Consider the following 57108-nt stretch of genomic DNA (forward strand, 5'->3'; position numbering starts at 1 on the left):
CGCATTCTACAGCAGCCTCTCTATCTGTCAAGCTGTTTTTCGATTTTGTTTCCGGAGAAACTTCTTTCTACTCAACCACTTGCGCCTTCGATCAGAACTTCTTCTCTCCAGCGGGAGGCGCATTCTACAGCGTTCAAAACCGCTGTCAACCACCTCTTTCAAACCGCTTTCGATCCATTCGACCGAACCACCAACAGGATCAAACCACCACCCTATCGACCGGCACGCATTCTACACGCCAGATCCAGCTTTGCAAGCCCTTCATTCAACTTAACTTATTGATTAACAAGAAGTTTTTGAAGCGCTTCATCGCTGAAGTGGCGCGCATTCTACCGCCAGCAGAATGCGCGTCAAGCTTATTTTGCAGTTTTGTTACTCGGCCTTGAGCGTGATGCGCGCAAAGGCCTTCTTGCCGGCCTGACAGACATGGGTCGAACCCACCTTGAACAGGAAAGTGCGGTCAACCACCTCACCATCGACGCGCACGCCACCCGAACCCAGCAGATCGCGAGCCACGGCAGCATTCTTAACCAGGCCTGCTTTATTAAGGACGGACGAGATCGGCATATCTTCAACCGAGGCCAACTCAACCTCAGGCAGATCTTCCGGCAGCTCGCCATCCTTCATGCGATTGCCAGCGGAGCGGTGCGCAGTGGCCGCAGCCTCTTCACCGTGAAAGCGCGCCACGAGCTCTTCGGCCAGCTTGATCTTGATGTCACGTGGATTGGCGCCCTGCTCAACATCACGTTTGAACCGCTCGATCTCTTCCATGGAGCGGAAGCTGAGCAGTTCGAAGTAACGCCACATCAGCGCATCAGGCATGGACACGAGCTTGTTGTACATCACGCCCGGCGCCTCCTGGATGCCGACGTAATTGCCCAGCGACTTGGACATCTTCTTCACGCCATCAAGACCTTCCAGCAACGGCATGGTGACGATGCACTGCGATTCCTGGCCATAGGCGCGCTGCAACTCGCGCCCCATCAGCAGGTTGAATTTCTGGTCGGTACCGCCCAGCTCGACATCGGCCTTCAGTGCTACGGAATCGTAGCCTTGCACCAGCGGGTAGAGAAACTCATGAATGGCGATCGGCTGGTTGCCGGTGTAGCGCTTGTCGAAATCATCGCGCTCGAGCATGCGCGCCACGGTGTACTGCGAAGCCAGACGAATGAAGTCAGCGGGCTTGAGCTGATCCATCCAGGTGGAGTTGAACGCCACCTCGGTCCTGACCGGATCGAGAGTCTTGAACACCTGCTGTTTATAGGTCTCAGCATTATCCAGAACCTGCTGACGGGTCAGCGGCGGACGAGTAGCGCTCTTGCCGCTGGGGTCACCGATCATTCCGGTAAAGTCCCCGATCAGAAAGATCACCTGGTGACCGAGCTCCTGAAACTGACGCAGCTTATTAATGAGCACGGTGTGACCGAGATGCAGATCAGGCGCGGTAGGGTCGAAACCCGCCTTGATCCGCAGCGGCTGACCACGCTTGAGCTTTTCGACCAGCTCAGCCTCAACCAGAACCTCTTCTGCACCGCGCTTGATCAGCGCCAGCTGCTCTTCGACCGACTTCATGACAGAACCCGCAACCACTGGAAATTGAAAGGGAACCAACCATACAAGATCGCGGACTAATTACAAGTTTTGCCCAGGGTAAGCGCCCTGAGCGTCCGTTCGGCATGTCAAGGGTTGCCCCAAGCCGATTTTGGTTATATTTTATACAGTTAATGCATATTCCAAGAAAACGCCTCACGCCATGACGCAAAATATTCCTAAAGCCCCGCCCTACCCTAAAAGCCACATCCTGGCTGCTAGCGGTGTAGCTGCGCTGCTGAGCCTGGCTCTGCTGGTGTTTCCTTCGCGTGAAGTCGAAGCGCAGAAAACCTTTCTCGACCTGGATCTCGGTAACGATACCGAGCAGGTGCTGCAGGAAAAGGACGACCTCCGAGCGGGACTGCCAGTGCCTGGCGCCGCTTCGCCCTTCGCAAAGATCGAGCAGAGCGCGAACACCGCAGACAACAGCGCAGAAGACGCTGACGAAGATCTCCTAGAAACAGCCGACACAACTCCTCCTTCCGACCCCAACCACCACAACATCACGGTCAGTAATGGCGATACGCTTTCTACCGTGTTCGCCAAGGTCGGTCTGAACGCCAATGATCTGCATGAAGCGCTCAATAGCAGCAAGGACGCCAAGCAGTTCAGCCGTCTCAAAGTTGGCCAGGTGCTGGACTTCGAACTGAACGAAGACGGCAAGTTGAAGAGTCTGCAGAGCAAGCTCAGCGATCTGGAAACCATTCGCCTCAGCCGTACCGACAAAGGCTTCGATTTCCAGCGCGATCAGGTCAAGCCTGAGGTGGTCACCGCATACAGCCGCGGCGTGATCAACAGCTCGCTGTTCCTTTCCGCCAAGCGTGCGGGCCTGTCTCATAGCCTGACCATGGACCTGGCCAACGTGTTTGGCTACGACATCGACTTCGCCATGGATATTCGCGAAGGCGACGAGTTCGAGGTCATCTATGAAGAGAAGGTGGTGAACGGCAAGCGTGTCGGCACCGGCAACATTCTCTCGGCACGCTTCACCAACCGCGGCAAGACCTATACCGCCGTGCGCTACACCAGCAAGCAAGGCACCACCAGCTACTACAATGCCGATGGCGAAAGCATGCGCAAGGCATTCATCCGCACGCCGGTGGACTTCGCTCGTATCAGCTCGCGCTTCTCCACTGGTCGCAAGCACCCGATCCTGAACAAGATCCGCGCACACAAGGGTGTCGACTATGCTGCGCCACGTGGCACGCCGATCAAGGCGGCCGGTGACGGTCGCGTGACGCTGGCAGGTCGTAACGGTGGCTACGGCAATACCGTGATCATCCAGCACGGCCAGCGCTATCGCACCCTTTACGCACACATGCAGGGTTTTGCCAAAGGTGTACGCAACGGTGCGAACGTCAAGCAAGGCCAGATCATCGGTTATATCGGTACTACCGGACTCTCCACCGGCCCGCACCTGCACTATGAGTTTCAGGTCAACGGCGTACACGTCGACCCGCTCAGCCAGAAGCTGCCGATGGCCGACCCGATTGCAGCGAGCGAGAAGCAACGCTTCATGCAACTGAGCAAGCCGCTGATGGCACGCATGGACCAGGAAAAGGCCACCATGCTAGCCGCCAACCAGCAGTAAGCCGTGCCCCTCTATATTGGCGTGATGTCCGGCACCAGCCTGGATGGGCTGGACATCGCGCTGATCGATCAGGATCAGCGCCCTCACCTGCTCGCCACCCTCTATCGCCCCATGCCAGAACAGCTGCATAGCGACCTGCTGGCGCTGTGCACCTCGGGCGATGATGAACTGGCGCGCGCGGCCATTGCAGAACAGCGCTGGGTCGAACTGGCCGCTGCCGCTATCAACGAACTCCTGCAGCAACAGAACCTGACCGCGCAGCAGATTCGCGCCATCGGTAGTCATGGCCAGACAGTGCGCCATGAACCGGCGCGCGGCTTCACCATCCAGATTGGCAACCCGGCATTGCTGGCCGAGCTTACGGGCATTTGCGTGGTCGCAGACTTTCGCCGCCGCGATGTGGCCGCCGGTGGTCAAGGGGCCCCCCTGGTCCCGGCTTTCCACCATGATCTGTTCGGCAATAGCCAGCGGCAGGTTGCCGTGCTCAATGTCGGCGGTTTCAGTAACCTCAGCCTGCTTTCACCCGGCCAGGAGGTTCTGGGATTCGACAGCGGCCCTGGCAACGTTCTGCTCGACGCCTGGATTCAGCATTGCCAGGGCCTCGCCTATGACCGTGATGGTGCCTGGGGAGCCAGCGGTACCGTACACCCGGAGCTATTGAAACGGCTGCTGGGCGATCCCTTCTTCGCCACCCGAGGACCGAAGAGTACCGGTCGCGAGCTGTTCAATCTCGACTGGTTGCTTGGCCATCTGCAAGCATTGCCACAGTTGGCCGGCGAAGACGTTCAGGCGACCCTGGTAGAACTCACCGCGCGCAGTGTCGTCAGCGCCTTGCGCAACGCGCAAGCCCACACGGACGTTCTGCTGGTGTGTGGCGGCGGCGCTCACAACGCTTGCCTGATGAAGCGCCTGAGCGAGATGCTGGCAGGAACCGAGGTCAGCAGCACCGCGACTGAGGGCGTAGACCCGGACTGGGTCGAAGCCATGGCCTTCGCCTGGCTGGCACATTGCGCACTTGAAGGCATTGCTGGCAATCGACCGAGCGTGACTGGCGCCAAAGGCCTGCGCGTGCTCGGCGCCATCTACCCGGCCTGAAAACGACAACGCCGCGCATCGAGCGCGGCGTCTGTCATCAGGCAAAGCATTCAGATCGAGAAGGACGACCCGCAACCACAGGTAGTGGTGGCATTGGGGTTCTTGATCACGAAACGCGAACCTTCCAGCCCTTCCTGATAGTCGACCTCCGAACCTGCCAGATACTGGAAGCTCATGGCATCGACCACCAGACTCACGCCTTCACGCTCGACAATGGTGTCGTCCTCGGCCACGTCCTCATCGAAGGTAAAGCCGTACTGAAAGCCCGAGCAGCCGCCGCCCGTGACGAACACGCGCAGCTTCAAGCGCGGATTGCCCTCTTCATCGACCAGGTTCTTCACCTTGCTGGCCGCGCCTTGGGTAAAGTGCAAGGGGGCAGGGGTGAAGGTTTCGACGCTCATGCTGGACTCCCGGCGCCATGCGCCATACTGCTTTGGGCATGCATTATCCGCTTGCCCGACGAAATTGGTCAACTATTGCTCGATTTCCAGCGTAGCGGGAAGCTCGAGTGGCCGCTCACCATCCTTGAGGTGGCAAAGGCGCCCCTCGATCTGCGCCCCCATGGCCATCTCCATCAGGCCGTAGTGCAGGTTACCGCGAACCCGGGAGCGTGAACCCAGCTCAAGATGGCCGCTGGCGAACACATCACCACTCACCTCTCCATCGATCACTATATGGGGTGCACGTATCTCACCTTCAACCAGACCGCCTGCACTCACGCGCACCAGCCCTTCGGTAGCCAACAGATTACCGGTGACCCGACCATCCACTTGCACCGCGCCCTGAAAGCGCATGTCGCCTACCAGCTCGGCGCCAGCGGCAATCAGACTGGTCTTACCGCTGAAGCGCTGCAAGTCGGGTTTGGTCTTGTCTTTACTCCACATGGGTGGCTATCGCTCCTGATTTTATCCATTCGAATGTACGGCTCAGCGGCTTGTCGCCCTCGACCTCCGCCTGAACCTTGACCTGACGCGGCTCAAAGCCCTCAGGTAGTTGTAGCTCGCCGAAACGACCCGCTTCGGGGAAGGACTGGAAGTGTTTGAAAGAGAAGGCAATGCTGCTCTCGCTGACCTCGTCGGACAGCGCCGCCAGCTCCAAAGTGGCCGGCTTACCGTCCTGCAGTCCTTCGACCGTGATACGCAAACGCCCCTGCAATGCCTCATCACTGGCACCGACTCGGCTCATCAGCAATTTGTAGCGAAATCGCTGCGGCGCGTCCGTGGCTTGCAGCTCAAAGGCGCGAATGCGAATGCCTTCACGACGACTGGCAGGTGCCAACACGCCTTTATAGAAGGCCAGATCCTGCTGCTGCTTGAAGATCTGCTCCTCCAGCAGTTTGATGGTGCGGCGATTCTGCTCCATGGCCTGCTGAGTGACCTTGTCGCTACTGCCGACCACAGCCAGGCGCTGGCGCAACAGCTCCAGTTCCTGCTCCTGTTCGGCAACACGGGTCAGCAGTGCATGCGTATCCTCGGGCGTCTGCTGAGGCTGCACCTGTGGCCAGTACCATCCCAGGGCAAAGGCCGCCGGTACGGCGAGCACCAGCAGCAGTTGCAGCCAACGGCGTCTGCGCTCACGACGCGGATCGCTGAGGCGGACCTCCCAGCCCGGTATCACGGCAGCAGGGCCGCGTGCGACAGGCCAAGACGCTCGTCGAGACCGAAGAGGATGTTCATGTTCTGCACCGCCTGGCCGGAGGCCCCCTTGACCAGGTTGTCGATCACCGAGAGCACCACCACCAGTTCGCCGCCCTGAGGACGGTGCACGGCGATGCGGCAAACGTTGCCTCCGCGCACACTGCGGGTTTCCGGATGGCTACCCGCGGGCATCACATCGACGAAAGGCTCGCCGGCGTAACGCTTCTCGAACAGTGCCTGCAGATCGACCGAGGTATCGGCCACGCGCGCATACAGGGTCGCGTGAATGCCACGAATCATCGGCGTCAGGTGTGGCACGAAGGTAAGGCCGACATCGCTACCTGCTGCCTGGCGCAGCCCCTGGCGAATTTCCGGCAGGTGGCGGTGGCCCTTGACCGAGTAGGCTTTCATGCTCTCGCCGGCCTCACAGAACAGTGAACCAACGCTGGCGCCACGACCGGCACCGCTGACACCGCTCTTGCAATCGGCGATCAGGCTGCTGGCATCCGCCAGCCCGGCTTCGAGCAGCGGGATCAGCCCCAGCTGAGTAGCGGTCGGGTAGCAGCCGGGTACGGCGATCAGGCGCGCAGTCTTGATTGCCTCACGATTGACCTCGGGCAGACCATACACCGCCTCGCTCAGCAGCTCGGGGGCGCCGTGCGGCTGGCCGTACCACTTGGCCCACTCCTCGGCGTCCTGCAGACGGAAGTCCGCGGAGAGGTCGATCACTCGCGTGCCCGCAGCGAGCAACTCACCAGCCAGCGCATGGGCCACGCCGTGCGGGGTGGCGAAGAACACCACATCACAGGCGCCCAGGGTGGCGACATCCGGCACGCTGAACGCGAGTTCGGGGTAGTGGCCGCGCAGATTGGGGTACATCTCGTCGACGCGCAGGCCGGCCTCGGAACGGGAAGTGATCACGGTCACCTCTGCCTGCGGGTGTTGCGCCAGCAGACGCAGCAATTCGACACCTGTGTAGCCCGTGCCGCCGACGATACCGACCTTGATCATCACATGCCCCTTTGCAAAAGCCATTGGAAAGTTGCCGATGATAAAGCCGCATCGGCCAAGCTCCAACCGCGGAGGTGACGCAGACCGTCAGCTGCCTCTACTATCGAGGCCATTTTTCAGCGCGGGAAGCGAAAATGCTCTATCTCTGGCTCAAGGCTCTGCACATCATCGCCATGGTCTGCTGGTTCGCCGGCCTGTTCTATCTGCCGCGTCTGTTCGTCTATCACGCCATGAGCAGCGACGCCGCCAGCCACGAACGCTTCTGCATCATGGAGCGCAAGCTGTATCGCGGCATCATGATCCCCTCGATGATCGCCACGCTGGGCCTGGGCATCTGGTTACTCAGTCTCAATTCGGCGTACTACTTCACACAAGGCTGGATGCACGCCAAGCTCACGCTGGTAGTGGCGCTGGTGATCTATCACCACCTCTGCGGTGCTCAGCTCAAGCGCTTTGCCCGCGGCGAGAACAGCCGCAGTCACGTGTTCTATCGTTGGTTCAATGAAGCGCCGGTGCTGGCCCTGCTGGGCATCGTCATTCTGGTCGTCGTTCGCCCCTTCTGAGGAATTCGCCATGTCTCTGCCTGCCCTGCTCGATCAACGCCTGCGCCTGCCTCTGGTCGCTGCGCCGATGTTTCTGGTGTCCAACCCGGCGCTGGTCAGTGCGTGCTGCAATAGCGGCATCGTCGGCAGCTTTCCGGCGCTGAACCAGCGCGAGAGCGCCGGTTTCGCCGCCTGGCTCGATGAGATCGAAGCCAGCCTGGCGAGCAACGCCGCGCCTTATGCCGTCAATTTGATCGTGCATAACAGCAACCCGCGCCTGCAGGCGGATCTGGCCATCTGCGTCGAACGCCGCGTGCCCATCGTCATCACCAGCCTGGGCGCGGTGAAGGAAGTGGTCGATGCGGTGCACAGCTACGGCGGCCTGGTGTTCCATGACGTGACCACCCGCCGCCATGCCGAAAAAGCTGCCGAGGCTGGCGTGGATGGCTTGATCGCCGTGGCAGCCGGCGCTGGCGGCCACGCCGGTACCTGGAGTCCCTTCGCCCTGCTGGCCGAGATTCGTCAGTTCTTCGACAAGACCGTGTTGCTGTCCGGCTGCCTCAACCACGGCCACGAAATTCTCGCCGCGCAATTGCTCGGTGCCGACCTGGCCTATATGGGCACACGCTTCATCGCCACGACCGAGAACAACGCGTCGGCCGATTACAAGGCGATGATTCTCGAAGCGCGGGCCGCCGACATCATTCACACACCCGCCGTGTCCGGTGTACCGGCCAGCTTCATGCGCCAGAGCCTGGAACAGGCCGGCTACGACCTGAAACAGCTGCAGAACAAGGGCGATATCAACTACGGCGAGAAGCTCAAGCCGATGGATGAAGAAGCCAAGGCCTGGAAAACCGTCTGGTCGGCCGGCCAGGGCGTCGGCGGCATCGACGATCTGCCATCGGTGCAGGAGCTGGTGTCGCGACTCGACCACGAATATCGCGCCGCACTGACACGTAGCCAAGCGCTGGGGCAACGCTGGCCGCGATGAAGCGTCGCCACCTGCTGGGCCTGGGCGCGCTCGGTCTGCTCGGCGGCTGGGCATTGCGCCCAACTGATCGAGGTCGCGAGCATGACGCCTACTTCGCCGAGCTCAACCAGCAGCTGCAGCGCGATGACGAGGGTATCCCCACCCTGCTGCTCGACCTCGACCGGCTCGACGCCAACGCCGACCTGCTGGCCGCAAGACTGGGCGGTCGCCTCCAGCTGCGCCTGGTGGCCAAATCGCTGGCTAGCACCGGCCTATTGGAATACCTGGCCAAGCGCCTGCAGACCCAGCGCTTCATGGTCTTTCATCAGCCGCAACTGAACCACCTGGCCAGGAGCTTTCCCCAGGCCGACCTGCTGCTTGGCAAACCCATGCCGGTTGCCGCTGTGCTGAATTTCTATCGCCAGCTTGCGCACCACCAGGATTTCGATCCCGACCGCCAGGTGACCTGGCTGATCGACAGCCAGCAGCGCCTGATGCAATACGGTGAATTGGCCAAGGCGCTGGGGCGACCGCTGCGCATTGCGCTGGAAATCGACGTCGGCCTGGAGCGCGGCGGTTTCGCCACCCCGCAGGCGCTGGCTCAGGCGCTGCTGCAACTCCGCCAGCAGCCGGCACTGCGTCTGCAGGGGCTGATGGGATATGACGCGCATGTCGCACACAGCCCACCCTGGCAGAATCAGTTACGAGCATTCAGCGAGACCGATGAGCGCTATCGACTATTCATCAGCAGCGCTCAGGGGGTCAGCGATCTTTGGCCAGCAAAGCCGCTGCTCAACGGTGCCGGCAGCCTGACCTACCTGCTGCACAGCCAGCAGGAGACTTCGCTCAATGAAGTCGCCGTCGGTTCCGCCCTGCTCAAGCCCGCGGAGTTCGACACGCCACTGCTCAAGGAGCATCAGCCGGCCCTGTGGATCGCCAGCCCCGTGCTCAAGACGGTCGACGGCGCCCTGCCCTACCTGCAACCGCTGCAGCCTCTGATCAGCGCCTGGAACCCCAACCGAGAGAACGCCTACTACCTCTACGGCGGTCGCTGGCCGGCACAGCCCGTCTCACCGGCCGGGCTCGACTACGACGAACTCTACGGCCGTAGCGCCAACCAGGAGCGCCTGGTGGGTGGTAGAGGCACACGACTGACGAGCAACGATTGGGTATTTCTGCGCCCCGCGATCAGCGAAGGTGTGCTGGGCGATTTCAGCGAAATACGTCTACTACGCCGCGGCCAGCTGGTCGGCCGCTGGAGCACAATAGGCGACAGCTGAAAAATAGCCATGAGCGGCGCTTCAGGCCGCTTGTATATTGGCCTCGCGGCACTCTAGGCTTATGCCTCGCTTGCTGCTCAACGGGCACTTCGCTCCCCCACTTCCCGCCGACAAGGAAGCTCGCATGAATCAACCGCGTTACAAGATCGTGTTCGACGGCCAACTGATGCCCGAGGCATCGTTGGAAATGGTCAAGACAAACCTGGCCCGCCTGTTCAAGAGCGACCTTGCCCGTATCGACAGTCTGTTCAGCGGAACGCCGGTGGCGCTCAAGCGTGATCTGGGCGAAGGCGAGGCGGAGCAGTACCTCAATGCTCTGCAGAAGGCGGGGGCCAAGGTGCGCAAGGAGCTGGATCAGGCCGCCAGTCTGAGTCTGGTGCCAACCGAAGCCGAAACAGAGCAGGCCGTGGACGCGGCCACACCGCATATGACCTGCCCTAAATGCGGTCATCAGCAGGCCAAGGCGAGCGAGTGCTCCGCCTGCGGCATCATCATCGAGAAATACCTCGCCCGCCAGGCACAGCTGGCCGAAGCCGCTCCGGCCCAAGCACCTGTCGCAGCGGCTGCATCGCCCTATGCACCGCCACAGGCAAATGTCGCCGAGCAATTGCCGCAGTACTCCGAGCTCAAGGTCCTCGGCGTCAGCGGCCGGATCGGCCGCGTCCGTTACCTGGGCTGGCTGATGGCGATGACGCTGTGTTTCATCCCGATCATGTTGATCGGTACCGGCATTGCCGCGATGTCCTCGACCCTGGCCATGTTGGCGCTGGGCATCGTCAGTATTGCCGCGGTGGTGATCGGCATCTTCATCGGCGTACAGCGTCTGCATGACATCGGTTGGTCCGGCTGGCTGCTGCTGGTGCACCTGATCCCGGTGGTCGGCAGCGTGTTCGCCCTGCTGATGCTGATCATCCCGGGCACTCAAGGCGTCAACCGCTACGGCCCACCACCGCCCCCCAACAGCACTGCAGTCAAGGTACTGGCCTGGTTGTTCCTGCTGGTGCCGGTGACCGGTATCGTCGCCGCCATCGCCATTCCCCAGTATCAGGGCTATGTCGAGCGTGCCGCCGAATATCAGGAGCAGTAATTCCCGACCATGCGCAGCTATGCATTGATCACCGGAGCGTCCAGCGGCATTGGCCTGGCCTTGGCCGAAGCCCTGGCACGCCGGGGGCGCAACCTGATCCTGGTGGCGCGCCGGCGTGATGCCCTGGAAAGCATCGCCTGCGAGTTGGCCCAGCGCTTCGGCGTCGAAGTGCTGTTTCGTCTCTGCGACCTGAGCGAGCCGCTGCAATTGTCCGGCCTGCTGCTGGAGCTGGAAGAAGGCCAGTGGCATGTCGATCTGCTAGTGAACAACGCCGGCCTCGGCTGCGCCGGTCCGTTCCTGGAGCAGGACTGGAGTCGCGAGCTGGAGCAGTTGGAAGTCAACGTGCTGGCGCTGACCCGCCTGTGTCACGCACTTGGTCAGCGCATGGCCGAGCACGGCAGCGGGCAGATTCTCAACGTCGCCTCGGTCGCGGCCTTCCAGCCCGGCCCCTGGATGAGCAGCTACTACGCCAGCAAGGCCTATGTGCTGAACTTTTCCGAGGGGTTGCGCGAAGAGCTGAGAAGCCGCGGCGTGCGTGTGTCAGTACTTTGCCCCGGTCCGACCCACAGCGCCTTTTTCCGTGCAGCGCAGATGGACGTCACGCGGATTGCCGGCAGCAAGCTGATGATGAGCGCCGAGGAAGTGGCGCTGATCACCGTGCGTGCACTGGAAAAGAACCGCGCCATCATCATTCCCGGCTGGCGCAACCGCCTGCTGGCCCTGAGTCCACGCCTCGCGCCGCGCTGGCTGGTACGCAAACTCAGTGGTCGCCTGACCCGCCCCTTCATCGGCGCCTGACCGGGTACTCAGCCGGCATTGACCGTGCGCCCATCGGCCCACTCTCGCAACGCCATCAAGCGCTCGGCCATCACCACGGACAGCGGCGCGGTGCTCTGCAGTGCGCGCAGCAGCAACCCCTGATCGACCGCCTGCTGCTGCGCTTGACCAGCGTACAGCGCGCTGACCACTGCCTGCTCGATCTCGGCGCCCGAGTAGCCCTCGCTGGCAGCAGCCAGCTGCGCGAGATCGAAGCCGCCTGGTTCCAGTTCACGACGTTGCAGGTGGATACGGAAGATGTCGGCCCGCACCTCGGCACTGGGCAGATCGACGAAGAACAGCTCGTCGAAGCGCCCCTTGCGTACCAGTTCCGGCGGCAGACGGTCGATGGCATTGGCCGTGGCCACCACGAACACCGGTGCCTTGCGCTCGGCCATCCAGGTCAGCAGGGTGCCGAGCACGCGCTGGCTCACGCCGCCGTCGTGGTCGCCACTGGCCAACCCCTTCTCCACCTCGTCCATCCACAGCACACAGGGCGCCATCTGTTCGGCCAGACGTAGCGCCTCACGCAGATTACGCTCGGTCTCGCCGAAGAACTTGTTGTACAGGCAGGCGAAGTCCAGACGCAGCAGCGGCAAGCCCCAGAGTCCGGCAACCGCCTTGGCCGCCAGGCTCTTGCCACCGCCCTGTACGCCGACCAGCATCACGCCTTTCGGTGCGTCCAGGAGCTTGCCTTCGAGAAAGCCGGCCTGACGTTCGGCCAGCCAGCGCTTGAGGTTGACCAACCCACCGACTTCGGCGAAGCGTGCAGTGTCGTATTCGAAGCTGAGCACACCCTCCAGATCCAGCAGCTGGAATTTGGTCTTGTTCAGCTCGGGGATGTCTTCCTGGGTGATCGCGCCGTCATCGCAGATCACGTTGCGCGCCAGCGCGCGTGCCTCGGCATGGCTGAGGCCGCGCAGGTTCTTCACCACCTGCTGCAAGGTGCGATTGTCGGTACGCACGCGTGCGCCGCGATTGCCTTCGCTCCAACGCGTCGCCTCGTCACGCACGATGCTCAGTAGCTCGTCTTCCGACGGCAGCGCGAGACTGAAACGAGCCGCGAAACGCTGTACTTCGGCAGGCAGCTTGAGCGCATGCGACACCAGCACCAGCGTCGGCTTGTGCGCGGCCTGGCTCATGGCGATTTCCTTGAGCAGGCGCACCAGCCTGGGGTTGTCATCGAGGAAGGGATGCAGGTCGCACATCACGTAGAGGTTCGGCTGCAGATCGGCCTTGATCATACGCAGCGCCGCTTCGGGCTCGAGGGTCGGCGACTCGTCCACCGCTGCGCCGCCGAAACCCAGACGCTGCAGGCCCTCGGTCACCGACCAGGTGTGCAGGCCGAGACCGCGCTTGATCGCCAAACCTGTCAGGGTTTCCAGCACGCGCAGCTCGTCCCAGGACTCGATCACCACCAGCTTGACCTTGGAATCCAGCACCAGTCCAAGATCATGAATATCGTTCTTCAACACCGACTCCTTGGGAGATTTGGCCAGCCAGGCACGCAGGGTTACCATCCGCGGTTTCACAGAATCGAGAACTTACAGCATGGACCGCCTGAACACGCAGATCGTCGCCGGAGGCATCACGCCGTGCAAGTGCTGAAAGCGCGTCGCATCACAGTATTCATGGCCATCGCAGCCGGCCTGCTGGTTAACCTGCCGGCCGCTGCTATCGAAACCATCAGCGACCCGTTGCCCGGCGGCGCTCAGGGCCCCGAAATGGTGGTGATTCCGGCTGGCGAGTTCCGCATTGGCGATGCCAGCGGTCGTGGCAATGACAACGAGCGCCCGCAACGATCGATTGCGCTCGATCAAGCCTTCGCCATCGGCCGCTACGAAGTCACCTTCGCCGACTGGCAGAAGTATGCCGACGCCAACGGGCTGCCCATGCCTGACAACGAGGGCTGGGGTCTTTCGGCGCGGCGTCCGGTGATTCATGTGTCCTGGCGTGACGCTCACGCCTATACCCAGTGGTTGTCACGCGAGACGGGCGCGCGCTATCGCCTGCCGACCGAAGCCGAATGGGAGTATGCAGCGCGCGGAGGCAGCCAGAGCTACTACTGGTGGGGCGAGCAACTCGACAGCAGCGAGCAGGCGCCACGCGCCCACTGCCGTGGTTGCGCCAGCTCGCGCCTGTTGCGCAACAAGACGGCAGCCGTCGGCCAGTTCCCGGCCAATGGCTTCGGCTTGCATGACACCGCGGGCAACGTCTGGGAGTGGACGGCCTCGAACTTCACCCAGCGCTTCGACGGCAGCGAAACGCAGAGTGCCAGCCTGTTCGACAATAGCCCGCGCGTGGTGCGCGGCGGCGCCTGGAACAGCGGCCCGGTCTACCTGCGCAGCAGCATGCGCGACCTCAAGCAGCCGCATCATCGCGACTATGCGCTGGGGTTTCGCGTGCTGCGCGAGCTACCCTGAACGCGGACGACCTGGCGACTTTGCAGTAAACTAGCGCTGTTGTTACCTCTGGAGGTGCCCCATGGCCAGCGAACGCCAGTATTCCCCCGTCGACCGCCTGCTGCTGCAAGCCGATGCCGCGCTGCGCACGCTGCTGCCATTCAGCGGCGCGTCGAGTCGCCCCTCGCCTGCCATCGTGCAGAACGAGACCGAGCTGAGCAGTGAGGAGTCGCGCCACGTCGCCGGCCTGATGCGCATCAATCACACTGGTGAAGTCTGCGCCCAGGCGCTCTATCAGGGCCAGGCGCTGACCGCCAAGCTGCCGGAAGTGCGTAGCGCCATGGAGCATGCGGCCGATGAGGAAATCGACCACCTGGCCTGGTGCGAACAGCGCATTCGTGAGCTGGGCAGCCATCCGAGCGTGCTCAACCCGCTGTTCTACGGTCTATCCTTCGGTGTTGGCGCTGTTGCCGGGCTTGTCAGTGATCGCGTCAGCCTGGGCTTCGTCGCCGCCACCGAAGATCAGGTGTGCAAACACCTGGACGAGCACCTGGAGCAACTGCCCGAGCATGACGCCAAGTCGCGCGCCATCCTCGAGCAGATGCGCATCGACGAACAGCAACATGCCAACAGTGCCCTGGCGGCGGGCGGCTTGCGCTTCCCGGCGCCGATCAAGTTCGGCATGACCTTGCTGTCGAAGGTGATGACCAAGAGCACCTACCGCGTCTGAAACGAACGAGGGCGCCATTGGCGCCCTCGTCATTTTCAGCGAACCTCAGCCCAGTTCGACGATCTCGTAATCGTGGCTGATATCGACGCCGGCACGACCCAGCATGATCGAGGCCGAGCAGTACTTCTCCGCCGACAGCTCCACCGCCCGCTTCACCTGCGCCTCTTTCAGCCCGCGGCCCTTGACCACGAAGTGCAGGTGAATCTTGGTGAACACCTTGGGCTCCTCGCCTGCGCGCTCGGCGTCGAGGAAGACTTCGCAGCTTTCGACCGGCTGGCGGCCCTTGCGCAGAATGCTGACCACATCGAAGTTGCTGCAGCCACCGAGGCCGATCAGCAGCATCTCCATCGGTCGAACACCGAGATTACGACCACCGGCATCGGGCGGACCGTCCATCACCACGGCATGGCCACTACCGGACTCGCCGAGGAACAGAGCTTCACCGGCCCATTGCACACGCGCTTTCATCGATATTGGCTCCCAGAGTGGAAAAGTTCGGCAGATTAACACAGGCAGGCTGCAATCCGATGTGCGCCGAATGCGCGAAAGTTCCGCATAGTTACGTTACCCAGGTCGCAAAAAACTACCTAGTCATAGTATGTCTGTTAAGCTGGCGTCGGAATGCTGGCACACTTGGCCGGATAACAAATAAGAAATTGCCGTTGGACAAAGGCCTTCACTTTTCATATTCGGGACTCGGGCATGGTTGCTATTACCCTTACACCAAAAATCAAGAACCTCGACAAGCTTCTTGCGCATTGTCATCGTCGTCGTTACACAGCCAAAAGCACCATCATCTACGCAGGTGATCGCTGCGAAACCTTGTTCTTCATCGTCAAGGGCTCGGTCACCATCCTGATCGAGGATGACGATGGCCGTGAAATGATCATCGCCTATCTCAACTCTGGCGACTTTTTCGGCGAGATGGGCCTGTTCGAGAAGGATGGCTCAGAGAAGGAACGCAGCGCCTGGGTTCGCGCCAAGACCGAATGCGAAGTCGCGGAAATCAGCTACGCCAAGTTCCGCGAACTGACCCAGCAAGATCCCGAAATCCTCTTCGCCCTCGGCAGCCAGATGGCCGAACGCCTGCGCAATACCACGCGCAAGGTCGGTGACCTGGCCTTCCTCGATGTCACTGGCCGTGTTGCGCGCACCCTGCTCGACCTGTGCAAGCAGCCGGATGCCATGACCCATCCGGACGGCATGCAGATCAAGATCACGCGTCAGGAAATCGGCCGCATCGTCGGCTGCTCACGTGAGATGGTCGGCCGAGTGCTCAAGTCCCTGGAAGAGCAGGGCCTGGTACACGTCAAAGGCAAGACCATGGTGGTCTTCGGCACACGCTGAACAGCCCCAGTAGAAAAAGCCGGCTTGATTGCCGGCTTTTTCATGCGCGTTATTCCGGGTCCGTGCCGATCACTGCTGGTCGCCCACGCTCGGGAAAGAACAAACGCTGCAATTCGCTACCCGGACTTTCCGCCCGCATGAAGGCTTCACCGACCAGGAAGGCATAGACCTCGTTGATCTCCATCAGCTCGACATCGGCGCGATTGAGGATGCCGCTTTCGGTCACCACCAGACGATCACGCGGAATACGCGGCAGCAGGTCGAGGGTGGTTTCCAGGCTGACATCGAAGGTGTGCAGGTTGCGGTTGTTGACCCCCACCAGTGGTGTGTCCAACGTATTCAGCGCCCGCTCCAGTTCGGCGCCGTCATGCACCTCGACCAGCACGTCGAGGCCGACATCCTTGGCCACCGAGGCCAGCTCGGCCATGCGCACGTCATCCAGGCAGGACACGATCAGCAGCACGCAGTCGGCACCGAGGGCGCGGGCTTCGACGATCTGGTACGGATCGACCATGAAGTCCTTGCGGATCACCGGCAGCGCACAGGCCGCGCGGGCCTGTTGCAGGTACTGGTCGGCACCCTGGAAGAAATCGATATCGGTCAGCACCGACAGGCAGGTGGCGCCACCCGCTTCGTAACTGCGGGCGATATCGGCCGGGACGAAGTCGGCGCGCAGCACGCCTTTGCTCGGCGAGGCCTTCTTGATCTCGGCGATCACCGCCGGTTGCTTGCGCGCGGCCTGCTCGAGCAACGCACGAGCAAAGCCACGTGGTGCGTCGGCACTGCGCGCAGCAGCCTCGACCTCGGCCAGGCTGACCTGAGCGCGACGGGCCGCGACTTCCTCGAACTTACGGGCGACGATCTTCTCCAGTACGGTTGGCACGCTCACCCTTCGTTCTCCTGTTTGAATACCGCGGTAAAGGACACCAGCTCTTCCAGCTTCTCACGCGCCAGGCCGGTGTGCAGGGCGTCATGCGCCAGCTGCATACCTTCGCGCAGGCTGCTGGCATGGTCAGCCGCGTAGAGCGCCGCGCCAGCATTGAGCACGATCATATCGGCGGCCTTCTGACCGTTGTCGGTCTTGCGCCGGCCGAGGGCATCATGGATCAGCGCCAGCGACTGCTCGGCGTTGTCGACGGTCAGGCCGATCAGGCTCTGACTCTTGATAGCGAAATCCTCAGGTTGGATGCGGTACTCGCTGACCTTGCCGTCCTTGAGCTCGGCAATGAAGGTCGGTGCGGCCAGGCTGATCTCGTCCAACCCATCCTGCGCGTGCACCACCAGTACGTGCTCGCTACCCAGGCGCTGCAGCACTTCGGCCATCGGCCGGCACAGCGCCTGGCTGAACACGCCGATGACCTGATGCTTGGCGCCTGCCGGGTTGGTCATCGGGCCAAGCATGTTGAAGATGGTGCGCAGGCCCAGCTCGCGGCGCGGACCGATGGCGTGCTTCATCGCCCCGTGATGAGACGGCGCGAACATGAAACCGACGCCCACACTCTCGACGCAGCGCGCGACCTGCTCCGGCTTGAGCCCCAGGTAGACGCCAGCGGCTTCCAGCAGATCGGCGCTGCCACTCTTGCCGGACACGGCGCGGTTGCCGTGCTTGGCCACCTTGCCACCGGCCGCGGCGACGACGAAGGCCGAGGCGGTGGAAACGTTGAAGATGTTCATGCCATCGCCACCGGTGCCGCAGGTGTCGACCAGCCGCTCGGCGTCGATCACCACCGGTGCAGCCAGCTCGCGCATGACGCTGGCGGCACCGACGATCTCGTCGATGGTCTCGCTCTTCATGCGCATGCCCATGAGGAAGGCGCCGATCTGCGCGTCGGTGCACTGACCGGTCATGATCTCGCGCATCACCGCCTGCATTTCCTCGGTGGTCAGATCGAGCTGGGCGACGATCCGGCCCAGGGCTTCCTTGATATTCATGCGCGCACGCCTCCGGTCTGCTTGAGGAAGTTGGCGAGCAGTTCGTGGCCCTGCTCGGTGAGGATGGATTCGGGGTGGAACTGCACGCCCTCAATGTTCAGGGTCTTGTGGCGCAGGCCCATGATCTCGTCGACCGAGCCGTCTTCATGCTGGGTCCAGGCGGTGATTTCCAGGCAATCCGGCAGGGTTTCGCGCTTGACCACCAGGGAATGATAGCGGGTCACGGTGAGCGGGTTGTTAAGGCCGGCGAACACGCCCTTGTTCTCATGGAACACCGGGCTGGTCTTGCCATGCATCACCTGGCGCGCGCGCACCACATTACCACCGTAGGCCTGGCCGATGCTCTGGTGGCCGAGGCAGACGCCGAGGATCGGCAGCTTGCCGGCGAAATGCAGGATGGACTCGATGGACACCCCCGCCTCGGTGGGCGTGCAGGGGCCGGGCGAAACGACGATGCGCTCGGGCTGCAGAGCCTCGATCTCGGCGATGGTCAGTTCATCGTTACGAATCACGTGCACGTCGGCACCCAGCTCACCCAGGTACTGCACGACGTTGTAGGTGAAGGAGTCGTAGTTGTCGATCATCAAAAGCATGGTACGGCTCCTCTTATTCCTGGGCCTGGACGGCAGTCTGTTCGGCGAGCGCGACGGCGCGGAACATGGCGCGGCGCTTGTTCAGGGTTTCTTCCCACTCCAGCGCGGGCACCGAGTCGGCGACGATGCCGGCGCCGGCCTGCACGTGCAGCTCGCCGTCCTTGATCACCGCCGTGCGAATCGCAATCGCGGTGTCCATGTTGCCGTTCCAGGCGTAGTAGCCGACCGCGCCGCCGTAGACGCCACGCTTGACCGGCTCCAACTCGTCGATGATTTCCATGGCGCGGATCTTCGGCGCACCGGACAGGGTGCCAGCCGGCAGGATCGCGCGCAGGGCGTCCATCGAGGTCAGGCCCTTTTTCAGCTCGCCGGTGACGTTGGAAACGATGTGCATGACGTTGGAATAGCGCTCAATGACCATCTTCTCGGTCAGCTTCACCGAGCCGATTTCCGAGACACGGCCGGTGTCGTTACGGCCCAGGTCGATCAGCATCAGGTGCTCGGCGACTTCCTTGGCATCGGCCAGCAGGTCTTCTTCCAGCGCCAGGTCGGCCTCTTCGGTCGCACCGCGCGGGCGGGTGCCGGCGATTGGCCGCACGGTGACCAGATTGTCCTCGACGCGCACCAGCACCTCGGGCGACGAACCCACCACGTGGAAGTCGCCGAAGTTGAAGAAGTACATGTAAGGCGTCGGGTTGATGCATCGCAGCGCGCGATAAAGGTCAATCGGTGCAGCCTTGAACGGGATCGACATGCGCTGGGAAATCACCACCTGCATGCAGTCGCCAGCCAGGATGTAATCCTTGATGGCGCTGACCGAGCGTTCGTAATCCTCGCGGCTAAAGCTGGAGCGGAACGCGGGTTCCTCGCCTGCCGGCTTGTTCAGATCCACCCCCAGACGCGGGGTGAACGGCTGACGCAGCTTGTGCAGGATTTCCTGCAGTTGCGCCTGGCCACGCTCGAAGGCGTCCGCCTCGGCCGGATCGACCAGCACGATGGCGTGCATCTTGCCGGCCAGGTTGTCGAACACCACCACGGCATCGGAGACGTTGAGCAGGATGTCCGGCGTGCCCAGCGCGTCGGGATTGACCCCGGCAGCCAGCTTGGGTTCGACGTAACGCACGCTGTCATAGGCGAAATAACCGACCAGGCCACCATTGAAACGCGGCAGCCCGGCGATGGTCGGCACCTTGTAGCGCGCCTTGAACTGCTCGACGAAGGCCAGCGGGTCGGCACATTCGTGGCGCTCGATTTCGACACCGTCGGTGGTGATCACCACGTCATGACCGTGCACACGCAGCACGGTGCGCGCCGGCAGGCCGATGATCGAGTAACGCCCCCATTTTTCGCCGCCCTGCACGGACTCCAGCAGGTAGGAGTTGGGCGCATCGGCCAGTTTCAGGTAGATCGACAGCGGCGTGTCGAAGTCGGCGATGGTTTCGCAGGCAAGCGGAATGCGGTTGTAGCCTTCAGCGGCTAAACGCAGGAATTCTTCATGGGTCATGATCAGCCTCATGGCTCGGGGTAAACGGTCGGGTGCAAACGGGCCGCGCAGCGGCGGCAGGACGAAATCAGGCGCGCCAGCGCCAACGGGCCAGGGCCTTGATCACTTTCATCCAGAGTTTGCAGCTAACCACCACGGTGCGATCTCGACAGGCGGGGGAATAAGGAGAGCGGCCACGGTAGCGCAGCCGCTCGGGCTAAGCAACTATCAGAGCAGTTCGGCGAGACTATCGACTACCAGCCCCGGTTTTTCTTCGGCAATCGGCCGGCCATGGTTATAGCCGTAGCTCACTGCGATGCACGGTACGCCCGCAGCGCGTGCGGCCAGCACGTCGTTGCGCGAGTCACCGATGAACAGCGACTGCGCCGCCTCGACCCCAGCCAGATGCATCACCTGCAGCAGCGCCGCAGGGTCCGGCTTCTGCTGCGGCAGGGTATCGCCGCCGATGATCCAGCGGAAATAACCACCGAGACCCACCTGCTCCAGCAACGGCGCGACGAAACGCTCCGGCTTGTTGGTCACCACCGCCAGCTCCACAGCTGCAGTGCTGAGCGCCTCGAGCAGCTCGTGCACACCGGGATAGAGTGCGGTCAGGTTGTGGCAGTCGGCGTAGATATCGAGAAAGCGCGCCAGCGCCTCTTCCGTCTCGGCGTCACCCACGGCGGCGTGATCCAGACCACCGGCCAGGGCGCGGCGCACCAACACCCGTGCGCCATTGCCGACCCAGTCACGGACCCTTTCAACGCCAGCAGGTGCGCGCCCCAGCTCGACCAGCATGCGGTCGACGGCCTCGGCCAGGTCTGGCACCGAGTCGATCAGCGTGCCGTCCAGGTCGAACATCACCAGGCGCGGCAGCTCACCGGCGCACAGCGCGCGCAGCGGTTTCATCCACGCACCTGGGCCAGTTCGGCGCGCATGGCATCGATCACCGCCCTGTAGTCCGGCTGGTTGAAGATCGCCGAGCCGGCGACGAAGGTGTCGGCGCCTGCTTCGGCGATCTCACGGATGTTCTGCACGTTGACGCCGCCGTCGATCTCCAGGCGAATCTCGCGGCCGCTGGCATCGATCAGCGCGCGTGCTTCGCGCAGCTTGTCGAGGGTGCCAGGGATGAACTTCTGCCCGCCGAAGCCGGGGTTGACGCTCATCAAGAGGATCATGTCGACCTTGTCCATCACGTACTTGAGCACGTCCAGCGGGGTGGCCGGGTTGAACACCAGGCCGGCCTTGGCGCCACCAGCCTTGATCAGCTGCAGCGAACGGTCGATGTGCTCGGAGGCTTCCGGGTGGAAGGTGATGTACGAGGCGCCAGCTTCGATGAAGTCGCCGATGATGCGATCCACCGGCTTGACCATCAGGTGCGCGTCGATCGGCGCGGTGATGCCGTACTTACGCAGCGCTGCACAGACCATCGGGCCGATGGTCAGGTTGGGCACGTAGTGGTTGTCCATGACATCGAAGTGGACGATGTCCGCCCCGGCGGCGAGTACGTTGTCCACTTCCTCACCCAGGCGGGCGAAGTCGGCGGAAAGGATCGACGGGGCGATGGCGAAGGGTTGCATGGCGCACCTCTAAGGGCTTGGGTCACGGTGGCGCGCATTGTAGCGGCTGTGGCGCCCTTGATCGACAAGCGCAGGAGACAGTGGGAGGCGCTTCAGCGGCGAGCTTCTGGCTTTTGTGCAAAGACAATCGCGACTAAAGCCCCTCCCACCATGAGCCGCCTACCTCAGATACCGCCGAGGCAGAGGTACTTGATCTCCAGATACTCATCCAGCCCGTACTTGGAGCCTTCGCGGCCGAGCCCTGAAGCCTTCATACCGCCGAATGGCGCCACTTCGTTGGAGATCAGCCCGGTATTGATACCGACCATGCCGTACTCCAGCGCTTCAGCGACACGGAAGGTGCGGCCCAGATCGCGGGTATAGAAGTAGCCGGCCAGGCCGAACTCGGTGTCGTTGGCCTGGCGTACCACCTCGGCTTCGTCGCTGAAGCGGAACAACGGCGCCAGCGGACCGAAGGTTTCCTCGCGGGCCACGCGCATATCAGGGGTGACGTCGGTGATGACCGTCGGCTCGAAAAAGTGCCCGCCCAGCTCATGCGCCTTGCCGCCCTGCAGCACCTTGGCGCCCTTCTCCAGCGCATCGGCCAGATGCGCCTGTACCTTGGCCACGGCATTGCCGTCGATCAACGGACCAATGACGACGCCTGTTTCATCACCCGGGCCAACCCGCAGTTTGGCCACGGCCGCGGCCAGCTTTTCGGCAAAGGCGTCGTAGACAGCCTCGTGCACATACAGGCGATTGGCACAGACGCAGGTCTGCCCAGCATTGCGGTACTTGGCCACCAGCGCACCTTCGACCGCTGCGTCGAGATCGGCATCCTCGAAGACGATGAACGGCGCATTGCCACCCAGTTCCAACGAGAGCTTCTTCAGGGTCGGCGCACATTGCTCCATCAGCTTGATGCCAACGCCGGTGGAGCCGGTGAACGACAGCTTGCGCACGATGGGGTTGGCGCACAGCTCGGCGCCGACTTCGCGGGAACGCTCGGCATCGGCCGGCAGTACGCTGAACAGCCCGGCCGGGATGCCCGCGCGTTCGGCCAGCACAGCCAGCGCCAGCGCACTGAACGGTGTCTGTGGCGCCGGCTTGAGCACCATGGCGCAGCCAGCGGCCAGTGCCGGACCGGCCTTGCGGGTGATCATCGCCGCCGGGAAGTTCCAGGGCGTGATCGCCGCGGTCACGCCAATGGGCTCCTTGGTCACGATCAGGCGCTTGTCCGGTTGATGACCGGGAATGGTATCGCCGTAGACGCGCTTGGCTTCTTCGGCGAACCACTCGATGAAGGATGCCGCGTAAAGCACCTCACCGCGCGCCTCGGTCAGCGGCTTACCCTGCTCGGCCGTCATGATCCGCGCCAGATCTTCCTGATTGGCCAGCATCAACTCGTACCATTTGCGCAGCCGCGCCGCGCGCTCCTTGGCCGTCAACGCACGCCAGGCGGGCTGGGCAGCCTGCGCCGCCTCGATGGCCTGACGGGTCTGCGCGCCACCGATGTTCGGCACCACGCCCAGCGACTCGCCATTGGCAGGATTGAAGATTTCAGTCACATCGCCATTGCTGGCGTCGCACCACTGGCCGTTGATATAGGCCTGATGGCGCAGCAGATCGGGATCGTTCAGTTGCATGATTGTCTCCTGTTGCCGAGATCACCCCTCGGCTGAATTAGGGATTGCAAAGGCCTCACTCGGCGGGCGGCAAGTCCTTGGTGAAGGTCTGGTCGTTCTCGCCGCGGAACATCCGTGCTCCGTAGATCAGCGCACACAGACCAACGCCGATGGCGAAGGCCCAGCCGGCGCCCTTGATCGCCAGCACCGCACCGATCACCCCGGCGATGCCCAGGTCACGCTGGCTGCGTGCCTCCATGATGCCCAGGCGTACACTGACGTAGCCCTGGATCAGCAGGGTCAGCGCCAGCGCAACGCCGAGGATCGGCTGCACCAGCGTCACCACCGGCAACAGCAGCAGACCGGTGTTGGTGCCCCAACGGAATGAGCCGACGCCGCCGTAGATCGATTTCATCGCCTTGGCGCCACCCTTGAAGCGTTCGGTGATCACCACCTGCATGGCGGACCACTGCGGACCACACATGGCCACGTCCGGCCCGAAGATGCTCATGAAGGCATTGCGCCCACCAAAGATCAGGTGCGAGCGGTTGGGGTTGAAGTCGACCTTCTCGTCACGCCGCACATGGTCGGCTTCACCGAGGATCGCCTTGGCGCCAAGCACGTCACCGAACACCACCAGATAGGCGGCGAACACGGTGGGAATGGCGGTGACGAACATCATCAGTGGCGGCATGCCGAGGCCGAACACGGTGTATTCGTTCCACAGGGTGACGAAGTCCGGCTGGCTGATACCCCACTCGATGCTGGGCCAGGGTGCCTCGCCGAAAATCGGCGCGACGATCACCGCCAGCAAAATGATCGGGAAGATGCCCAGCTTGGCGAAGTTCCACCAGAAGCGATTGCGCTTCTTCAGCTCCTGGAAGTGGATGGAAAACACCAGATAGAAAGCGATGCCAATGGCGATGGAAATGGTCCAGGGGAAGCTGTCGAAACGACCGCCTTCCTTGAATACCGTCACCACCGCGCTGAGGCCCGCGCCCATGATGATGCCGGCCTTGAGCGCAGAGGGCACCAAGGACACCACCTTACGTGCCATGCCCGTCATGCCCAACCCTATCGAGAACACCCCCAGCATCAACTGGAAGGCAATCAGCGCATGCACCCGCTCCGGGCCCTCCGGGAACTGGCTGCAGTAGGCCATCAGCAGTGGGATCGCCGGGGTGATCCAGCCCGGAACCACGGGGTCGCCCAGCAGGTGGTGGGTCAGATACAGCAGGCCGTTGAGCATGACCACCGCCAGCGCCACCTCGAAGGGCATGCCGAGGAATTCGGTCATCAGCGGAATCGCCGCCAGGTCCACCGCACACATGAGCAGGCCCTGCATGTAGTCGGAGATCTCGAAGCGGTAATGAATGAAAGGCAGACGCACCTTGAATGGCCCCACAGGCCAGTAGGGGGCTTCCACACCAAGGTCTTGTTGATGCAGTTCGGACATTTGAGTCACCCAGCTTTATTAGAGTTGTATTTCAGCCGGCCCCAGCACACTGGGGCCTTTCATCTTCGTTGCGGTAAGTCAGTAGGCAGCGCGGTAGATCTGTTCGATATCGCCAGCCGTCAGGCGCCGCGGATTGTTGCGCATCAGCCGATCGATCTTGCTCGCTTCCTCGGCCATGGCCGGGATGGCGTCTTCCGGCACGCCGAAGCTGCGCATGCCCTTGGGAATGTCGACGCTGGCGCACAGCTCGGCCATGGCCTCGACGGCCAGGTCGGCGGCGGCCTTGTCGCTCAGGCCATGGGTTTGCACACCGAGAGCAGCGGCGATCTCGGCCATGCGCTCGACGCAGGCCAGCTTGTTCCAGGCCATCACGTAGGGCAGCAGCAAGGCATTGCTGACGCCATGAGCGATGTTGAAACGTCCGCCCAGGGGATACGCCAGCGCATGCACGGCGCCCACGCCGGCATTGCCGAAAGCCATGCCGGCCATCAGGCTGGCTGTGGCCATGTCTTCGCGAGCGACCAGATCCGCCGGGTTGGCATAGGCCTTGGGCAGCGCCTTGGCGATCAGCTTGATGGCGCCAATGGCCAGGGCGTCGGTGATCGGCGAAGCATTGACCGACAGGTAGGACTCCACCGCGTGCACCAATGCATCGACGCCACTGGCAGCGGTCACGCCGCGCGGGCAGGTCAGGGTCATCAGCGGGCTGACCAGGGCCACATCGGGCAACAGGTAGTCGCTGACGATGCCCTTTTTCAGTTGCGCCTGCTTGTCGGAGAGGATCGACACGTTGGTCACTTCCGAGCCGGTGCCGGCGGTGGTCGGGATGGCAATCAGCGGCGGGCCTTTGCGCTTGATCTGATCGACGCCGAACAACTCTTCCAATGCACCGTCATGACCGACGTAACCGGCCACGGCCTTGGCTATGTCGATGGCGCTGCCGCCACCGACGCCGATCAGGCCATCGTGGCCGCCGTCGCGATAGACCTTGGCGCAGGCTTCGACGATGGCGATCTCCGGCTCCGGCTCGACACCGTCATAGATGCCATAGCGGCGCTCGCCGAGCTGTTTGAGGACTTGCTCGACCGTACCGGACTTGATCAGGATGGCGTCGGTGACGATCAGCGGATTGGTGATATTCAGTCGAGGCAGTTCGAGCGCCAGTTGCTCCACGGCACCCTGGCCGGTCAGCAGCTTGTTGGCGATCTTGAATGCGGCAGTGTTCATCAGCAGGCCCCTTATGCGTTTGTTGTGCTGAGCGGGTTAGGGGCTTGCCATAGCCATTCCTGTGCCAGCTCGCCGAAAGCGGCGTGCTAGAAGGCTTGCGTCGATTTGTCACAGCACGCTGCGGGCTGCGCTTGATCAGAAAATCAATCAGAGGAGCCTATTACGATCCATTTTCCAATCAACCCTGCTCCCAGCGTTTCATCTTCTGCACCAGCGTCGCCTGGCTCAGACCAAGCACCTTGGCTGCTTCGCGGGTGGTCTTGTGCTGCATCAACGCACGGCGGATGAGGCGCCGTTCGAGGTTCTCCACCTGCTTGCGCAATGGCAGCAGATCGTCTTCGCCTGCGTCGCTGCGGGCGATGCGCATCTCCTCCGGCAGGTCGAACAGCTCGATGCGTTCGCCACTGCAGGTGACCACCAGGCGCTCGACCAGATTGATCAGCTCACGGATGTTGCCGGGCCAGGCGTAGTCAGTCAGTGCATCGAGCGCTTCGAGTTCCCAGCTCAGTGCGCGGCCATAACGCTGGTTGAACTCGGCCAGGTAGAAATCCAGCAGCGGCTGAATTTCCTCGGGGCGCTCGCGCAGCGCCGGGATGTGGATCGGCACGACGTTGAGCCGGTAGTAGAGGTCGGCGCGAAAACGCCCCTCGGCGACCATCGTGCGCAGATCATGATGGGTGGCGGTGATGATGCGCACGTCCACCTCCTTCAACTCCAGGCCACCAACCGGAATGAAGCGACTCTCCTCGATCACCTTGAGCAGCTTGACCTGCAGCGGCAGCGGCAGATCGCCGATCTCATCGAGAAAGACCGTGCCCTGGTGCGCCAGCTCCAGCAGACCGCGCTTGCCCTTGCGGCCGGCGCCAGTGAACGCGCCCGGCACATAGCCGAACAACTCGGCCTCGATCAGGTTCTCCGGCAGCGCACCGCAGTTCAGCGCCAGAAAGGGCTGCGCCGCGCGCGGGCTGCTCTTGTGGATGTACTGGGCGATCAGGGTCTTGCCGACGCCGGTTTCACCCTGCAGCAGCACCTTCACGTCGCTGGCCGCGACCTGCCGTGCCTGCATGAAGACGCGCCCTGAAGCGGGCTTGTCGGCGACCGGCGAGGCATCGAGCAGGTCGTCACGCTGGCCGGCATGCAGCTTGGCCGTGCTGTTGCGCAGCTGCTTCAGTTGCTGCAGCTCGTCGCGCTCGTGCTTCATGCGCAGTAGCTCGGTCATGTCGCGCACGGTACTGACCACGTAGCGCACGCGTCCATCGGCAGCGAAGATCGGCGTACCACTGACCAGCAGGCGTTTGCCCTGGCTGACGCTCTGCATCAGCGACAGCGCCTTGCCTTCCTTGAGCACACGCAGCGACACCGACTGCGAGATCACACCCTGCTCTACCAGCGCCTGCATGTGCTGGCCGACGACGTCCTCGGCACGCAGCCCGGTCAGGCGCTCATAGGCACTGTTGACCTTTAGGGTGATGCCATCGGCGTCGGTGATGTAGACGCCATCGTGCAACGCGTCGATCAGCTCGCGAAACCCGGGATCATCGAAGTCCATCTGGCCGCCTTGTTACGAAGGAGAAACTACACATTCTACGCGCGGAAACGAACAAGGCCTCGCCGGTTTCCCGGCGAGGCCTTGAACATGCAGCTGCGGCGATTTATTCCGGCGTCGAAGTACGCAGCTTTTCGCTGCGCCCACGCAGCCACTCCAGAGTCAGCAGCAGCAGGACGGAGAAACCGATCAGCAGGGTCGCTGCGGCGGCGATGGTTGGCGACAGGTTCTCGCGGATGCCGCTGAACATCTGCCGCGGCAGAGTGGCCTGCTCGGGGCCGGCGAGGAACAGGGTCACCACCACTTCGTCGAACGAGGTGGCGAAGGCGAACAACGCACCCGAGATCACGCCCGGCGCGATCAGCGGCAGGGTCACCCGGCGAAACGCCGTCAGTGGCGAGGCCCCAAGGCTGGCGGCGGCGCGCACCAGGTTGTGGTTGAAGCCCTGCAGCGTGGCCGACACGGTGATGATCACGAACGGCACGCCGAGCACCGCGTGTACCAGGATCAGCGACAGGTAGCTGTTGCCCATGCCCAGCGGGGCGAAGAACAGGTAACTGGCGACACCAATGATCACCACCGGGACGATCATCGGCGAGATCAGCAGGCTCATCACCAGCGCCTTGCCACGGAACTCGCCACGGGTCAGGCCGATGGCCGCCAGGGTACCGAAGACCATGGCCAGCAGGGTGGCGGCCGGGGCGATGATCAGGCTGTTCTTCAGCGAGCGCATCCAGTCGGCGGACATGAAGAAGTCCTCGTACCAGCGCAGCGAAAAGCCCTGCAGCGGGTAGACCAGGAAGGTGCCGGAGTTGAACGACAGCGGCACGATCACCAGCACCGGCAGGATCAGAAACAGCAGCACCAGGCCGCAGAGAATGCGCAGGCCGTAGTACCAGAGGCGCTCGACGGGTGACATGTAGGGGCTGAGCATGGGTTTTACTCCAGTGAGCGTTTTAAGCTCCCCTCTCCCATTTATGGGAGAGGGGCTGGGGGAGAGGGCGCTCTTCTTGCGCCATCCTCCCGAGTTCGGTTACCGAGAGGCAGTGGTGCCGAAACAAGCACCCTCTCCCGCCCTTCGGGCACCCTCTCCCATAAATGGGAGAGGGTCATCAGGTGGTCTGCTGCGCAGACCGCGTTTATCCAAGCCGCAGTTTGCTAGCGCCGACCAGCCAGCTGTAAACCACGTACAACACCAGCGTCGCGGCCAGCAGCAGGCCGCCGAGGGCCGTGGCCATGCCCCAGTTGATGGTGGTGTTGGTGTAGAAGGCGACGAAGTAGCTGATCATCTGGTCGTTCGGGCTGCCCAGCAGCGCCGGGGTGATGTAGTAGCCGATGGACAGGATGAACACCAGCAGGCAACCAGCACCGACTCCGGCCAGCGTTTGCGGGAAGTACACCCGCCAGAAACTGGCGAAGGGGTGGCAGCCGAGCGACACCGCCGCACGCATGTAGCTGGGCGAGATGCCCTTCATCACGCTGTAGATCGGCAGGATCATGAACGGCAGCATGATGTGGACCATGGCCACGTACACACCGCTGCGGTTGAACACCAGTTGCAGTGGTTGCTCGATGATGCCCAGCGATATCAGCGCGCTGTTGATCAGCCCTCCGGATTGCAAGAGCACGATCCAGGCCGCGACGCGCACCAGGATCGATGTCCAGAACGGCAGCAGCACCAGAATCATCAGCAGGTTGCCCTGCCGCGTCGGCAGGTTGGCCAGCAGGTAGGCCAGCGGATAGGCCAGCACCAGGCAGATGGCGGTGATCACCAGGCTCATCCAGAAGGTGCGGGCGAAGATGTCCAGGTAGATGGCTTGATCCGGGGTGGCCTTGGCCAGTTCGCCGAGGTCGTCGATGCGGTGATCGAGCGCGGCCAGCAGATAGTACGGGGTGACCGACGAGGCATTGCGGCGGATCACCTGCCAGTAGGCGGGGTCGCCCCAGCGCTCGTCCATATCGAGGAAGGCTTCCTGGTAGGACGCCGGCTCCTCGCGCAGCGGCAGCTTGCGTGCGGTCGCGCTGACCAGGCTACGGAAGCCCGCCAGCTCCATGTTCAAGCGCTTGGACAGATCGCCCAGGCTCTGGTTACGCCGCGCTTCGAGCATATCGCTGGCAATCGCCCGGTACACCGCCTCATCCGGCAGGCCACGGCCATCCCAGGCAGCAATCGCCTCGACGGTGCGCGGCAGGCTGCCGACCACTTCCGGGTTGTCCACACTGCGCAGCAGCAAGGCGCCGATGGGCAGCAGGAAGGTCAGCAGAAGGAACAGCAACAGCGGCAGGATCAGCGCCTTGGATTTCAGGCGATTGAAACGCTCGGCACGGGCCAGTCGCTGCTTCAGGCTCGGCCCGGGCAAATCATTGGCAGGCAGTACGGCGGCCATGGACAACTCCGCAAGCAAGAAAGAAATTCAGACGGCCCCGCCACGAGGCGGGGCCGGATAGGCGACTTAGCGCGCGGCCCAGGCGTTGAAACGTTGCTCCAGCTGCTCGCCGTAGTCAGCCCAGAAGGTCACGTCGATGGCCACCTGGTTGGCGATGTTCTCCGGCGTGGTCGGCATCAGGTTCAGACGCTCCGGCGCCAGCAGCTCGATGGCCTGTTTGTTGGCCGGGCCATAGGCGATGTTCTCCGAGTAGGTCTTCTGCGCCTCGGGCTTGACCGAGAAGGCGATGAATTCCTTGGCCAGTTCGGCATTCTTGGCGCCACGCGGGATGGCCCAGGAGTCGAAGTCGTAGATGCCGCCGTTCCACACCACCTGCAGGTTGCTCTCGCCCTGCACCGCCGCGATGCGGCCGTTGTAGGCCGAGCTCATCACCACGTCGCCGGAGGCGAGGTACTGCGGCGGCTGAGCGCCGGCCTCCCACCACTGGATGTTCGGCTTGAGCTCATCGAGTTTCTTGAACGCGCGATCCTGGCCTTCCTTGGTGGCGAGCACCTTGTACACGTCCTTGACCGGCACGCCGTCAGCCATCAGGGCGAATTCCAGGGTGTACTTGGCGCCCTTGCGCAGGCCGCGCTTGCCCGGGAATTTCGCCACGTCCCAGAAGTCGGCCCAACTGGTCGGCGCCGCGCTGAGTTTGTCGGCGTTGTAGGCCAGCACCGTGGACCAGACGAAGAAGCCGACACCGCACGGCTGGATGGCGCCGTCGATGAAGTTGGCTTCATCGCCGAACTGCGCCGGATCGAGCTCCTCGAACAGGCCTTCATCGCAACCGCGGGCCAGCTCCGGCGACTCCACCTCGACCAGGTCCCAGCTCACGCTGCGGGTGTCGACCATGGCTTTGACCTTGGCCATTTCACCGTTGTATTCGCCGCCCAGCACCTTGTTGCCGGTTTCCTTCTCGAAGGGTTCGTAGAAGGCCTTGACCTGCGCCGCCTTGTTCGCGCCGCCGAAGGAAACCGCCGTCAGGTCCACCGCCAGTGCCGGCATGGCACAGCTAACGCCCAGGGCCAACGCCGCGAGCTTCAGGGATTTCGTCATTCTTATCAGCTCCTCTGTGTTACGGGGTAAAGGTGAAGCACTGCGCGAAAGGCTCACTCGACTTGGAGTGGATCCAGCGCGCGGACATGCTCGACAGACCAGCCGAGCGGAACCAGGTCACCAACCGCCAGCGCCGGATCGAGCTCGGCCACGGGTTGCTTGACGTAGAAATCGGTTTTGCCGCAGACCTCCAGGCGGATACGCACGTGATCGCCCAGGTAGATGAACTCGGCGATACGCCCGGAGAAACGGTTCGGGCAGGCTTCGCTGTGGCCGTTGAGGCGGATGCGCTCGGGGCGGATCGACAAGCTCACCGACTCGCCCACGGCACCGACGTTGACCGCCGTGGCGCGCACTTCTTCACCCCGCGCCAGGCGCACCACGCACTGCTCGCCATCGCGACTGACCAGCTCGCCAGTCAGACGATTGTTCTCGCCAATGAACTGAGCGACGAAGGTGTTATGCGGCGCTTCGTAGAGTTCGCGCGGCGGCGCGATCTGCTGGATCTCGCCCTGATGGAACACGGCCACGCGGTCGGACATGGTCAGCGCCTCGCCCTGATCGTGGGTGACGTAGACCACGGTCACGCCCAGGCGCTGATGCAGGTGCTTGATCTCCATCTGCATGTGTTCGCGCAGTTGCTTGTCCAGTGCGCCGAGGGGTTCGTCCATCAGCACCAGTTGCGGCTCGAACACCAGCGCACGGGCCAGGGCCACACGCTGCTGCTGACCACCGGAAAGCTGGCCGGGGTAACGGTTGCGGAAGCTGTCGAGCTGCACCATCGACAGCGCGCGCTTGACCCGCTCGCTGATATCGGTGCGCGACATGCCGCGCACGCTCAGCGGGAAGGCCAGGTTCTCGGCCACGGTCATGTGCGGGAACAGCGCGTAGTTCTGGAACACCATGCCGATGTCACGCTTGTGCGGCGGCAGTTTGTTCAGCGAGCGGCCATCGAGGAGGATTTCGCCAGCGGTCGGCGTCTCGAAACCGGCCAGCATCATCAGGCTGGTGGTCTTGCCGGAACCGGACGGGCCGAGCAGGGTCAGAAACTCGCCCTTGCGGATATCCAGGTTGAGGTCTTTGACGATCAGCGTTTCGCCGTCATAGCTCTTCTGTACGCCACGGAAGCTCACCAGTACATCGTTTGCCATCACACCACACCCTTGTTCTTGTCTCAGGCCGATGAGCCAAGATTAGGTCGACGCGGCAGGCTGAAAAATCGGGCGGGATGACAAGCTGATATCAGGCGCGAGGAGAATCTGTTGTAGGAATCGCCCTACAAAATCCGAGTGATCGTCTCGGCTTTCGAGCGCCTGACGAAGCTCCCGTAGTCAATTCATCGCGGCTGAAGCCGCTCCTACAGATTCCGCTATCAGACCAGACGGTGCTCCATGGCGTAGCGCACCAGGTCGGCCATCGAATGCGCGCCGAGCTTCTGCATCAGGCGCGCCTTGTGCGTACTCACGGTCTTGTTGCTGATCGCCAGGTGCAGGGCGATGTCGTTGACGCTCTCACCCCGCACCAAACGCTCGAACACCGAGAACTCGCGCTCGGACAATTGCGCGTGGGGCGGGCGCGAGTCGGTCAGGCCAACCTCGAAGACCATGCGGTCGGCCAGCGCCGGGTCGCTGTCCTTGGTCGCGTAACCGGCGGCGCCAACCTTGAGCGCGCGCGCCGCCATCTGCGCCTCGTCGTGCATCGACAGCACCAGAATCGCCGGGGCCTCGTTCAGCGCACGGATACGCGGAATGGCCTCCAGACCGTTGACACCGGGCATGGATATATCCAGCAGCACCACGTCGCAAGGCGTGCGGCGCAGCACCTCGATCAGCTGCTCGCCATTGCAGGCTTCGCCAGCCACCTCGAGATCACGCGCCATACCGATCAGTTGCTTGATGCCTTCCCGCACGATGGTGTGGTCTTCGGCCACCAGTACCCGAATCACGCTGCGATCTCCTCTTCCAGATTGATGCACGCGCACAGGGTAGTGCCCTCGCCCGGCTGACTGTCAATCTGCAACTGGCCGCCGAGCATGAGCATACGCTCCTGCATGCCGACCAGGCCGAAGGATTGCCCGGGCTTGCGCAGCGCCGGATCGAAGCCCTTGCCATCGTCGACCACCGACAGACACAGGCTGCCGCCCTCCTGCCACAAGCGCACCTCGACGCTGTGCGCGCCAGCGTGGCGCATGACGTTGGTCAGCGCCTCCTGGAGAATGCGGAACAGGCCGATGGCCTGGGCATCCGGCAGATGCGGCAGGTGCTCCGGCACTTCGACCAGGCAGGGAATCTGCGTGCGCTCCTCGAAGCGCCGCACCTGCCACTCGATGGCCGAGGCAATGCCGGCATCGAGAATCGGCGGACGTAGCGCCGTGGCCACGTCGCGCACCAGCTGGAACAACTGCGCGATCAGACGCTTCATGCTGGCCAGGCGCTCGTCCAGCTCGGGCATCTGCCCGGCGCATACCAGCTCGCACATCGCCGTCTCCAGCTTGAGCACGGTCAGCACCTGGCCCAGCTCGTCGTGCACTTCGCGGGCAATACGCGCCTTCTCTTCTTCACGCACGCTTTCCAGGTGTGCCGACAGTTCGCGCAGACGCGCCCGCGAATCGGCCAGCGCCAGCTCGGCCAGCTTGTTCTCGGTGATATCCCAGAGGATGCCGTCCCACACCACCCGACCATTGCCTAACGACCGCGCGGTGGTACGAATGTCGGCCCACAGCACCTCCTGCTCGGCAGTGAGGATGCGCCCCTGCCAGTACCAGTCGCTCTCGCCTTCCAGCGCCAGCGTCTGGCTGTTCAGATAGCTGTTCAGATCCTGCGGATGCACCAGGCTGCGGATGCCGCGCTCCTCACGCTGCAGCTCCTGCGCCGGCCAGCCGACCATCTCCTGGCTGGCCTCGCTGATGTAGGCAAAGTTGACCACCGCTCCCGGCCCGGCGCGTTCCAGGCGAAACACCAGCCCGGGCACGTTGCCGGCAATGCCCTTGAAGCGCGCCTCGCTCTCCTCCAGCGCCGCACGAGCGCGACGGCGTTCGGTGACGTCGCTGAGAAACACCACCAGGTACTCGGCCTGGCGATAGCGTAGAAAACTCAGCGATACGTCAGCCGGCATACGGCTGCCATCGGCGCGCAGGCAGTCGACCTCGAAGCTGGGTGAACCCTCGTCCTGCTCGCGCACGCGCTTCCACAGGTTGAGCCAGCGGTCCATATGCAGGCCGGGCTCCAACTGACTCAATGGCTTGTCCACCAGCTCGCCGGGGGCGTAGCCGAGCATGCGTTCGGCAGCGCGGTTGGCGTAGCGCAGGTGACTGTCCCAGTTGACCCAAAGAATGCCCACCGTGCTGTGGTCGATGGAGAACTGGCTCAGGCGCAATGCCTCGGCGGCCTGCTGGTGACGATCCAGCTCGCCACGCGCGCCCAGCAGCCCTCGCTCGAGCAAACGCGTCTGCTGTCGTTGCCGATACAGCGCGGTTGCCCCCAGCATCAGCAGCAGGCCGAAAAATAGCGCAAGCGTCTTCCAGAAGCCGACGAAATCGGTGGACTGCGGATAGCGCAAAGGCATCCAGGTGTCGCGCAACTCCTCCAGTTCGCGCGCCGGCAGCGCCTTCAGGGTCTGATCGACGATGCCGGACAACAGCGCTTGATCGCGGCGCGTGGCCAGGCGCAGGAGCTGCGGCAAACCGATGTCGCCAACGATGCTCAGGCTGGAGAAACGTGATTCGCGCAGCAGCAGGCTGAGGCTCGCCTCGTCCAGCACCGCATAGCTGACCTCCTGATTCAGCACCAGCAACAGCGCCGAACGCTCCGAAGGCGTCGCCCGCAGACGCAGGTTGGTATGAGTGCGCTCCAGGTATTCGGCAGCCTGGCTCGGCGAACGCAGGGCGACCATCTGCTCCAGCGGCAACTGGTCGAGGTCCACCGCACCATTGCCGCTGCGCTCGCCGACCACCAGATGCGGTACTCGCAGGTAAGGCATGGAGTAATGCCAGATGCGCAGGCCGGCCGGCGTCTGCTGCAGGCCTGGCGCCAGATCCACCTCGCCCGCGCTGGCTGCCCGCTCCAGGGCCTCCAGATTCGGATACAGGCGCCAGTCAGGCGCGACGCCCATGCCTTCGAGCAGACGCTGCATCAGTTCGACATTGGCGCCCGTCAGCTGCCGGTTCTGGCCACGCAGAACCCAGGGCGCCTGCTGGATCAGGCCCACGCGCAGCACGGGATGCTCCTTGAGCCAGGCGCGCTGCTCGGCATCGAAAGCCGGGCGTAATGGCATGCGTGCGCTCTCGGCCCAGGCGGTGGAAACAGCCAGCATCAGCAGGAGGGCGAGGGAACGAAGAAGGGAATTCATGCACGGCGAATCCGGTGACGCGATCCCCTACCTTACTCCAGTCTTGCGCCAATCGCCTGACAAAAGCGGAGCCCGGCATTAGGCTCTGTAGCAGACGATCAGGAGCCTCATCGATGCGCCTTCATTCACTAGCACTGCTCGGTTTCTGCCTGCTCTCCTGTCCCGCGGCCTGGGCCGAGGAGCCGCCCGAGGATGCGCCGGCTGATAGCGCCGACGCCCCTGCAGCGAGCGAGCGTCCGCTGTTGCCCGAACGCAGCATCAGCGACGCGCAGACGCTGGAGCAACGTCTGGACAAACGTGAGCAGCAGATGCTGCAGGCCGGCGCCGAAAGTTTTCTCGCCCTGTGGCTGCCTGCCAACGTCGGCGAGCCCAGTGGTGCGGTGATTCTGCTGCCCGGTGATGTGGAAAACGCCGACGGCGCCGCCGCGATCGGCCCACTGCGGCGCAAGCTGCCCGACGCTGGCTGGCACAGTCTGAGCCTGACGCTGCCGGACCCGGACGGTGACCCACTGCCACTGCGCACTGCCACCACTGCAACAGCGGCACAGCAAAGCGATACCACCGCTACCGAGAGCGCTCCTGCCGTCGAAAGCCCGCCCGACGCGACCGTAGACGAGGCTACACAACCAGCCGACAGCGACACGATCAGCCCAGAGCAACGGCGTCAGGCGCATGTCGAGCGCGTGATGGCCCGCATCGATGCCGCCATCGCCTTCGCCAACCAGCAGCAGGCCAGGGAAATCGTCCTCCTCGGTCATGGCAGTGGCGCCTACTGGGCTGCGCGCTACCTGAGCGAGCGCCAGCCGGACAACGTGCAGAATCTGCTGATGGTGGCAGCCGAACTACCTGCCGGCTTCTCGCCGCCACTGGATGAGATGGTCACGCAGCTGGCCGTGGCCACCGGCGACTTCTTCTACAAGGATCAAGCCACCGACCGCATGGCTGCGTTGAAACGCCTGCAGGCAAGCAAGCGAGCCAAACTGCCCACTTACATACAGGTATCGATGAAAGCCCTGCCGGGCAACCTGGATATCCAGCAAGAGCAGCTCTACCGCCGTCTACGTGGCTGGTTGACGCAGCATATGCGCACCGCAGGCAGCTAGCAGTCCGTTGAAAACTACCTGCTAGCGAATGCCTCGGCGCTGGCGAATCAGCGCATAGGCCTGATGCAGTTGGCGCGTGGTGTCGGTGGCTTCACGAATGCGCTCAGGCGAGGCGCCGGAGCCGGCCAGTTTGTCCGGGTGATGGCGGCTGAGCAGGCGCCGGTAGGCGCGCTTGATCTGCTCAGGCTCGCTGCCTTCATTGACACCCAACAGGCGCAGCGCCTCCTGGTAACTGCCGCCGGCCGGTGCCGGCTGCTGACTGCGACGCGGCGCGTATTCCTCGCCCAGGCTATCGAGCCGGGTGCTGTCCCAGCCGAGCCACTTGCCCCAGAGCAGAATCAGTTCATGCTCACTGGCCGATACCCGTCCATCGACCCAGGCCATGCGCCAGCAGGCTCGAAGCATGGCATCGGCGCGCTCACGCTGACGCTGCAGCGGCGCACGCAGGTTGTCACGCCCGGTCTTGCCACGGGCGAAGGCCTCGATGGCACGTCGCTGAGCTGCAGCGTCCAACCCCAGCCTTTGCATTTCCGAGCGAGCCTGCTGGATATGGCTCTGCACCACCCGGCCGTCGCTCTTGGCCAGACGCCCCAGCATCAGAAACAGCAGGTCGTCATCCGACGGCGCCGCACGACCGCCCAGACGCTCGCGCAGGTTGTCCCAGCCATGCAGGCGCAGACGACGGTCCAGCACCTGCCCGAGCAGACCGCCCAGCAGAGCACCAGGGATGCTGGCCAGGGCGAGCCCGGCCGCTGCCCCGAGCATGGTGGCCGGCCACAACACCTAGCGTGCCTCCTGCAGCAAGCGCTCGACTTCGGCCAGGCGCTCGTGCGTACCGACGTCGACCCAGCAGCCGCCATAGTGCTCGCCGCTGACCTGCCCGGCCGTGATCGCCTCACGCAGCAGCGGCGCCAGCTTGAAGGCACCGGGCTGAGAAGAGCCGAACAGACGCGGGTGCAGCACGGCGATACCGCTGTAGGTCAGCCGCTCGCCTGTCGCCTCACCGTCACGAACCTGACCCGCAGCCAGAACGAAATCGCCCTGCGGGTGATGCGCCGGGTTATCCACCAGCACCAGGTGCGCCAGACCGGCGAGCGGCTCACGCAACGCGGCGAAGGCGTAGTCGGTGAAGACATCGCCATTGACCACCAGAAATGGCTCGGCACCCAACAGCGGCAGCGCCTTGAAGATGCCGCCACCCGTTTCCAGCGGCTCACCTTCGGGGGAATAGACGATACGCACACCGAAGCGCGAGCCATCGCCGAGGTAGTCCTCGATCTGCTGGCCTAACCAGGCGTGGTTGATCACCAGTTCGGTGAAGCCAGCAGCGGCCAGGGCGCGGATGTGGTACTCGATCAACGGCACGCCCGCCACCTGCACCAGCGGTTTGGGCGTATGCAGCGTCAAAGGACGCATGCGCTCACCCTTACCCGCCGCGAGGATCATCGCCTTCATGCACGGGCTCCTTCATCTTTCGCCAGGCTGGCGAACAGCTCACCCAACTCGGCGAGCTCCGGCCGACGCGTCAACACAGCCTCTATATAAGAGAAGAAACGTGGCACATCGCCAAGGTACTTGGGCTTGCCATCGCGGTGGCAGATGCGCGCGAAGATGCCGATGACCTTGAGGTGGCGCTGCACGCCCATCAGGTCGCTGGCACGCAGAAAGTCCTCGAACGATGCCTGTAGCGGAATGCCCGCCGCCTTGGCACGCTCCCAGTAGCCCTGCAGCCAGCCCCGCACGCGCGCCTCGGGCCAGCTGAGGAAGGCATCCTTGAACAGACAGGTGATGTCGTAGGTGACCGGGCCGTTGACGGCATCCTGAAAATCCAGCACGCCGGGGTTGGGTGCACTCTGCATCAGGTTGCGCGGCATGAAGTCGCGGTGCACGACCACCTTGGGCTGCGCCAGGGCGCTGTCGATCAACAGGCGACTGATACGCTGCCAGGCGGCCTCCTGCTCGGGTGTGAAGGTAAGCCCCAGGTGGCGTTGTACGTACCACTCGGGAAACAGCTGCAACTCACGACGCAGCAACGCCTCGTCGTAATGCGGCAGATGGCTGTCGAGGGGCAAGCGCTGCAGCAGCAGCAAAGCCTCGATGGCATCGTCGAACAACTCGTCGGCATTATGTTCGTTTATCACGTCCAGATAGGTCTGACGGCCCAGGTCATCGAGAATCAGGAAGCCCTGCTCGAGATCGGCAGCCAGCACCTGCGGCACATGCACACCGGCACTGGACAGCAAGGCCGCGATACGCACGAAGGGCTCGCAGTTTTCCTGAGGTGGCGGCGCATCCATCAGGATCAGGCTGCGCTCACCGGCCTGCCAACGAAAATAGCGGCGAAAGCTGGCGTCGCTGCTGGCGGGAGTGAGCTCGGCCTCAGGCACCAATCCCCATTCGCGTGCTGCGAAGAGAGGGGGCAGTTGCTCGGCGAGCCAGGTTTGCAGCTGTTGCAGACGTACATCGTGTTCAGACATCAAGGGGTCTCCGACGGCGCTAGCCGTTGCGCGGGTCATGCTTTATTATCCAGCATCTTTTTCAGCCCATCGAGAGGCGTGCGGCCCCTGGGCCGATAGCGCGCAGGAAGCCCGGACTAACAAGATGGCAGTAAAATACCCCGCGTTCCGCAAGAAATTCCCGCTGCTGGTCACCGGCAGCCTCCTGGCCTTACAGCCCGCGTTCAGCCTACAGTCCTTTGCCGCCGAGCAATACGATTGCCAGGCGTCGCCCACGGGCGGCTGGGCCTGCGCGCCGAAATCAGCGGCCAGCGCCCTGCCTCCGCGCCCGGTGCACAGCCGTGACGCTGTCAGCACCGGTGCTGCCAGCAGCGAGGCGGTAGCCAAGCAGGATGCCGCCCCGGTGCTGGTCACCGAGAGCAGGGGCCGCGCCCTCGCCTCGCGCAGCCCCGATTACAGTCACTTGGACTGGGTCCCGCGCGATAAGTTGACTGCCGCGCAACTGGCCGAGGCAGGTCCTTACTGTGCAGGCGCCTACGTCGAGCCGCTGCGCCCGGGCATGGATGACACCACGCCGCTGGACGAGTCGCCGATGTACGTTTCCGCCAAGGCCTCGCGCTTCGAGCAGGAAAAGCAGATCGCCACCCTTGCCGGTGACGTCGTCCTGCGCCAATCCGGCATGCAAGTCGAGGCCGACGAAGCCAGCCTGCACCAGACGGAAAACCGTGGTGAACTGGTCGGCAACGTACGCCTGCGCGACAAGGGCATGCTGGTAGTCGGCGACCGCGCCGAACTGCAGCTGGATAACGGCGAAGCCCGTATCGACAATGCCGAATACGTGATGCACCAGGCCCATGTGCGCGGTAGTGCGCTCTACGCCAAGCGCGAAGAGACCGCGATCATCCGCCTCAAGGATGGTACCTATACCCGTTGCGAACCGGGCGACAATGCCTGGCATCTGAAGGGTAACAACGTCACCCTGAACCCGGCGACCGGCTTCGGCACCGCGACCAACGTGACGCTGCGGGTCAAGGACATTCCGGTGTTCTACACCCCGTACATCTACTTCCCGATCGATGACCGTCGCCAGTCCGGCTTCCTGCCGCCGAGCATCGGCACGTCGAGCAGCAATGGCTTCTCGCTGCAAACGCCGTACTACTTCAACCTGGCGCCGAACTACGACGCCACGCTGTACCCGACCTACATGGCCAAACGCGGCCTGCTGATGGAAGGTGAGTTCCGCTACCTGACCGAGAGCAGCGAAGGCCAGGTCGGCGGCGCATGGCTGAATGACGACGAAGACGAGCGTAAACTGCAGTCCGAGTACGAAGATCAGCGTTGGATGTACAGCTGGCAGCACAAGCAGGGCCTGAACTCGCGCCTGCTTGCCGAGGTCGACTACACCGACATCAGCGACCCTTACTACTTCCAGGATCTCGATACCGATCTGGGCATCGACAAGCAAACCTATGTCGACCAGCGCGGCACACTGACCTATCGCGGTGACAGCTATCGCGCGCGCCTGAACGTGCATGCGTACGAACTGGCCAACATCACCGATGTGACACCGTATGATCGTCTGCCGCAGATCACCCTGGACGGTAAACTGCCGTTCAATCCGGGTGGTCTGGACTTCACCTACGGCACTGAATACGTGCGCTTCGACCGCAACCTGCGCTCGGGCTTCTTCATCGACAAGGATGGCGTAACCGGTCGCCCGCAAGACCTCTGGTATGACGAACGCCTGACCGGCCTATCAAGGGCCGATGGCGAGCGACTGCACCTCGAACCAGGCGTTAGCCTGCCACTGAACTGGAGCTGGGGCTTCGTCAAACCTCAGGTCAAGTACCTGCAGACCAACTACGACATCAGCCTGGATCAGCAAGGCAAAGACACATTGCTGGCTGAGCAGAATTACAAGGGCACACAGAGCCGCGGCGTCGGCCTGTTCAGCGTCGACAGCGGCCTGTATTTCGACCGCAACACCCAACTGTTCGGCAAGGATTTCCGCCAGACCCTGGAACCGCGTGCGTTCTACCTCTATGTACCGGAAGAAGACCAGACCGATATCCCGGTATTCGACACAGGCGAGCCGACCTTCAGCTACGCCTCGTTGTGGCGTGAAAACCGCTTCAGTGGCAAGGATCGCATCGGTGACGAGAACAAGCTGTCGCTGGGCGTGACCAGCCGCTGGATCGAGTCGAATGGCTTCGAGCGTCAGCGTTTCAGCGTCGGCCAGGCCTTCTACTTCGAAGACCGCAAGGTGCAGCTGCCGGGCATCGACTACCGTACCCGCCAAGAAGCCACCGCCGACGTGTCGCCTTATGCGCTGGAGTACCTGTATCGCTTCAATCGCGACTGGCGCTTCTCCTCGACTTTCAACTGGGACCCGGACCAGCACGCTACCCGCTCGGGCAGCGCAATGTTCCATTACCAGCCGGAAGACAATCCGAACAAGATCGTCAACTTCGGTTATCGCTATCGTAACGACACCGTGCGTTATGACCGTGACAGCGGTACCTGGACCACCAACCCGGACTATGGCAACCCTGATAGCCCCAACTACATCAAGAACTACTACAAGATCGACCAGCATGACTTCTCCGTCATCTGGCCGCTGGCTCCGCAGTGGAGCCTGATCTCGCGCTGGCAGTACGACTATGGCCGCAACCGTACCCTCGAAGCCTTCGGTGGTTTCGAATACGACAGCTGCTGCTGGAAGCTGCGCCTGATCAACCGCTACTGGATCGATTACGACGAAGTCAGCCTCGACCCATCGCGCAACGACGAGCCGGACCGCGGCATCTTCCTGCAGATCGTCCTCAAGGGCCTCGGCGGCGTTGTTGGCAACAAGGTGGAAACTTTCCTCGACCAAGGCATTCAAGGTTACCGTGAACGTGAAGACCAAGCTTTCTGATCGCCTGCGCCCCCTGCTGTTGGGCGCAGCACTGCTGGCAGCAACGGCTCAGGCCCAGGTTCGCTCACTGGATCGCGTCGTGGCCATCGTCGACAACGACGTGGTCATGCAGAGCCAACTCGACGCTCGCCTGCGTGAAGTGCAGCAAACCATCGACAAGCGCGGCGGCGCCCTGCCTCCTGGCAACGTACTCAGCCAGCAGGTGCTCGAGCGCCTGATCATCGAGAACATCCAGCTGCAGATCGGCGACCGCTCCGGCATTCGCATCACCGACGAAGAACTGAACCAGGCCATGGGTACCATCGCTCAGCGCAATGGCATGAGCCTGGAGCAGTTCCGTGAAGCACTGGCACGCGACGGCCTGTCCTATGCCGATGCGCGTGACCAGGTGCGTCGCGAGATGGTCATCAGCCGTGTGCGCCAGCGCCGCGTGGCCGAACGCATTCAGGTTACCGATCAGGAAGTGCAGAACTTCCTCGCCTCCGACCTGGGCAAGATGCAGCTGTCGGAAGAATTCCGTCTGGCCAACATCCTGATTCCGGTTTCCGAAGGTGCGTCCTCCAGCGAAATCCAGACGGCCGACCGTCAGGCGCAGGAGGTTTATCAGCAACTGCAGCAAGGCGCAGACTTCGCCCAACTGGCTGTTTCTCGCTCTGCCAGCGAGAACGCCCTGGAAGGCGGTGAAATGGGCTGGCGTAAAGCGGGTCAGTTGCCTCCGCCGTTCGACAACATGATCAGCCAACTGAACCCGGGCGAGGTTACCGAGCCGGTGCGTACGCCAGGCGGTTTCATCATCCTCAAGCTGATCGAGAAGCGCGGCGGCGACACCCAGGTGCGCGACGAAGTACACGTGCGTCACATCCTGATCAAGCCCAGCGAAATTCGCAGCGAAGAAGAAACTCGTCGTCTGGTCGAGCGCCTGTATCAGCGTATCGTCGATGGCGAGGATTTCGCTGAGCTGGCGAAGAGCTTCTCCGAAGACCCGGGCTCTGCGCTCAACGGCGGCGACCTGAACTGGATCGACCCGAACGCCCTGGTCCCCGAATTCCGCGAGGTGATGAACAACACCCCCAGCGGCGAGCTGTCCAAACCGTTCAAGAGCCCTTACGGCTGGCACGTGCTGGAAGTCATGGGCCGTCGCGCCACTGACAGCAGCGCGCAGTTCCGCGAGCAACAAGCCGTTAACGTGCTGCGCAACCGCAAGTACGACGAGGAGCTGCAGGCCTGGCTGCGCCAGATCCGCGACGAAGCCTACGTCGAGACCAAGCTGTAACAGCGTCATTGCGTACGAAAGCCCGGCCCTGTGCCGGGCTTTTTCGTTATTGGCCCGGCAGCGTAAACTGACGCCCCCGCGCCCACACAGAGAGCGACCATGACTGCGCAGCAATGCTTTGCCCTCACCCCAGGCGAGCCCGCCGGCATCGGCCCCGATCTCTGCCTGCTGCTGGCCCAACAGGCCCAGCCTGCGCCACTGGTCGCCATCGCCAGTCGCGAGCTACTGGCGGACCGCGCAAAGCAATTGGGGCTGACTATCGAGTTGCTGACCGTCAGCCCGCAGCACTGGCCAGACAAGCCCGCAGCAGCGGGCGCTCTTTATGTCTGGGATACGCCGCTGGCTGCCCCCGCAATCCCAGGAAAGCTGACGTCCGCCAACGCCGCCTACGTACTGGAAACCCTCACCCGCGCAGGCCAAGGCTGCCTGGACGGAACCTTCGCCGGCATGATCACCGCCCCCGTGCACAAAGGTGTGATCAACGAAGCGGGCATCGCTTTCTCCGGTCACACCGAGTTTCTCGCTGAGCTGACCCACACCCAGCAGGTGGTGATGATGCTGGCGACCCGCGGCTTGCGCGTGGCGCTGGTCACTACCCACCTGCCCCTGAAAGATGTCGCGGCCGCCATCACCGCCGAGCGTCTGGAACGCGTCACCCGCATCCTGCATGCAGACCTGCAAAGCAAGTTCGGTATCGCCCAGCCGCGCATTCTGGTTTGTGGCCTCAATCCGCACGCCGGCGAAGGCGGCCATCTGGGTCGCGAGGAAATCGAGATCATCGAGCCGACGCTGGAACGCCTGCGCACGGAAGGCATGAACCTGATCGGCCCGCTGCCTGCCGACACCTTGTTCACCCCCAAGTATCTCGAACAGGCCGATGCGGTATTGGCCATGTACCACGACCAGGGCCTGCCGGTGCTCAAGTTCAAGGGCTTCGGCGCCGCGCTGAATGTCACCCTTGGCCTGCCGATCATCCGCACCTCGGTGGATCATGGCACCGCGCTGGATCTGGCCGGCACTGGCAAGGTCGACATCGGTAGCCTGCAAGTGGCGCTGGAGACCGCCTACCAGATGGCCGCCAGCGGCACGGCATGAACCGCTGAGGCCACGGCCCGCGCCCACGACGCCATTCGCTGGTAGACTGTGCGACTTTCTTTTTTGCATCCAGCCTCGAGCAACACGACTCGGGGCGTTGCGCGGAGCCGTACATGTCCGAATACCAACACCGCGCGCGCAAGCGCTTCGGCCAGAACTTCCTGCATGATGCCGGGGTGATCGACCGCATCCTGCGCGCCATTCGCGCCAAGGAAGATGAACGCCTGCTGGAGATCGGCCCAGGCCAGGGCGCCATTACCGAGGGTTTGCTCGGCAGCGGCGCGCAGCTCGACGTGATAGAGCTTGACCTCGACCTGATCCCCATCCTGCAAAACAAGTTCGGCGACAATCCGCGTTTTCGCCTGAATCAGGGCGACGCACTGAAATTCGACTTCGCCCGCCTCGACGCGCCGCCACGCAGCCTGCGCGTGGTCGGCAACCTGCCCTACAACATCTCCACGCCGCTGATTTTCCACCTGCTGGACAACGCGCCACTGATTCGCGACATGCACTTCATGCTGCAAAAGGAAGTGGTCGAGCGCATGGCCGCAGGCCCGGGCGGCGGCGATTGGGGCCGTCTGTCGATCATGGTGCAATACCACTGCCGCGTGGAACACCTGTTCAACGTTGGCCCCGGCGCATTCAACCCGCCGCCCAAGGTCGACTCGGCCATCGTGCGCCTGGTGCCGCATGAGACCCTGCCGCATCCAGCCAAAGACCACCGTCTGCTCGAGCGCGTCGTGCGCGAGGCCTTCAACCAGCGCCGCAAGACCCTGCGCAACACGCTCAAGCAGTTGATGCCGGCCGAGGCCATCGAGGCTGCTGGTGTGGACGGCAGCCTGCGCCCCGAGCAACTGGATCTGGCAGCCTTTGTCCGCCTGGCCGACCAACTGGCTCTACAGCCCTCTGCTGCGCAGGACTAAACTGCAATCACGCCCAACGGATCATTCGCATGTCCGACCCTCGTTATCAGATCGACGTCAGCGTCACCACCCGCTACCTGGCCGCGCAGTCGCAGCCGGAGCAGAGCCGATACGCGTTCTCCTACACCGTGACCATCGTCAATAACGGCGAGCTGCCGGCTCAGCTGTTGTCGCGCCACTGGATCATCACCGACGGCGACGGTCGCGTGCAGGAAGTGCGCGGCGCCGGCGTGATCGGCCAGCAACCGCATATCGAGCCCGGCGCCAGCCACACCTACAGTAGCGGAACGGTCATGACCACCCAGGTCGGCACCATGCAGGGCAGCTACCAGATGCTCGCCGAAGACGGCAAACGCTTCGATGCGAGCATCGCGCCATTCCGTCTGGCTGTGCCAGGGGCCCTTCACTGATGGCGGTGTATGCCGTCGGCGACCTGCAGGGTTGCCTCAAACCGCTCAAGTGCCTGCTCGAGCAAGTGTCTTTCGATCCCGCGCATGACCAGTTGTGGCTGGTGGGCGACCTGGTCAACCGCGGCCCGCAGTCGCTGGAAACCCTGCGTTTCCTCTACTCCATCCGCCAGGCGGTAACCTGCGTGCTGGGCAACCACGACCTGCACTTGCTGGCGGTGGCACACAACATCGAGCGCCTGAAGAAGGGCGATACCCTGCGCGAGATTCTCGATGCGCCGGATCGCAACGACCTGCTCGACTGGCTGCGCATGCAGAAACTGGTGCACCACGACGCCGAGCGCAAGGTGACCCTGGTGCATGCCGGCATCCCGCCGCACTGGACGCTGAGCAAGGCGCTGCGCCGCGCCGCCGAGGTCGAAGAGGCACTGCGTGACGATGCCCGTCTGCCGTTGTTTCTCGACGGCATGTACGGCAACGAGCCGGCCAAATGGAACAAGGAACTGCACGGCGTCACCCGCCTGCGGGTGATCACCAACTATTTCACCCGCATGCGCTTCTGCAAGGCCGACGGCACCTTGGACCTGAAGAGCAAGGAAGGCGTCGGCAGCGCACCGCCAGGCTTCGCCCCCTGGTTCAGCCACCCACAGCGCAAAATGCGCGGCGAGAAGATCATCTTCGGTCACTGGGCAGCGCTGGAAGGCAACTGCACGGAACCTGGCCTCTACGCGCTGGATACCGGCTGCGTCTGGGGCGGTGCGATGACCCTGCTCGACGTCGACAGCGGAGCACTGCACCGCTGCACCTGCCCCAAGGAATAAGCCAGCCTCCCATCCGGTAAAGGTCCCCGAACATGAGTGAATTCAAGCGTATTTCCCCCCAACAGGCGCAGGAGCTGCGCACCCAGGGCGCCGTCGTGGTCGATATTCGCGACCCGCAGAGCTTCGCCAATGGCCATATCAGCGGCTCGCGTCACCTGGACAACCACTCGCTGCATGATTTCATCAGCCACGCCGACCTCGACGCGCCATTGATCGTCTCCTGCTACCACGGCAACTCCAGCCAGGGCGCCGCAGCCTACCTGGCCGGTCAGGGTTTCTCCGAGGTGTACAGCCTCGACGGCGGTTTCGAGCTGTGGCGCGCCACCTACCCAAGCGAGACCGCGCAAAGTTCCGAAGAATAAATTTCTTCACGCGGCAGGCCGCGCCCGCTCTGGCCTGCCGCCACTTCCCGACGTACGGTAACATCCCGTTATCGTTGTCTCGCCCTTGACGCTCTGCAGAACGAACTATTCTGTTACTCAGGCCATCCCACTGAAGGTAGAGCCGGCAAACCGGCATCGGGCCATCGGTAACGACTTTTAGGTTTTGGGGGATTGTTCCCGACTTCTTCGGAGCCGGAGTTACCCAGCACCTGCACGCACGACCGATCCCGAGCCAGCTTTCAGCATCGAGCGAGGTGAAGTCATGAGCATTTTCAGTCACTTCCAACAACGTTTCGAGGCGACCCGCCAGGAGGATTACTCGCTGCAGGAGTACCTCGAACTGTGCAAACAGGATCGCAGCGCCTACGCCACTGCGGCCGAGCGCCTGCTGATGGCCATTGGCGAGCCGGAACTGCTGGACACTTCCAGCGATTCACGGCTGTCACGCATCTTCTCCAATAAGGTCATCCGCCGCTATCCGGCCTTCGCCGACTTCCATGGCATGGAAGAGTGCATCGATCAGATCGTCTCCTACTTCAGGCATGCCGCGCAGGGCCTGGAAGAGAAGAAGCAGATTCTCTATCTGCTCGGCCCGGTGGGCGGCGGTAAATCCTCGCTGGCGGAAAAGCTCAAGCAACTGATGGAGAAAGTGCCCTTCTACGCCATCAAGGGCTCACCGGTATTCGAGTCGCCCCTGGGGCTGTTCAACGCCACCGAAGACGGCGCCATCCTCGAAGAGGACTACGGCATCCCACGGCGCTACCTCAGCTCGATCATGTCGCCCTGGGCCACCAAGCGCCTGCAGGAGTTCGGCGGCGACATCAGCCAGTTCCGCGTGGTCAAACTGTACCCGTCGATCCTCAACCAGATCGCCGTGGCCAAGACCGAACCAGGCGATGAGAACAACCAGGACATCTCCGCCCTGGTCGGCAAGGTGGATATCCGCAAACTGGAGGAATACCCGCAGAACGACGCCGACGCCTACAGCTACTCGGGCGCGCTGTGCCGGGCCAACCAGGGCCTGATGGAATTCGTCGAGATGTTCAAGGCGCCGATCAAGGTCCTACACCCGCTGCTGACCGCCACCCAGGAAGGCAACTACAACAGCACCGAAGGCCTCGGCGCGATTCCCTACAGCGGCATCCTGCTGGCCCACTCCAACGAGTCCGAGTGGCACAGCTTCCGTAACAACAAGAACAACGAGGCCTTCATCGACCGTATATATATCGTCAAGGTGCCCTACTGCCTGCGCGTGACCGACGAGATCAAGATCTACGACAAGCTGTTGATCAACAGCTCGCTGGCCAAGGCCCATTGCGCGCCGGACACCCTGAAGATGCTTGCCCAGTTCTCCACCCTGTCGCGCCTGAAGGAACCGGAGAACTCCAATATCTACTCGAAGATGCGCGTCTACGACGGCGAGAACCTCAAGGACACCGACCCGAAAGCCAAGTCGATTCAGGAGTATCGCGACAGCGCGGGTGTCGATGAGGGCATGAACGGCCTGTCGACCCGCTTCGCCTTCAAGATTCTGTCCAAGGTATTCAACTTCGATCCGCACGAGATCGCCGCCAACCCGGTACACCTGCTGTACGTGCTGGAGCAGCAGATCGAGCAGGAGCAATTCCCCGCCGAGGTGCGCGAGCGCTACCTGCGCTACATCAAGGAATACCTGGCGCCGCGCTACATCGAGTTCATCGGCAAGGAAATCCAGACCGCCTATCTGGAGTCCTACAGTGAATACGGGCAGAACATCTTCGACCGCTACGTGCTGTACGCCGATTTCTGGATTCAGGATCAGGAGTACCGCGACCCGGAGACCGGCGAGATTCTCAACCGCGTAGCGCTCAACGAGGAGTTGGAGAAGATCGAGAAACCGGCCGGCATCAGCAACCCGAAGGATTTCCGCAACGAGATCGTCAACTTCGTGCTGCGCGCCCGTGCCAACAACAACGGCAAGAACCCCACCTGGCTCAGCTACGAGAAGCTGCGCGTGGTGATCGAGAAGAAGATGTTCTCCAACACCGAGGATCTGCTCCCGGTCATCAGCTTCAACGCCAAGGGCAGCAAGGAGGATCAGCAGAAGCACAACGACTTCGTCAAACGCATGGTCGAGCGCGGCTACACCGAGAAGCAGGTTCGCCTGCTGTCGGAGTGGTACCTGCGGGTTCGCAAGTCTCAGTAAGCCCAATCCGGCGCGCGGCGCGTGCCGGGTCATTCGCTGCCTGCCTGTGGCTATGGGCAGGCTAGGGAGACGTCATGAGCTACGTGATCGACCGGCGCCTCAACGGCAAAAACAAGAGCACGGTTAACCGCCAGCGCTTCCTGCGGCGTTACCGTGAACACATCAAGAAGGCGGTGGAGGAAGCCGTCAGCCGGCGCTCCATCACCGACATGGAGCACGGCGAGCAGATCAGCATTCCGGGTCGCGATATCGATGAGCCGGTGCTGCATCATGGCCGCGGCGGCAAGCAGACCATCGTCCACCCCGGCAACAAGGAATTCACCGCCGGCGAGCGCATCCCCAGGCCGCAGGGTGGTGGCGGTGGACGCGGCAGTGGCAAGGCGAGCAACTCCGGCGAAGGCATGGACGAGTTCGTGTTCCAGATCACCCAGGAGGAATTCCTCGATTTCATGTTCGAGGACCTGGAGTTGCCCAATCTGGTCAAGCGCCACCTGACCGGTGCGGAAACCTTCAAGACCGTGCGCGCCGGTATCAGCAACGAGGGCAACCCCTCGCGCATCAACATCGTGCGCACCCTGCGTTCGGCCCACGCACGGCGCATCGCCCTGTCTGGTTCCAGCCGCGCCAAATTGCGCGAAGCCAAAGCAGAACTGGAGCGATTACGCAGGGAAGAGCCGGACAACTTCGGCGATATCCAGGCCATTCAGGAGGAAATCGAACGCCTCAGCGCGCGCATCCATCGCGTGCCCTTCCTCGATACCTTCGACCTCAAGTACAACCTGCTGACCAAGCAGCCCAACCCCAGCTCCAAGGCGGTGATGTTCTGCCTGATGGACGTCTCCGGCTCCATGACCCAGGCCACCAAGGACGTGGCCAAACGCTTCTTCATCCTCCTGTACCTGTTCCTCAAGCGCAATTACGACAAGATCGACGTGGTCTTCATCCGCCACCACACCAGTGCCAAGGAAGTGGACGAGGAGGAGTTCTTCTATTCCCGGGAAACCGGCGGCACCATCGTTTCCAGCGCCCTGAAGCTGATGCAGGAAGTCATGGCCGAGCGCTACCCGATCAACGAGTGGAACATCTATGCCGCCCAGGCGTCGGACGGCGACAACTGGAATGACGATTCACCGGTATGCAGGGATATATTGATCAACCAGATCATGCCGTTCGTGCAGTACTTCACCTACGTCGAGATCACCCCACGCGAACACCAGGCGTTGTGGTTCGAGTACGAGCAGGTGGCCGAAGCCTTCGCCGACAGCTTCGCCCAGCAGCAACTGGTGTCCGCCGCGGACATCTACCCGGTGTTCCGCGAACTGTTCCAGCGTCGCCTGGTGAGTTGAGGGCCAAGCCATGAATGCCAGCAGCAGAAAGCGCGAGCCGATCTCCACCGGATCGGAGTGGACCTTCGACCTGATCCGCCAGTACGACAAGGAAATCGCCCGCATCGCCGAGCGCTATGCGCTGGACACCTACCCCAACCAGATCGAGGTGATCACTGCCGAACAGATGATGGATGCCTACGCTTCGGTGGGCATGCCGCTTGGCTACCACCACTGGTCATACGGCAAGCACTTCCTTTCCACCGAAAAAGGCTACAAGCGCGGGCAGATGGGCCTGGCCTACGAGATCGTGATCAACTCCGACCCTTGCATCGCCTACCTGATGGAGGAAAACACCATCTGCATGCAGGCACTGGTGATCGCCCACGCCTGCTACGGCCACAACAGCTTCTTCAAGGGCAACTACCTGTTCCGTACCTGGACGGACGCCAGCTCGATCATTGATTACCTGGTATTCGCCAAGCAGTACATCATGCAGTGCGAGGAGCGCTACGGCATCGATGCCGTGGAGGAGTTGCTCGACTCCTGCCACGCGCTGATGAATTACGGCGTCGACCGTTACAAACGCCCCTACCCCATCTCCGCCGAAGAGGAGCGTCGGCGCCAGAAGGAACGCGAGGAACACCTGCAGAAGCAGATCAACGACCTGTGGCGCACCATTCCCAGAAATGCAGGCAAGGGCAGCGAGAAGGACAGCAAGCGCTTTCCCGCCGAACCGCAGGAAAACATCCTCTATTTTCTGGAAAAACACGCGCCCTTACTGGAGCCCTGGCAGCGCGAGGTGATCCGCATCGTGCGCAAGATCGCCCAGTACTTCTACCCGCAGCGCCAGACTCAGGTGATGAACGAAGGCTGGGCGACCTTCTGGCACTACACCCTGATGAACGATCTGTACGACGAAGGCCTGGTCACCGACGGCTTCATGATGGAGTTCCTGCAGTCGCACACCAGCGTGGTCTACCAGCCGCCGTTCGACAGCCCCTACTACAGCGGTATCAATCCCTACGCCCTGGGTTTTGCCATGTACCGCGACATCCGCCGTATCTGCGAAAACCCCACCGAAGAGGACAAACGCTGGTTCCCGGACATCGCCGGCAGCGACTGGCTGACCACGCTCAAGTTCGCCATGAACAGCTTCAAGGACGAGAGCTTCATCCTGCAGTTCCTTTCACCCAAGGTGATTCGCGACTTCAAGCTGTTCGGTATTCTCGACGACGACCAGAAGGACGAACTGCTGGTGCCGGCCATTCATGACGAACCGGGCTACCGCACCATCCGCGAACTGCTCGCCGCACAGTACAACCTGGGCAACCGCGAGCCCAACGTACAGATCTGGAACATCGACCGCCGTGGCGACCGCTCGCTGACCCTGCGCCATCAGCAACACGACCGCAAACCGCTGGGCGACTCCACTGGCGAAGTACTCAAGCATCTGCACCGGCTGTGGGGCTTCGACATTCATCTGGAGGTCTGCCAGGGCGACCAGTTGATCACCACCCAGCATGTACCACCACGCGGCAGCTCGGAGAACGACAGCGAATACCCGAGGCTGGACCTGATCATTCCGCCGATTTGATCGCCTGCGCGCTCGACACGTTCTTCGGTATCCTCTGCGCTCAGTGGAGGAACATACATGCAGATCTACAAAGTCGGCGGCGCCGTGCGCGATCGCCTGCTTGGCCGCCCCATCAGTGAAGTGGACTGGGTCGTGGTCGGCGCCAGCGCCGAGCAGATGCTCGAACTCGGCTATCGCCCGGTGGGTGCCGACTTTCCGGTGTTCCTGCACCCGCAAACGGGCGAGGAATATGCTCTGGCTCGCACCGAACGCAAGAGCGGGCACGGCTATGGCGGTTTCACCTTCCATGCCAGCCCCGACGTCACCCTGGAACAGGACCTGATCCGCCGCGACCTCACCGTCAATGCCATGGCCGAGGACGACCAGGGTAACCTGATCGATCCCTATAACGGCCAGCAAGATCTTGAAGCCCGCATCCTACGCCACGTTTCCCCGGCATTCGCCGAAGATCCGCTGCGTGTCCTGCGTGTGGCCCGCTTCGCCGCGCGCTATGCACCGCTCGGCTTCAGCGTCGCGACAGAAACCCTGATGCTGATGCGTGAGTTGGCAGAGTCAGGCGAACTGGCCCACCTCACCGCCGAACGCAGCTGGAAGGAAATCTCCCGCGCCCTGATGGAGCCGCGCCCGGACGTGTTCGTCCAGGTGCTGCGCGACTGTGGCGCGCTGGCCGCCCTGCTGCCGGAAGTGGACGATCTGTTCGGTGTGCCGCAACCGCAGGCACACCATCCGGAAATCGATACCGGCGAGCATGTGCTCAGCGTGCTGCGCCAGTGTGCGGAGCACGACCAGCCGCTGAACGTGCGCTGGGCCAGCTTGCTGCATGACGTCGGTAAAGGCCTGACGCCCGAGGATCAGTGGCCGCGGCATATCGCTCACGAGCAAAAGGGCCTGCGCCTGATCCAGGCGATCAACGAACGCTGCAAAGCGCCCCGTGACTGCGCCGAACTGGCAATGCTGGTCGGTGAGTTTCATACCCATGGCCACCGCGCGCTGGAGCTGCGCCCCTCGACGCTACTGGAACTGCTGCAACGCTTCGACGTGTTCCGCCGCCCGCAGCGCTTCGCCGAATTCGTTGCCGCCTGCGAGATGGATGCACGTGGTCGCCTGGGCCTGGAGCAACGCGAATACCCACAGGGCGCCTACCTGCTGGGCGCCGCCGAGGCAGCACGGCAGGTACCGGTCAAACCGTTGCTGGAGAAGGGATTCAAGGGTGCAGAGCTGGGCGAGGCGCTCAACCGCGAGCGTCTGCAGGCGCTCAAGGCCTACAAGGACCAATAGCCTTGTAGGAGCCGCGCCCCGCGGCGAATTGTGGCCAAGCCGCAAATCTTTCTGAACGGCCACAATCGCTTTCGCCCCGGGGCGGGGCTCCTACACCGATACGCGCGATCAAACAGAAATCAGCCGTAGCCCGGATGCAATCCGGGGTAATTCTGAGGCCGCCACCCGGATTGCATCCGGGCTACACAGGGCGCGTCTGCAGCAACTCTACCGGCGTCAGCTCGGTACCACGCCAGTGGAAAGCCGCCGGCCATAACTGCTGATCGATCTGCGCCGAGGCCCACAGCTCGGCGAACGAACGGCCAGCTACCGGGTGCTGCAGCTGCGGCGCCAACAGCGCCAGCGGCCAGAGCACGAAGGCGTTCTTGAGAATTTCCGCGCGCGGCAGGATCAGACCGTTGAAATTGCCGACCTGCTCGCCATACAGCAGCACGTCGATGTCCAGCGGCAAACCCTTGCGCTCCGGCGCGTAGCGGCCATTGTCGGCTTCGATGAATTTCAGCCGGCGGTCCAACTCCAGAAGCGGCAGTTCAGTCTCACCCACCACCACCAGATTGAAGAAGTTGCCGCTCTTGATGCCCACCGCATGGCTCTCGAACACCGGCGAGCAGCGCATGTCGCTGAGCAGCCCCGCCAACGCATCGAGACCTGCGGTGAGGTGAGCCTCGCGCTCGACATTGCTGCCGAGGCCGAGAAAGACCCGAGTCAGAGGCATCCGCGCTCGATCTCCACGCCCACGCCACCGCGAGCGGCTGGCACCGCGCCGGGCTTGGTCAGCTTCAGGCGCATCCAGGGAATGTTGAACTCTTCCATCAGGGTCTGCACCAGCCGTTCGGCGAAGGTCTCAACCAGGATGAACTGCGACTCGGCCGCGAAGGCCTGAATGCGCGTGGACACGCTGGCGTAGTCGAGCGCCAGGTTGAGGTCATCACCGGCGGCGGCGGGGCGGTTGTCCCAGGCCATCTGCAGGTCCAGGCGCAGGCACTGGCGAATCTCGCGCTCCCAATCGTAGGCGCCGATCACCGTGTCGACTTCCAGCCCCTCGATAAATACTCTGTCCACCCGCACTCTCCGCGCCACGACAAGGGCGCTGCACCTCGTTAGAATCGGGCCATCCCATGCCCTGGAATGGCCACCATGTTCTGGCTTCTGGCAATCCTTGCCTACCTGCTCGGTTCGCTGTCCTTCGCCATACTGCTCAGCCGACTTGCAGGCGGGCCAGACCCGCGCGCCAGTGGCTCGGGCAACCCCGGCGCCACCAACATGCTGCGCGTGGCCGGCAAGAAACTCGCCGTGATGACGCTGATCGGCGACCTGCTCAAGGGCCTGCTACCGATCCTGATCGCCAAGCTGTTCGGCCTCAGCCTGCACCAGCAGGCCTGGATCGGCCTGGCGGCCGTCGTCGGCCATCTTTACCCGCTGTACTTCCGCTTTCGAGGCGGCAAGGGCGTGGCCACTGCCGCCGGCATGCTGCTCGGCCTCTACCCACCGGCCGCATTGCTCGCCCTGGCGGCCTGGGCCCTGGTATTTCTGCTGACCCGCACCAGCTCGCTGGCCTCACTGATCGCCACACCGCTGACACTGCCGCTGCTGGCCTGGCAACAACCGGCAGCCTTGTTACCGGCCTGCGTGCTCACTGGATTGATCGTCTGGCGCCACCGCAGCAATCTGCGTGATCTGTTCGCCGGCCGCGAGCGCCGTTTTTGACTGAAAAACAAAACCTGTAGGAGCGAGCTCTGCTCGCGAACCGAAAAGCTTCGCGAGCAGAGCTCGCTCCTACGCGTAAATACCAAATGGCGCTCACAGCGCCGGCAACGACTCCATCGGCCAACGCGCCTGCACCTTGATCGCCAGATCCTCATGCTGCCCGGCCAGCAAGCGCTGGCAACCGGCGTAGGCGATCATCGCGCCGTTGTCGGTGCAGAAACGTGGCCGCGCGTAGAACACCTTGCCCTTCATTTCGCCCAGCATGCGCTCCAGGTGCTCACGCAATGCCTTGTTGGCACTCACGCCACCAGCGATGACCAGGCTGTTCAGCCCGCTCTGCTTCAGCGCGCGCTTGCACTTGATGGTCAGAGTCTCGACCACCGCCTGCTGGAAGGCCAGCGCGATGTCGCGACGGGCTTGGTCGAGGTCGTCACCGCTGTCGCGGCATTGCTGCCAGGTATTCAGCGCAAAGGTCTTGAGCCCGCTGAAGCTGAAGTCAAGCCCCGGGCGATCAGTCATCGGCCGCGGGAAGACGAAGCGCCCCGGTGTGCCCTGCTCGGCCAGTTTGGCGATTTCCGGGCCGCCCGGATAATTCAGCCCCATCAGCTTGGCGGTCTTGTCGAAGGCCTCACCGGCGGCATCGTCCAGCGACTCGCCCAGCAACTGGTACTGGCCGATGCCATCGACTCGTACCAACTGGGTGTGGCCGCCGGACACCAACAAGGCGACGAATGGAAAGGCTGGCGGCTGCTCTTCCAGCATCGGCGCCAGCAAATGACCTTCCATATGGTGCACGCCGATGGCCGGCACGCCCCAGGCAAAGGCCAGCGCCTGCGCGCAGGAGGCACCGACCAGCAGCGCGCCGACCAGGCCGGGCCCCGCCGTGTAGGCCAGAGCGTCGATGTCGCTGGCCTGCTTGCCCGCCTCATCCAGCACCTGGCGGATCAGCGGCAGCATGCGCTTGACGTGATCGCGCGAGGCCAGTTCCGGCACGACGCCGCCGTAGACGCGATGCAGGTCGATCTGGCTGAACAGGGCGTCGGCCAGCAGGCCGCGCTCACTGTCATAGAGCGCGACGCCGGTTTCATCGCAGGAGGTTTCCAATCCCAGTACGAGCATGGAGCTTGAGCCTTGATTTGCCGCGTGGAACAAAGGCGCGCATGATAAGCGCCGCCCGGCGGAGCGGCCAGCGCTTTTCGATCAGAGGCCTTTGCATTCCTCGGCTCGAGGGGGTAACATCCGCAACCCTTAAAAACCGACGCAACCCGAGCCATTTGCCGGGAGCGCGTTGAACACCGGTAATTAACGAAGGTACGACCTGGATGCCAGCCGTCAAAGTTAAAGAGAACGAACCCTTCGACGTAGCCCTGCGTCGTTTCAAGCGCTCCTGCGAAAAAGCCGGCGTACTGGCTGAAGTCCGTAGCCGCGAATTCTACGAAAAGCCGACCGCTGAGCGTAAGCGCAAAGCCGCTGCCGCTGTTAAGCGTCACGCCAAGAAAGTGCAGCGCGAGCAGCGTCGCAGCGTTCGCCTGTACTAATACCGTACACGCAACGCTCGAATGCCCGGCCCTGGCCGGGCATTGCATTTGAAAGACTCCGCCTCGCACCTTAGCGAGTGAGCGGAGTTTTTGCTTTTCTACCCATCCGTTGTCCCGCGCTTGCGCCGGGCAGTATGCTGAGCGCCTATGGCCGGCCTGATCCCGCAATCCTTCATCGATGACCTGCTCAACCGCACCGACATCGTCGATGTGGTGAGTTCGCGCATCCAACTGAAGAAGACCGGCAAGAACTACAGCGCCTGCTGCCCGTTCCACAAGGAAAAGACCCCCTCCTTCACCGTCAGCCCGGACAAGCAGTTCTACTATTGCTTCGGCTGCGGCGCCGGTGGCAACGCCCTCGGCTTCGTCATGGACCACGATCAACTGGAATTCCCCCAGGCGATCGAGGAGCTGGCCAAACGCGCCGGCATGGACGTGCCGCGCGAAGAAAGCGGCCGCGGACACAAACCCAGACAGCCAGTCGACTCACCGCTCTACCCGCTGCTCAATGCCGCCGCCGAGCACTATCGCCAGGCGCTGAAAAGCCATCCACAGCGCAAGTACGCGGTGGACTACCTCAAGGGCCGCGGCCTGACCGGCGAAATCGCCCGCGACTTCGGCATCGGCTTCGCCCCACCCGGCTGGGACAACCTGCTCAAGCAACTGGGCGCCGACGCCCTGCAGCAGAAGGTCATGATCGACGCCGGCCTGCTGATCGAGAACGCCGAGAACGGCAGGCGCTACGA

At 62.9% G+C, this 57108-nt stretch carries 54 protein-coding genes and 1 pseudogene (1 of these 55 only partly in view); 26 read left to right on the top strand and 29 right to left on the bottom strand.

What is annotated here, in order from left to right; genetic code table 11:
• Positions 1–386: hypothetical protein (locus tag BLS08_RS26460; protein WP_208600923.1), on the top strand; the 386-nt coding region annotated here is incomplete at its 5' end.
• Here the strand turns inward: BLS08_RS26460 and tyrS are convergent.
• Positions 373–1572, bottom strand: a complete 1200-nt coding sequence (tyrS, locus tag BLS08_RS23640) for a tyrosine--tRNA ligase (protein WP_017675633.1) — start codon at positions 1570–1572, stop codon at positions 373–375. The genes BLS08_RS26460 and tyrS overlap by 14 nt on opposite strands.
• Positions 1573–1753: 181 nt before the next feature.
• Here tyrS and BLS08_RS23645 point away from each other — a divergent pair, with 181 nt between their 5' ends.
• Positions 1754–3181 (top strand): peptidoglycan DD-metalloendopeptidase family protein, encoded by a 1428-nt coding sequence (locus tag BLS08_RS23645; RefSeq protein ID WP_017675634.1) that lies wholly within the window; start codon positions 1754–1756, stop codon positions 3179–3181.
• 3 nt (positions 3182–3184) lie between these two features.
• The gene (locus BLS08_RS23650; protein WP_017675635.1) at positions 3185–4276 is read left to right on the top strand and encodes an anhydro-N-acetylmuramic acid kinase; all 1092 of its coding nucleotides are present in this window, start codon (positions 3185–3187) and stop codon (positions 4274–4276) included.
• Between the two features lie 50 nt (positions 4277–4326).
• On the opposite strand, the gene erpA is transcribed toward BLS08_RS23650, so the two are convergent.
• The 4 genes from erpA to argC all read right to left on the bottom strand — a co-directional run bounded on the left by erpA (position 4327) and on the right by argC (position 6924).
• Positions 4327–4677, bottom strand: a complete 351-nt coding sequence (gene erpA, locus BLS08_RS23655) for an iron-sulfur cluster insertion protein ErpA (RefSeq protein ID WP_003463426.1) — start codon at positions 4675–4677, stop codon at positions 4327–4329.
• Between the two features lie 72 nt (positions 4678–4749).
• Positions 4750–5160 (bottom strand): bactofilin family protein, encoded by a 411-nt coding sequence (locus BLS08_RS23660; protein ID WP_017675636.1) that lies wholly within the window; start codon positions 5158–5160, stop codon positions 4750–4752.
• Positions 5150–5893 carry a DUF6776 family protein gene (locus BLS08_RS23665; protein ID WP_017675637.1) on the bottom strand — a complete coding sequence of 248 codons (744 nt, stop codon included), beginning with the start codon at positions 5891–5893 and terminating at the stop codon, positions 5150–5152. Before BLS08_RS23665 ends, BLS08_RS23660 begins: the two co-directional genes overlap by 11 nt.
• On the bottom strand, positions 5890–6924 hold the full coding sequence (argC, locus tag BLS08_RS23670; RefSeq protein WP_017675638.1) for an N-acetyl-gamma-glutamyl-phosphate reductase: 1035 nt from the start codon (positions 6922–6924) through the stop codon (positions 5890–5892). Before argC ends, BLS08_RS23665 begins: the two co-directional genes overlap by 4 nt.
• A 134-nt stretch (positions 6925–7058) precedes the next feature.
• Here argC and hemJ point away from each other — a divergent pair, with 134 nt between their 5' ends.
• The 5 genes from hemJ to BLS08_RS23695 all read left to right on the top strand — a co-directional run bounded on the left by hemJ (position 7059) and on the right by BLS08_RS23695 (position 11604).
• Positions 7059–7487, top strand: coding sequence for a protoporphyrinogen oxidase HemJ (hemJ, locus tag BLS08_RS23675; RefSeq protein WP_017675639.1), 429 nt, complete (start codon positions 7059–7061; stop codon positions 7485–7487).
• A 10-nt stretch (positions 7488–7497) separates the two neighbouring features.
• Positions 7498–8460 (top strand): NAD(P)H-dependent flavin oxidoreductase, encoded by a 963-nt coding sequence (locus BLS08_RS23680; RefSeq protein WP_017675640.1) that lies wholly within the window; start codon positions 7498–7500, stop codon positions 8458–8460.
• Positions 8457–9719, top strand: a complete 1263-nt coding sequence (locus BLS08_RS23685; protein WP_017675641.1) for an alanine racemase — start codon at positions 8457–8459, stop codon at positions 9717–9719. The genes BLS08_RS23680 and BLS08_RS23685 overlap by 4 nt, the downstream gene beginning before the upstream one ends.
• A 124-nt stretch (positions 9720–9843) precedes the next feature.
• The gene (locus BLS08_RS23690) at positions 9844–10806 is read left to right on the top strand and encodes a DUF805 domain-containing protein (RefSeq protein WP_017675642.1); all 963 of its coding nucleotides are present in this window, start codon (positions 9844–9846) and stop codon (positions 10804–10806) included.
• 9 nt (positions 10807–10815) lie between these two features.
• Positions 10816–11604, top strand: coding sequence for an SDR family NAD(P)-dependent oxidoreductase (locus BLS08_RS23695; RefSeq protein WP_017675643.1), 789 nt, complete (start codon positions 10816–10818; stop codon positions 11602–11604).
• Positions 11605–11612: 8 nt separating this feature from the next.
• Here the strand turns inward: BLS08_RS23695 and BLS08_RS23700 are convergent, their stop codons facing one another.
• The gene (locus tag BLS08_RS23700; protein ID WP_026088457.1) at positions 11613–13094 is read right to left on the bottom strand and encodes an AAA family ATPase; all 1482 of its coding nucleotides are present in this window, start codon (positions 13092–13094) and stop codon (positions 11613–11615) included.
• 123 nt (positions 13095–13217) lie between these two features.
• On the opposite strand from BLS08_RS23700, the gene BLS08_RS23705 reads away from it, so the two are divergent.
• Both BLS08_RS23705 and coq7 read left to right on the top strand, forming a co-directional pair.
• A complete protein-coding gene (locus BLS08_RS23705) occupies positions 13218–14045 on the top strand; it encodes a formylglycine-generating enzyme family protein (RefSeq protein WP_017675645.1) in 828 nt (275 codons plus the stop codon).
• 61 nt (positions 14046–14106) lie between these two features.
• Positions 14107–14754 (top strand): 2-polyprenyl-3-methyl-6-methoxy-1,4-benzoquinone monooxygenase, encoded by a 648-nt coding sequence (coq7, locus tag BLS08_RS23710; RefSeq protein ID WP_017675646.1) that lies wholly within the window; start codon positions 14107–14109, stop codon positions 14752–14754.
• A gap of 45 nt (positions 14755–14799) precedes the next feature.
• Here the strand turns inward: coq7 and BLS08_RS23715 are convergent, their stop codons facing one another.
• Positions 14800–15222: an OsmC family protein gene (locus BLS08_RS23715; protein ID WP_017675647.1), complete on the bottom strand. Its 423-nt coding sequence runs from the start codon at positions 15220–15222 to the stop codon at positions 14800–14802.
• Positions 15223–15456: 234 nt separating this feature from the next.
• Between BLS08_RS23715 and crp the strand changes: the two genes are divergently transcribed.
• On the top strand, positions 15457–16101 hold the full coding sequence (crp, locus tag BLS08_RS23720; protein WP_017675648.1) for a cAMP-activated global transcriptional regulator CRP: 645 nt from the start codon (positions 15457–15459) through the stop codon (positions 16099–16101).
• 49 nt (positions 16102–16150) lie between these two features.
• Here the strand turns inward: crp and trpC are convergent, their stop codons facing one another.
• The 16 genes and pseudogenes from trpC to BLS08_RS23800 all read right to left on the bottom strand — a co-directional run bounded on the left by trpC (position 16151) and on the right by BLS08_RS23800 (position 35354).
• On the bottom strand, positions 16151–16990 hold the full coding sequence (gene trpC, locus BLS08_RS23725; RefSeq protein WP_017675649.1) for an indole-3-glycerol phosphate synthase TrpC: 840 nt from the start codon (positions 16988–16990) through the stop codon (positions 16151–16153).
• Positions 16987–18033 carry an anthranilate phosphoribosyltransferase gene (gene trpD, locus BLS08_RS23730; RefSeq protein ID WP_017675650.1) on the bottom strand — a complete coding sequence of 349 codons (1047 nt, stop codon included), beginning with the start codon at positions 18031–18033 and terminating at the stop codon, positions 16987–16989. Before trpD ends, trpC begins: the two co-directional genes overlap by 4 nt.
• Positions 18030–18626: an aminodeoxychorismate/anthranilate synthase component II gene (locus BLS08_RS23735; RefSeq protein ID WP_017675651.1), complete on the bottom strand. Its 597-nt coding sequence runs from the start codon at positions 18624–18626 to the stop codon at positions 18030–18032. The genes trpD and BLS08_RS23735 overlap by 4 nt, the downstream gene beginning before the upstream one ends.
• A gap of 13 nt (positions 18627–18639) precedes the next feature.
• Positions 18640–20130: an anthranilate synthase component I gene (trpE, locus tag BLS08_RS23740; protein WP_017675652.1), complete on the bottom strand. Its 1491-nt coding sequence runs from the start codon at positions 20128–20130 to the stop codon at positions 18640–18642.
• Between the two features lie 67 nt (positions 20131–20197).
• A pseudogene (locus tag BLS08_RS23745) lies at positions 20198–21018 on the bottom strand (phosphoglycolate phosphatase).
• On the bottom strand, positions 21015–21689 hold the full coding sequence (rpe, locus tag BLS08_RS23750; protein ID WP_017675654.1) for a ribulose-phosphate 3-epimerase: 675 nt from the start codon (positions 21687–21689) through the stop codon (positions 21015–21017). The pseudogene BLS08_RS23745 and the gene rpe overlap by 4 nt, the downstream one beginning before the upstream one ends.
• Positions 21690–21853: 164 nt before the next feature.
• Positions 21854–23314, bottom strand: coding sequence for an NADP-dependent succinate-semialdehyde dehydrogenase (gene gabD / locus BLS08_RS23755; protein ID WP_017675655.1), 1461 nt, complete (start codon positions 23312–23314; stop codon positions 21854–21856).
• Positions 23315–23369: 55 nt separating this feature from the next.
• Entirely contained in the window at positions 23370–24749 is a 1380-nt protein-coding gene (locus BLS08_RS23760; protein ID WP_017675656.1) for a membrane protein, read from the bottom strand.
• 78 nt (positions 24750–24827) lie between these two features.
• Complete coding sequence (locus BLS08_RS23765) at positions 24828–25976, bottom strand: iron-containing alcohol dehydrogenase (RefSeq protein WP_017675657.1); 1149 nt, start codon at positions 25974–25976, stop codon at positions 24828–24830.
• A 178-nt stretch (positions 25977–26154) separates the two neighbouring features.
• Complete coding sequence (locus tag BLS08_RS23770) at positions 26155–27525, bottom strand: sigma-54 interaction domain-containing protein (RefSeq protein ID WP_017675658.1); 1371 nt, start codon at positions 27523–27525, stop codon at positions 26155–26157.
• A 103-nt stretch (positions 27526–27628) separates the two neighbouring features.
• A complete protein-coding gene (locus BLS08_RS23775; protein ID WP_017675659.1) occupies positions 27629–28456 on the bottom strand; it encodes an ABC transporter permease in 828 nt (275 codons plus the stop codon).
• 205 nt (positions 28457–28661) lie between these two features.
• The gene (locus tag BLS08_RS23780; protein ID WP_017675660.1) at positions 28662–29909 is read right to left on the bottom strand and encodes an ABC transporter permease; all 1248 of its coding nucleotides are present in this window, start codon (positions 29907–29909) and stop codon (positions 28662–28664) included.
• A gap of 66 nt (positions 29910–29975) precedes the next feature.
• A complete protein-coding gene (locus tag BLS08_RS23785; protein WP_017675661.1) occupies positions 29976–31007 on the bottom strand; it encodes an ABC transporter substrate-binding protein in 1032 nt (343 codons plus the stop codon).
• Positions 31008–31060: 53 nt separating this feature from the next.
• Entirely contained in the window at positions 31061–32158 is a 1098-nt protein-coding gene (locus BLS08_RS23790) for an ABC transporter ATP-binding protein (RefSeq protein WP_017675662.1), read from the bottom strand.
• A 221-nt stretch (positions 32159–32379) separates the two neighbouring features.
• Positions 32380–32952 (bottom strand): response regulator transcription factor, encoded by a 573-nt coding sequence (locus BLS08_RS23795; RefSeq protein WP_055985386.1) that lies wholly within the window; start codon positions 32950–32952, stop codon positions 32380–32382.
• Entirely contained in the window at positions 32949–35354 is a 2406-nt protein-coding gene (locus BLS08_RS23800) for a PAS domain-containing sensor histidine kinase (RefSeq protein WP_017675664.1), read from the bottom strand. Before BLS08_RS23800 ends, BLS08_RS23795 begins: the two co-directional genes overlap by 4 nt.
• 113 nt (positions 35355–35467) lie before the next feature.
• On the opposite strand from BLS08_RS23800, the gene BLS08_RS23805 reads away from it, so the two are divergent.
• Positions 35468–36457 (top strand): alpha/beta hydrolase family protein, encoded by a 990-nt coding sequence (locus BLS08_RS23805; RefSeq protein WP_017675665.1) that lies wholly within the window; start codon positions 35468–35470, stop codon positions 36455–36457.
• Between the two features lie 21 nt (positions 36458–36478).
• Here BLS08_RS23805 and BLS08_RS23810 read toward each other — a convergent pair whose 3' ends face one another.
• Genes BLS08_RS23810 through BLS08_RS23820 form a run of 3 tightly spaced genes read right to left on the bottom strand, consistent with a single transcriptional unit; the run spans position 36479 to position 38934 of the window.
• A complete protein-coding gene (locus BLS08_RS23810; RefSeq protein ID WP_017675666.1) occupies positions 36479–37240 on the bottom strand; it encodes a DnaJ domain-containing protein in 762 nt (253 codons plus the stop codon).
• Positions 37241–37912: an N-acetylmuramate alpha-1-phosphate uridylyltransferase MurU gene (gene murU / locus BLS08_RS23815; protein WP_017675667.1), complete on the bottom strand. Its 672-nt coding sequence runs from the start codon at positions 37910–37912 to the stop codon at positions 37241–37243.
• Positions 37909–38934: an aminoglycoside phosphotransferase family protein gene (locus BLS08_RS23820; RefSeq protein WP_017675668.1), complete on the bottom strand. Its 1026-nt coding sequence runs from the start codon at positions 38932–38934 to the stop codon at positions 37909–37911. Before BLS08_RS23820 ends, murU begins: the two co-directional genes overlap by 4 nt.
• A gap of 124 nt (positions 38935–39058) precedes the next feature.
• On the opposite strand from BLS08_RS23820, the gene BLS08_RS23825 reads away from it, so the two are divergent.
• From BLS08_RS23825 to BLS08_RS23875, 11 genes are all read left to right on the top strand, one after another.
• Entirely contained in the window at positions 39059–41830 is a 2772-nt protein-coding gene (locus tag BLS08_RS23825; protein ID WP_017675669.1) for an LPS-assembly protein LptD, read from the top strand.
• The gene (locus tag BLS08_RS23830; RefSeq protein WP_026088458.1) at positions 41811–43103 is read left to right on the top strand and encodes a peptidylprolyl isomerase; all 1293 of its coding nucleotides are present in this window, start codon (positions 41811–41813) and stop codon (positions 43101–43103) included. Before BLS08_RS23825 ends, BLS08_RS23830 begins: the two co-directional genes overlap by 20 nt.
• Positions 43104–43202: 99 nt before the next feature.
• The gene (gene pdxA / locus BLS08_RS23835; protein ID WP_017675671.1) at positions 43203–44198 is read left to right on the top strand and encodes a 4-hydroxythreonine-4-phosphate dehydrogenase PdxA; all 996 of its coding nucleotides are present in this window, start codon (positions 43203–43205) and stop codon (positions 44196–44198) included.
• 113 nt (positions 44199–44311) lie between these two features.
• A complete protein-coding gene (rsmA, locus tag BLS08_RS23840; protein WP_017675672.1) occupies positions 44312–45121 on the top strand; it encodes a 16S rRNA (adenine(1518)-N(6)/adenine(1519)-N(6))-dimethyltransferase RsmA in 810 nt (269 codons plus the stop codon).
• Positions 45122–45150: 29 nt separating this feature from the next.
• Complete coding sequence (gene apaG / locus BLS08_RS23845) at positions 45151–45531, top strand: Co2+/Mg2+ efflux protein ApaG (protein WP_017675673.1); 381 nt, start codon at positions 45151–45153, stop codon at positions 45529–45531.
• Positions 45531–46349 (top strand): symmetrical bis(5'-nucleosyl)-tetraphosphatase, encoded by an 819-nt coding sequence (locus BLS08_RS23850; protein ID WP_017675674.1) that lies wholly within the window; start codon positions 45531–45533, stop codon positions 46347–46349. Before apaG ends, BLS08_RS23850 begins: the two co-directional genes overlap by 1 nt.
• A gap of 32 nt (positions 46350–46381) precedes the next feature.
• Positions 46382–46711: a thiosulfate sulfurtransferase GlpE gene (gene glpE, locus BLS08_RS23855; RefSeq protein ID WP_017675675.1), complete on the top strand. Its 330-nt coding sequence runs from the start codon at positions 46382–46384 to the stop codon at positions 46709–46711.
• A gap of 283 nt (positions 46712–46994) precedes the next feature.
• The gene (locus tag BLS08_RS23860) at positions 46995–48917 is read left to right on the top strand and encodes a PrkA family serine protein kinase (RefSeq protein WP_017675676.1); all 1923 of its coding nucleotides are present in this window, start codon (positions 46995–46997) and stop codon (positions 48915–48917) included.
• Positions 48918–48991: 74 nt separating this feature from the next.
• The gene (locus BLS08_RS23865) at positions 48992–50263 is read left to right on the top strand and encodes a YeaH/YhbH family protein (protein WP_017675677.1); all 1272 of its coding nucleotides are present in this window, start codon (positions 48992–48994) and stop codon (positions 50261–50263) included.
• Between the two features lie 10 nt (positions 50264–50273).
• The gene (locus tag BLS08_RS23870) at positions 50274–51839 is read left to right on the top strand and encodes a SpoVR family protein (protein WP_017675678.1); all 1566 of its coding nucleotides are present in this window, start codon (positions 50274–50276) and stop codon (positions 51837–51839) included.
• A gap of 57 nt (positions 51840–51896) precedes the next feature.
• Positions 51897–53117: a multifunctional CCA addition/repair protein gene (locus BLS08_RS23875; RefSeq protein ID WP_017675679.1), complete on the top strand. Its 1221-nt coding sequence runs from the start codon at positions 51897–51899 to the stop codon at positions 53115–53117.
• Positions 53118–53298: 181 nt separating this feature from the next.
• Here the strand turns inward: BLS08_RS23875 and folK are convergent, their stop codons facing one another.
• Both folK and folB read right to left on the bottom strand, forming a co-directional pair.
• Complete coding sequence (gene folK / locus BLS08_RS23880) at positions 53299–53832, bottom strand: 2-amino-4-hydroxy-6-hydroxymethyldihydropteridine diphosphokinase (protein ID WP_017675680.1); 534 nt, start codon at positions 53830–53832, stop codon at positions 53299–53301.
• Positions 53823–54179 carry a dihydroneopterin aldolase gene (folB, locus tag BLS08_RS23885; RefSeq protein ID WP_003463543.1) on the bottom strand — a complete coding sequence of 119 codons (357 nt, stop codon included), beginning with the start codon at positions 54177–54179 and terminating at the stop codon, positions 53823–53825. Before folB ends, folK begins: the two co-directional genes overlap by 10 nt.
• Before the next feature lie 75 nt (positions 54180–54254).
• Between folB and plsY the strand changes: the two genes are divergently transcribed.
• Positions 54255–54824 carry a glycerol-3-phosphate 1-O-acyltransferase PlsY gene (gene plsY / locus BLS08_RS23890; RefSeq protein ID WP_055985383.1) on the top strand — a complete coding sequence of 190 codons (570 nt, stop codon included), beginning with the start codon at positions 54255–54257 and terminating at the stop codon, positions 54822–54824.
• A 93-nt stretch (positions 54825–54917) separates the two neighbouring features.
• Here plsY and tsaD read toward each other — a convergent pair whose 3' ends face one another.
• Complete coding sequence (gene tsaD / locus BLS08_RS23895) at positions 54918–55943, bottom strand: tRNA (adenosine(37)-N6)-threonylcarbamoyltransferase complex transferase subunit TsaD (RefSeq protein WP_021488758.1); 1026 nt, start codon at positions 55941–55943, stop codon at positions 54918–54920.
• Between the two features lie 203 nt (positions 55944–56146).
• Here tsaD and rpsU point away from each other — a divergent pair, with 203 nt between their 5' ends.
• Both rpsU and dnaG read left to right on the top strand, forming a co-directional pair.
• Entirely contained in the window at positions 56147–56362 is a 216-nt protein-coding gene (rpsU, locus tag BLS08_RS23900) for a 30S ribosomal protein S21 (protein ID WP_003290642.1), read from the top strand.
• Positions 56363–56509: 147 nt separating this feature from the next.
• Positions 56510–57108 carry the beginning of a DNA primase gene (dnaG, locus tag BLS08_RS23905; protein WP_017675684.1) on the top strand. It continues 1402 nt past the right edge of the window, so the window shows 599 of its 2001 coding nt (coding positions 1–599); its start codon is at positions 56510–56512; the stop codon falls past the right edge of the window.

This window comes from Ectopseudomonas chengduensis (assembly GCF_900102635.1).
Classification (GTDB): domain Bacteria; phylum Pseudomonadota; class Gammaproteobacteria; order Pseudomonadales; family Pseudomonadaceae; genus Aquipseudomonas; species Aquipseudomonas chengduensis.

What these genes read in the sequence shown, in the direction of transcription:
- BLS08_RS23870 (WP_017675678.1), top strand. Translation starts at nt 50,274, where the DNA reads ATGAATGCCAGCAGCAGAAAGCGCGAGCCGATCTCCACCGGATCGGAG.
- glpE (WP_017675675.1), top strand. Translation starts at nt 46,382, where the DNA reads ATGAGTGAATTCAAGCGTATTTCCCCCCAACAGGCGCAGGAGCTGCGC.
- pdxA (WP_017675671.1), top strand. Translation starts at nt 43,203, where the DNA reads ATGACTGCGCAGCAATGCTTTGCCCTCACCCCAGGCGAGCCCGCCGGC.
- tyrS (WP_017675633.1), bottom strand. Translation starts at nt 1,572, where the DNA reads ATGAAGTCGGTCGAAGAGCAGCTGGCGCTGATCAAGCGCGGTGCAGAA.
- BLS08_RS23765 (WP_017675657.1), bottom strand. Translation starts at nt 25,976, where the DNA reads ATGAACACTGCCGCATTCAAGATCGCCAACAAGCTGCTGACCGGCCAG.
- gabD (WP_017675655.1), bottom strand. Translation starts at nt 23,314, where the DNA reads ATGCAACTGAACGATCCCGATCTGCTGCGCCATCAGGCCTATATCAAC.
- BLS08_RS23865 (WP_017675677.1), top strand. Translation starts at nt 48,992, where the DNA reads ATGAGCTACGTGATCGACCGGCGCCTCAACGGCAAAAACAAGAGCACG.
- BLS08_RS23820 (WP_017675668.1), bottom strand. Translation starts at nt 38,934, where the DNA reads ATGTCTGAACACGATGTACGTCTGCAACAGCTGCAAACCTGGCTCGCC.
- BLS08_RS23780 (WP_017675660.1), bottom strand. Translation starts at nt 29,909, where the DNA reads ATGGCCGCCGTACTGCCTGCCAATGATTTGCCCGGGCCGAGCCTGAAG.
- BLS08_RS23800 (WP_017675664.1), bottom strand. Translation starts at nt 35,354, where the DNA reads ATGAATTCCCTTCTTCGTTCCCTCGCCCTCCTGCTGATGCTGGCTGTT.
- murU (WP_017675667.1), bottom strand. Translation starts at nt 37,912, where the DNA reads ATGAAGGCGATGATCCTCGCGGCGGGTAAGGGTGAGCGCATGCGTCCT.
- BLS08_RS23805 (WP_017675665.1), top strand. Translation starts at nt 35,468, where the DNA reads ATGCGCCTTCATTCACTAGCACTGCTCGGTTTCTGCCTGCTCTCCTGT.
- BLS08_RS23825 (WP_017675669.1), top strand. Translation starts at nt 39,059, where the DNA reads ATGGCAGTAAAATACCCCGCGTTCCGCAAGAAATTCCCGCTGCTGGTC.
- erpA (WP_003463426.1), bottom strand. Translation starts at nt 4,677, where the DNA reads ATGAGCGTCGAAACCTTCACCCCTGCCCCCTTGCACTTTACCCAAGGC.
- BLS08_RS23690 (WP_017675642.1), top strand. Translation starts at nt 9,844, where the DNA reads ATGAATCAACCGCGTTACAAGATCGTGTTCGACGGCCAACTGATGCCC.
- BLS08_RS23695 (WP_017675643.1), top strand. Translation starts at nt 10,816, where the DNA reads ATGCGCAGCTATGCATTGATCACCGGAGCGTCCAGCGGCATTGGCCTG.
- BLS08_RS23735 (WP_017675651.1), bottom strand. Translation starts at nt 18,626, where the DNA reads ATGCTTTTGATGATCGACAACTACGACTCCTTCACCTACAACGTCGTG.
- plsY (WP_055985383.1), top strand. Translation starts at nt 54,255, where the DNA reads ATGTTCTGGCTTCTGGCAATCCTTGCCTACCTGCTCGGTTCGCTGTCC.
- BLS08_RS23660 (WP_017675636.1), bottom strand. Translation starts at nt 5,160, where the DNA reads ATGTGGAGTAAAGACAAGACCAAACCCGACTTGCAGCGCTTCAGCGGT.
- hemJ (WP_017675639.1), top strand. Translation starts at nt 7,059, where the DNA reads ATGCTCTATCTCTGGCTCAAGGCTCTGCACATCATCGCCATGGTCTGC.
- BLS08_RS23760 (WP_017675656.1), bottom strand. Translation starts at nt 24,749, where the DNA reads ATGTCCGAACTGCATCAACAAGACCTTGGTGTGGAAGCCCCCTACTGG.
- folK (WP_017675680.1), bottom strand. Translation starts at nt 53,832, where the DNA reads ATGCCTCTGACTCGGGTCTTTCTCGGCCTCGGCAGCAATGTCGAGCGC.
- rpsU (WP_003290642.1), top strand. Translation starts at nt 56,147, where the DNA reads ATGCCAGCCGTCAAAGTTAAAGAGAACGAACCCTTCGACGTAGCCCTG.
- BLS08_RS23790 (WP_017675662.1), bottom strand. Translation starts at nt 32,158, where the DNA reads ATGGCAAACGATGTACTGGTGAGCTTCCGTGGCGTACAGAAGAGCTAT.
- apaG (WP_017675673.1), top strand. Translation starts at nt 45,151, where the DNA reads ATGTCCGACCCTCGTTATCAGATCGACGTCAGCGTCACCACCCGCTAC.
- rpe (WP_017675654.1), bottom strand. Translation starts at nt 21,689, where the DNA reads ATGCAACCCTTCGCCATCGCCCCGTCGATCCTTTCCGCCGACTTCGCC.
- argC (WP_017675638.1), bottom strand. Translation starts at nt 6,924, where the DNA reads ATGATCAAGGTCGGTATCGTCGGCGGCACGGGCTACACAGGTGTCGAA.
- crp (WP_017675648.1), top strand. Translation starts at nt 15,457, where the DNA reads ATGGTTGCTATTACCCTTACACCAAAAATCAAGAACCTCGACAAGCTT.
- BLS08_RS23850 (WP_017675674.1), top strand. Translation starts at nt 45,531, where the DNA reads ATGGCGGTGTATGCCGTCGGCGACCTGCAGGGTTGCCTCAAACCGCTC.
- trpD (WP_017675650.1), bottom strand. Translation starts at nt 18,033, where the DNA reads ATGAATATCAAGGAAGCCCTGGGCCGGATCGTCGCCCAGCTCGATCTG.
- BLS08_RS23875 (WP_017675679.1), top strand. Translation starts at nt 51,897, where the DNA reads ATGCAGATCTACAAAGTCGGCGGCGCCGTGCGCGATCGCCTGCTTGGC.
- rsmA (WP_017675672.1), top strand. Translation starts at nt 44,312, where the DNA reads ATGTCCGAATACCAACACCGCGCGCGCAAGCGCTTCGGCCAGAACTTC.
- coq7 (WP_017675646.1), top strand. Translation starts at nt 14,107, where the DNA reads ATGGCCAGCGAACGCCAGTATTCCCCCGTCGACCGCCTGCTGCTGCAA.
- BLS08_RS23645 (WP_017675634.1), top strand. Translation starts at nt 1,754, where the DNA reads ATGACGCAAAATATTCCTAAAGCCCCGCCCTACCCTAAAAGCCACATC.
- tsaD (WP_021488758.1), bottom strand. Translation starts at nt 55,943, where the DNA reads ATGCTCGTACTGGGATTGGAAACCTCCTGCGATGAAACCGGCGTCGCG.
- BLS08_RS23785 (WP_017675661.1), bottom strand. Translation starts at nt 31,007, where the DNA reads ATGACGAAATCCCTGAAGCTCGCGGCGTTGGCCCTGGGCGTTAGCTGT.
- BLS08_RS23860 (WP_017675676.1), top strand. Translation starts at nt 46,995, where the DNA reads ATGAGCATTTTCAGTCACTTCCAACAACGTTTCGAGGCGACCCGCCAG.
- trpE (WP_017675652.1), bottom strand. Translation starts at nt 20,130, where the DNA reads ATGACCCATGAAGAATTCCTGCGTTTAGCCGCTGAAGGCTACAACCGC.
- BLS08_RS23775 (WP_017675659.1), bottom strand. Translation starts at nt 28,456, where the DNA reads ATGCTCAGCCCCTACATGTCACCCGTCGAGCGCCTCTGGTACTACGGC.
- BLS08_RS23685 (WP_017675641.1), top strand. Translation starts at nt 8,457, where the DNA reads ATGAAGCGTCGCCACCTGCTGGGCCTGGGCGCGCTCGGTCTGCTCGGC.
- BLS08_RS23680 (WP_017675640.1), top strand. Translation starts at nt 7,498, where the DNA reads ATGTCTCTGCCTGCCCTGCTCGATCAACGCCTGCGCCTGCCTCTGGTC.
- BLS08_RS23770 (WP_017675658.1), bottom strand. Translation starts at nt 27,525, where the DNA reads ATGGACTTCGATGATCCCGGGTTTCGCGAGCTGATCGACGCGTTGCAC.
- BLS08_RS23715 (WP_017675647.1), bottom strand. Translation starts at nt 15,222, where the DNA reads ATGAAAGCGCGTGTGCAATGGGCCGGTGAAGCTCTGTTCCTCGGCGAG.